This window comes from Pseudoalteromonas luteoviolacea, from assembly GCF_018100925.1.
GTDB classification, from domain to species: Bacteria; Pseudomonadota; Gammaproteobacteria; order Enterobacterales; family Alteromonadaceae; genus Pseudoalteromonas; species Pseudoalteromonas obscura.
The window spans coordinates 57,672-115,342 of the sequence record NZ_JAGJEH010000015.1 but is presented as its reverse complement, the minus strand read 5'-3'; the positions used below and the strand labels follow the sequence as shown (position 1 = coordinate 115,342).

The window sequence follows — 57,671 nt, the reverse complement described above, 5'->3', positions numbered from 1 at the left end:
GACTGCTAGTGGTAGCGCTTTTAACTGCCAATTATCCTGCCATTTATGTTTGTCGTCTAAAAACTCAAACTTAAGTTCTTCAACGTTTTCTAATAGCACCTGAGCGCGTGGCTCAGCACCATCTAACTCGTCAATATATACGCGATAAATTCGTTCAAGGTTATCATCTTTTACGCGGTAGCCCACAGCTTGCAGTTCAGAGCGCGGTAATAAACTCACAGGGTTCGTCCAGCCATCGCGTACAAACGCAATCCCATCATATTGGCTTTCCAATGAGTAACGGCCGTGAACAACGTAAGTAGGGCTAAAATCCCCCGCTTCGTTACGTACTTCCCGTTTGGTCATTTGATTGAAGTCTTGGTCCATCAAGCGAAAGGTGGTTTGCAATCCTTCAAGCTCGGCAATCGTTTCATCCGATGCCTCTTTGGCCATGATAGAAGTATCCAAAATCTGGTGAGAAGCTGTCACGATAAATGCCAAGATTACCAGTGCAACCATGACTTCAATGAGGGTGAAACCAGATTGTGTGCGCTTAATTGACAACATCACTTTTTGCCCTTATGCATAAAAGTGGTTAAGTCATAGACAGAGTTTTCTCGCCTCTCATCTTCAAACACTTCTATTGTCAATTTAACAAACTCAGCATCCGCGGTTTTTTCGACTTTTTGGCTCCAATACCACGTATGTCCTGCAAACTCTTCGTCGCCATTGTCTGAATTTTTGCCATTCCATTTGCCACCACTGGCTTTTGCTCGCGCCATTACCATCTGGTTTTCAGCAACCCAAGCCGCATAGGTTTGCTGCTCAATAGTGCTCATATGATTAATGTGGGCACCCGTCGCTTGCAACGCTGCAATACCAGCAACTGCGCAGATCCCCATCGCGACCATTACTTCCAGTAAGGTGAACCCCGCTTGCTTTGACTTAATCATATTCAGGCTCCCGTCGCAGTTTTACCGGTGCCATAAACTCACCTTCAATGTAATAAACAGGTTCAGGCTCCTGCGCCAACTCAAGCGTGACTTGAAACGCGCTCACTTCTCCAGATGATAAAATCAGTACTTGCGGGATTTTTTTCTTTTGAAGTTCCAATAAATTATCATCTTCGCCGGTCCCCATGATCTCCTGCCAATTGGATTGCTCTAGTAAATTATCCTGCGCCCAAGATAAATCCTCTAACACCAATTCAACCTTATACTCTTCACCATATTCGATAGGCTTATAAAGCTCTTCGGCTTCGAAAGTAGTCCACTGCTCACCGTCGAAGACCAAGAACTCTAGTGTCCGCTTGTCCAAATGAAGACCCAACTCAACCTGATTCAAAACGGCAAACTCCGAAGCCATATTGACTATGCCATGCAGTTTTAAGGCTTCTTTCTCCAGCAGGTCTTCGTCACTTTCACCCACAGTGAAAGTCACGAGCTGAATAGAGAAGCCAATTATCAAGATAACCACCAAGATCTCAAGTAGACTAAATCCACGAGACCTTGTCGGCATTTGAGTTGAGTAATTCATAGGTTGAGACATTAGCGGTCTTCTTCATCTCTCCAGTTACCGATATCATCTTCGGTACCCACTTCACCATCCGGGCCCATTGAGAAAATATCGATTTTACCGATTTCACCAGGGCTCACTAGTTGATAAGGGTTATCCCATGGATCTAACGGAAGCTCATTTAAAAAACCACCATCAGGAAAACGCTTTGGTACTGGATCTATGGTCGTTTTCTCAACTAATGCTTCTAAGCCCTGCTCAGTAGTTGGGTAGCGCTTATTTTGTAACTTGTAGATTTTCATCGCACTTTCAATTTGCGTGATATCAAGATTCGCTTTGTCAATTGCAGCTTGTTCTTGGTTACCCATGATATTTGGTGCCACGATTGACATGATCATACCGATGATAACCAGTACGACCATTACTTCTAGTAATGAAAAACCTGACTGTTTCTTCACAATTTATACCTCTATGCTGTTGCATTGGCTACACGATGTGTGTAGTCCAGTGTGTTTATCTTTAAATATGTTGACTACAAACCAATTGCTTTGTTCATTGCCATAATAGGTTGGAGTATTGCCATGACGATAAAGAGTACAATTAATGCCATACTGGCAATCATCGCCGGCTCAAGTAATTTGAGTGAAACACTCACCATACTTTCAAACTCCCTGTCTTGGTTATTGGCAGCACGTTCTAACATTTGCTCCAATTCTCCAGACTTTTCACCACTGGCAATCATATGTAGCATCATTGGCGGAAATAGTTTCGTTTGATGCAGTGCCGCTTTGAGGCTTGCACCTTCACTTACGTGGGTTGCAGCTTCAGCAACCGCTGCTTTTATTTTTTCATTTTCAAGTACCTGCCCGGATATTTTCATCCCTTCAAGCAAAGGCACGGCACTCGATGACAAAATACTTAATGTTCTTGCAAAACGCGCGGTGTTGATACCTCGACTAATCTTGCCAATGCCCGGTAATTGCAACAACTTAGTATCATACCAAAAGCGTGCTTTAGGCCGCTTTAACGTTTGCTGAACAGCAACGATCAATCCACCCAATGCCACAGTAGCCTGCATCCAAAAGTCTTGTACAAAGTGGCTGGCAGCGAGTACCCATTCAGTAGTCCAAGGCAGCACTTGATTAGACTTTTCAAATGTTTTTAGAATTTCAGGTACAACTGTTCCCAGTAGCACAGAAACAATGGCTATAGCAAAAATAACCAAAATTGTTGGATATACCATTGCTTGAGTAATTTGGCTGCGCATATGCTGTCGCTGCTCAGTATAATCAGCTAGGCGATTTAGTACTTCATCAAGGTGACCAGACTTTTCACCCGCAGCAACCATTGACCGGTACAAGTTATCAAATACGTGTGGAAAATCAGACATGCCGTCAGCTAGCGTATAACCCTCTACTACTTTTGAGCGTACAGCCATTAACATGCGCTTTAAACGCGGCTTTTCACACTGCTCGGCAACTGCCATTACAGCGGCTTCAACAGGCAAAGAAGATTGGATCAAGGTGGCAAGTTGTCGCGTAATAAGTGCAATGTCGCTCACCGAAGGCTTGTACCCCCGCGATAGCGTAAAGCCACCTTGAGCTTGCGACTTTTCTTTTTCAGCTGCGGGCTCGACTTCTAAAGGCATCATTGCCTTTTCGCGCAGCATTTGCCTGACCTGCTTGGCTGTATCGGCTTCTAAAATGCCTTTCTTTTCCTTGCCTTTTGCATCCAAGGCACGATATTCAAACGCCGCCATTATCCTTCCTCACGCGTCACTCGCATTACTTCTTCTAGCGTGGTCTGTCCTGCCAGAACTCGTGAACAACCATCTTGACGAATGCTTGGGCTATTTTTACGGATATACTTTTCAACGGCCTGTTCACCTTTACCGTTGTGAATAAGCTCGCGGATATGCTCATCAACAACCAATAGCTCATGAATACCTGTTCGCCCTTTGTAACCATTAAAGTTACACTCTTCACAGCCAACAGCACGATAGATGGTGGTTTGCGAATCTTTCTCTAGGCCAAGCAACTCACACTCTCTCTCATCGGCAAGGTGTGGCTCTTTACAGCTTGGGCAAAGCGTACGTACTAGTCGCTGTGACAATACACCCAGTAATGATGAAGATAATAGGAATGGTTCAACCCCCATATCTTCCATCCGTGTGATCGCGCCTGATGCCGTGTTGGTGTGCAGCGTCGACATCACTAAGTGACCCGTTAATGATGCTTGCACAGCGATTTGACCTGTTTCGAGATCTCGGATCTCACCAACCATAACCACATCAGGATCCTGACGCAGAATCGCTCGTAATCCACGTGCAAACGTCATGTCCACTTTCGGGTTAACTTGCGTTTGTCCGATCCCAGGTATTTCATATTCAATAGGGTCTTCAACGGTCAAAATATTTCTATCTTTTGAATTTATTTGCGTCATGCCCGCATACAAAGTGGTACTTTTACCTGAACCCGTTGGACCTGTTACCAAGATAATACCGTGTGGCTTAGCAATAATTTCAGAGAACAATTCACGATTGCGCTCAGTCATCCCCAAATCTTCTAGGTTCAGTCGTGCGTTATTTTTATCGAGTAGACGTAATACAACACGCTCGCCAAAACTAGATGGCATAGTCGATACACGCACATCTACAGCACGCCCAGCAATTCTTAAGCTGATCCGGCCATCTTGCGGTACGCGTTTTTCAGCGATATCTAGTTTCGCCATAACCTTAATACGAGACACTAACAGCGAGGATAATTTACGGTTTGGCTTGAGTACTTCTTTAAGTACACCGTCAACCCTGAAGCGGATAACCAGATCTGCTTCAAAGGTTTCAATGTGAATATCCGACGCCCCTTCTTTGATTGCTTCACTTAGCATGGCGTTAATCAGCTTAATGATCGGCGCATCATCGTCTGCCGCTAACAGATCTTCTGTTTGTGGCATCTCCTCAGCAAGTGAGAATAAATCGACTTCATTACCGATGTCTTCCATCATTTGCTGAGTTTCAGAGCTGTCTCGCTGGTAAGACGCTTCGAGCAATAGCTCAAACTTTTCTTCGTCGATGACTTCAATGGTAAAACCACCACCGGCTACGCGACGTACTTCCAACAACGCTTCAAGTGAAACGTCACCTTTGTGAAATACCTTCAAGCCTTTGGGGTCGTCACTGAGTAACACACCCTCTCGGCGAGCAAAAGAGAAAGGTAGACGCAGTTGAACTTGTTGCTCTTCTAACGTCGCCTCATCAGTCACCGCCATAGACTCTGTTTCAATAGGAGCCTCAACAACACTCATACTTGCTTCAGTCATCGTTCTTCTCGTTTTGCTGATCTAAGTATTGTTCATATGTTGGTGGCAACACCATCGCATCATTCCACTCAGGCAGAACTGGTGCATCTTCAAGTGGCATCAATTGAATGCCATCATCTTGTTTTTTGATCTGCTCGTTGCGAATAAACTTATATTTAGCATGACTTAACTCGTTCATACTGCGGCTATCACGAACAATAGTTGGGCGAATAAATACCAGTAGGTTACGTTTACGCTTGCTTGTATTGGTCGATTTGAATAAGTGACCTAAGATAGGAATATCACCAAGTAGTGGTACTTTAGACACACTTTCTTGAACATCTTCATCTATTAGGCCGCCAAGAATAACCATGCCGCCATCATCAGCAATAACCGTGGTATTAATCGCACGCTTGTTCACTGAAATATCGACCGACGTTGCGCCACTGACACTTGATACTTCTTGCTCAATCGTTAATTGTACCGCTGTACCATCATTGATTTGCGGTGTGACTTTTAACTTGATACCAACTTCTTGACGGTCAACTGTTTGGAATGGGTTAGAGTTATTATCACCTGCTGCTGAACCAGTAATAATTGGAACTTCTTGACCCACAATCATAGATGCTTCTTCATTATCCATGGTGGTTACAGAAGGCGTTGCAAGAATATTAGAGTTGGTATCTGTCGACACCGCTTGAATAATCGCACCCCAGTCGTTTTTAACCACACCTGCTGCTAGACCGTTTACGCCACCTAACAACTGGCCCAGTGCATTTAAATCACCTTCAACGGTTTCTTCATAATCACGAAGCTCTGCGGTTTGATCAGCCTGTACTGTACGTTTAATTGTCTTGTCACGGGCCTGCTCTGCTGCTACAGCCAATGCGCCAACAGGTACTGTTGTGCCATTATTAAATTGTAGCATACCACCTTGCTCAGTGATCCACTGTAAGCCAAAGTTGATACCATCGCCTTCAAGTACTTCAACGACAATTGCTTCAACCAAAACTTGTGCACGGCGTACATCTAGTTTTTCGATAACGTTTGCCAGAGAACGCATGGTATCCGGCTGTGCGGTAATAACTAGCGAGTTTGAGTCATCATGCGCTTCAATACTGGTTTCATTTCGATTACTGCTACGAGAACGATTAGATTTACCGCCACCTTGCGCTTCTTCTTGTAGTGTTTTACTAACACCTTGCAGCACTTTAACTAGGTCTTCAGCTTTGGCATAGTCAAGATAAAATACTTGTGTGTTACCATGATTCTCTAGCTCATCATCAAGACGCTTGATCAACTCAATGGCTTTAGTACGTGCTTGACTTTCACCACTGACAACGACGCTATTGGTTCGTCCATCAGCAACAATTTTCGGGATTAGAAATTCAGGAACACGACCTTTACCCGTGTCCTTATAGATTTTCTCTACAACTTGAACCACATCATCGGCCGTGGCGTGTTTCAATCTAACAATGTCTACGCGCTGATCACCCGCTTGGTCGACCGATTTGATAATGTTAACCAATCGATTTACCGATGCAGCATGACCGGTCAACATCATTACGTTTGCTGAGTTAAAGTTAGTAACATGACCACCGTCTTTTTGGTCACTAAATTGGCGAATAAGCGGACCAAGTTCCTGTACCGATACGTTTTTCACTTCAACGACACGCGTGATCATCACATCACCGTCGCCTTCACTGCTATCATTTACCAGTGGTACGTTGGACTTTTTAGCATCAGAGCTTCGCACAACCTTCATAATACCGTTTGGCATTTCTACCACTGAATAGCCATATACTTCTAGTACACTTAAGAAGAACTGGTAATACAACTCTTCATCCATCAATTCAAAGCTACGCACATTGATATTACCGCGCACGTTTGGATCTATGATGATGGTTTTATTAAGCGTTTTACCAACAATGAGAATAAACTCATTGATATCAGTCCCTTTAAAGTTGGCCGCATACTCAACCGCAGACACTGACAATGACAATCCAGCCGCAAACAACAGAGCTGCATATTTAGCTAACCCTTTTCTGATTCTTGTGAGGTGTAGCTTTCTACCCATTATTCTTTAACTCCAAAATTAGTGTCTTTTACAGGCTGAATTGCACATCTAAAGTGCGGCCATCGCGTTCGATAGTTATGTTGGCATCCGTACTCTCTCTGAGTTCGTTCATTGCCGACATAGCCTGTTTCATATCCGTGAGTTGATAACCATTTATCGCAATGGCCAGATCGTTATTTTTTAGACCCATCTTCGCGAAAAGCTGAGGATCTTTACCAGGACGCAAACGATAACCAACAAGTTGACCATTGCGACGTTCTGGCGAAATTCTTATGTAATCAAATAGCTTACCAGGCTCATTTAACAGCTCTTGGCGACGCTGAGCAAGCTCAGAACGCGTTTCATCACTGATACGGCTCTTTGGTTCTGCCTTGCGTTTAGTCGTTGTTGGCATCGCCACTTTTTGCGTGAACTCCAGCCCGTCCAACATCAAGGTTTCAAATCGGCCGCTGACGTCTAAAATGACGCGATCAGGTAACACCTGAGCGAGCTTAGCTCGAGTGCCTTTCACCACATCTTGCACTAAATAAGTTTCCTGACGACCTTGGGATTCAATAATTGCAAGTCCTGCACTGTCATTTTTACTAATCGCAACAATCCCCGTTAACTTCACATTTAAGCGAGTTTCAGGTGCATTTGAGATAACGGGTTTAGGCTTTTCAGCTTCTTTCGGCTTCTCATTGGCTTTGCCAAAAATGTTTTGTGCAAGAATGGTTGCACTACTGACAGTTTGTGCACTGCTTTGGGCTTGATGAGGCGCAATATCTAACGGCGCACTGTCAGGTTTGGGGAAAAGTAACCAGAATAGTTGAGAGAGTAAAAATGCAATATATACAACAGCTAAGAACACCACTGCACGACTAAGCTTAGCGTGGGGCAAGCCTTGTAATATTTTCTGTAACTGTTGTATTTGTAATTCCATATAAAATTCTTTAATGAGACTGTTCTTATTCTATTAAGCGCCTCAGTGTACCGTTTAGATTTCGATTCAACAAGCGCCCAAATGTGAAACTTTAAATTAAATCGGTACAAGATATGACATGAGTAACATGAACACAGTATTAACCATTTGTTCAACTCCTCTTCATATGCCATTCCTTGACCTATCGGGCGGTATGCTTTTTTTGACGGTTAAAATATGATAAATTTCACCATCGAGCAAGACGCCAACGTAGTTAAAGAATTGTGACAAAAGTCAATCCAGAAAACAACCAAGATGATTCAAAAGTCAGATTGGACAAATGGCTTTGGGCTGCGCGCTTTTATAAAACGCGCACAATAGCCCGTGAAATGATCCAAGGTGGCAAAGTCAGATATAATGGACAAAGATGCAAACCAAGCCGTCATGTAGATGTCGGTGCCACCATAGAACTCGCTCAGGGTCACGATGAAAAACACATCACCGTTTTAAAGTTAATGGACAAACGCCAAGCCGCTCCAATTGCCCAAACTCTATACGAAGAGTCGGCTGAAAGCATTGAAAAGCGGGCTCAAAATGCCATAGCTAGAAAAAACAATAGTTTCTTCGCACCGCGCCCGGAGCACAAGCCAGATAAAAAGCAGCGCCGTGAGCTGCTTAAGTTAAAATCAAATTAGGGTCTCATAGATGAAACAAGATTTACTTCATCGCTATATTTTTGATGATCTCGACGTACGAGGTGAATTAGTCCAAGTCGAGCATACACTGAAGGATATTGTTGCTGGTCACAACTACCCAGTAGAAGTGCAAACTTTGTTAGGTGAGCTATTAGTCGCCTCAAGTTTACTGACTGCAACACTTAAGTTTGAAGGGGATATTGCAGTGCAACTTCAAGGGGACGGCCCTGTGAAGTATGCTGTTATCAATGGTAACCACCAACAAAATATGCGTGGAATCGCACGCGTTGAAGGTGAAATCACCGGTTCGGGTATTAGTGACCTAATCGGCAAGGGTCACATGATCATTACGATATCCCCCGAAAAAGGCGAAAGATACCAAGGCGTGGTTCCTCTTACTTCAGATTCCTTAGCAAAATGTCTTGAAGATTATTTTGTCCAATCTGAGCAATTAAAGACGCGACTGTGGTTTGCGACACAAATTAGCCAAGACTCAGTAAAAGCAGCAGGTCTCTTTTTGCAAGTTTTGCCAGTCAACAAAGAAAAGTCTCAAAGTGATTTCGAGCACCTCGAGGCGTTAAGTGACACAATTAAAGAAGATGAATTATTAACGTTAGACGCACAAACTGTGTTGACACGCTTATATCATGAAGACAACCCTCAATTATTCGAGCCACAAGAAGTCAATTTTGTCTGTGGCTGTAGCCGAGAAAAGACCATTAGTGCACTAGTTAATGTTGGGCAACAAGCACTTTTGGAAGATGTGGAGCAACATGGTGAAGTAAAACTTAGCTGTCACTATTGCTTAACTGATTACCGCTTTAGCGAACAGGACATCAAATCTATTTTTAATTAAATAAGGTACATCCTACGCATTCGAATTAAAGCCGCCATTTTGGCGGCTTTTTGTTTGCAAAAAAATGATACCGGTGTCATCAAGATGGCAAATTTTATGACACCGGTATCATTGAAATTATTCAGTTTTTTTGTCAAAAAATTGCAATTTCTGCCCCCTTTAGGGCTCGAATATCTCAAATGCTTCTGTTAGTATGAATTCAAGCTTTAGGTACTTAATAACCAGAGCTATCCCGTTCAATTCTCACATTTAGGTATAAACATGACTTCAAGCGCTACTCGTTTTGTCGATTTAACTGCAGCTGAACTTGTCGAACACGCTATCTCGCGTGGTGAAGGGACTTTAGCAGCGAATGGAGCTTTTGTAGCAAAAACAGGCCGCCGTACAGGTCGCTCTCCTAACGATCGCTTTATCGTTCAAGAGCCAAGCACTCAAAATGACATCCAATGGGGTAACGTAAACCGTCCATTCGATGCCGAAAAATTTGATGCTCTTTGGGCTCGTGTAGAAGCACACGTACACAGCAACGACCACTTTGTCTCTCACTTAGAAGTTGGTTCAGATCCTGAGCACTATTTACCAGTAGTCGTTACGACTGAAACTGCTTGGCATCATATTTTTGCTAAAAACATGTTTATCGAACCTAGCAAATACAATGCAGCTGATTTACCCCAATGGCAGGTAATGAATGTTCCTTCATTTGTATGTGACCCTGAGCGTGATGGCACAAACAGTGACGGTACAGTTATTATCAACTTTGCAGAGCGCAAAGTGCTAATCGCAGGTATGCATTACGCCGGTGAAATGAAAAAGTCGATGTTCTCTGTTCAGAACTTCTTGTTACCAGCAAAAGGTGTTTTACCTATGCACTGTAGTGCAAACGTTGGTGAGCAAGGCGACACGACATTGTTCTTTGGTTTATCAGGTACTGGTAAAACTACACTTTCTGCAGACCCTAAACGTTTCCTTATCGGTGATGATGAGCATGGCTGGGCACCTGGCAGCGTTTTCAATATTGAAGGCGGTTGTTATGCAAAATGTATCGACCTATCTAAAAAGAATGAACCTGTAATCTGGAACGCCATTAAGTTTGGTACAATTTTGGAAAACGTTGTACTTGATGAAAATCGTGTACCTGATTTTGCCGATACAAGCCTTACACAGAACACACGTGCAGCTTACCCATTAGAGCACGTTGAGAAGCGTAAAGTTGAAAACCGTGCAGGCGAGCCTCGCGCAGTTGTTTTCCTAACTTGTGACGTAAGTGGTGTACTGCCTCCAGTATCTATCCTGTCAGAAGAAGCAGCAGCTTACCATTTCCTAAGTGGTTACACTGCAAAAGTTGGTTCAACAGAAATTGGTTCAACATCTGATATCGAATCTACATTCTCTACGTGTTTTGGTGCGCCATTCTTCCCACGTCCAGCAGGTGTTTATGCCGAGCTTCTGATGAAGCGTGTTCGTGAGTTTGGAGCAAAAGTATACCTTGTAAATACTGGCTGGACTGGTGGTCCTTACGGTGTAGGTAAGCGTTTTGATATCCCTACGACACGTGCAGTTATCGACGCAATCGTTAATGACACGCTAGAAGGTGTTGAAACACAACACATCGAAGCACTTAACTTAGATATTCCTGTTGCTGTTGAAGGTGTAGATGAAAAACTACTTAACCCTGTCAATACATGGGAAGATAAAGACAAGTATGCAGAGTACGCGGCTAAACTAGCGGCAGACTTTAAAGCTAACTTCGAGAAATACGACGTATCTGACGCAATCAAGTCAGCTGGTCCTCGCGGTTAAGCATTACCTTTTCCTTTATCAAAGGCGCCCCTCGTTGGGCGTTTTTTTATGTCCGCAGCTTGGTAATTGGCTAAGGCATTGCACCATTAAGAAGCAAATTAAGTAATGAAACTGTCGCGTTCATCTCTCCTCTCTCAGTAATTAAATGCTTTGACGTTGAGCACTCCACGCTACTGCAAACCATTGGGGGCAGTTAAAATTGACATTCGGTATTGCTATCAGTGAAGAACTGCTCTACAAAGCGCTTAGTTTTACACTCAGCATGACTGTGTTGTTTGATATACGTGTGATTCAAGGGGGGTAAGCTTGGCAAAATACCAAGCTATATGATAGAAAAATTAAATTACTTTTTAGCGAGTGGTAGGGCAACTTCTGCAGACAACCCTCCTTCGGCCCGGTTTCTCAAAGAAACTTTGCCGCCATGTGTTGCAACAATTCGTTTGATAATTGCCAAACCTAATCCGCTACCATCTGAGCCTCTAGCTTGATCGCCCTGCTTAAACGGTTCAAATACGGATTCTAGCTCAGACTCAGGGATCCCCGGTCCCCTATCTTTCACTTGGATAACCATCACTTTATTTTTGGGGTCTAACTCAGTGTGGACGTCAATTTCACCTTCTGAATACTTGATGGCGTTTTCAATCATATTCGTTAATACACGCTTTAAAGCGACGTGATTAGCCACAACCCAAGGAGTACCCTCTGCTAAGCACAGGTTGATCACCCGCTTATGTTGCTGCTCCGCATGGACCACCTCTTCCACCAAAGTATTGACGTTTTCTAAGTGCATTTCACCACTACTATGGTGTCGAAGATATTCAATAAACTGATCAATAATCGCGTTCATATCTTCAATATCGTCAATAATGCCCTCTTTGAGATATTCATCCTCATCAGACATCATTTCCGTTGCTAATCTGATCCGAGTTAAAGGTGTGCGCAAATCATGAGAGACACCCGCCATTAGAAGCCGTCTATCACTTTCTAATTCAGCTATCCCCTTTGACATTTGGTTAAACGCCTTTGTGACCTCAATAACCTCTGTAGATCCCTGCTCAACAAGCCGGGTCGAAAAATCACCAACCCCAACTCTACTTGCTGCGGTTTGCAGAGCTCGCAGGGGTCTATTTAAATGCCGAGCAAAAAGCCACCCACCTAAAACACTTAAAAAACCAATGCTAGATAAGTAGAACACCAAAAACTCTAGCTTGGTCTCAGAAAACCCTGTCAACGGGACTCGAACCCAATACCCAGGAGCCTGAGGAGCTTCAACCCAATAAACGATAGGATCTCCTTGACTGATCCGCACGCGTGCTGAACCATTTAGTTGTTCTGACATGCTACGAGAGAGCAAACTGTACTCACGCGCTTGCCCCAAACCATTTCGATAAGCCTCTTTTTGCGTCATGACATCGATCCCCGTTATCTCAAAAAATTTATTCGATAACGCAGTGTCGACTTCAACTCCCTCTTCCCAGTCAATAAACACCGTTTTGACCTGCTTGGCAAGCATCAAATTTACTTGCTCAAAAGTCGGTTTAAACACATACAGTGTCACCGTAATATAAGAGACAATCTGATTGATTAATAGCAATGCCGCAACAAAAAAAACAGTCTGACCAAAAGCACTACGAGGAAAAATGCTCATTACTTTTCGCCATCAGGCACAAACACATATCCAAGTCCCCAAACCGTTTGTATATACCTTGGGTTTGATGCATCTTCTTCTATCATTCTGCGCAGTCGGGAGACTTGTACATCGATACTCCGCTCCAATGCACTATAGTCACGACCACGTGCTAAATTCATTAGTTTGTCTCGGCTCAGAGGTTCCCTAGGGTGACTGACCAATGCTTTTAATACAGCAAACTCACCACTGGTAAGCGCAATCGTTTCGTCCCCTTTTTGCATTTCACGGGTGGCCAAGTTCAATTTAAATATGCCAAATTCAACTTCGTTTTCTTCCGCGGCAGGCGCACCGGGTACTTCTTTCGTTTTTCTTCGTAAAACTGCCTTGATGCGGGCCAATAATTCTCTCGGGTTGAAAGGTTTTGGTAGATAGTCATCAGCCCCCAACTCTAAGCCGATAATACGGTCTACTTCATCCCCTTTGGCAGTCAACATGACTATAGGAATTTCATTCTCTTTTTGTCTGAGGCGGCGACAAATAGAAAGTCCGTCTTCTCCTGGCAACATGAGGTCTAAAACCATTAAGTGAAAATTTTCTCTTTCCAGTAACCTGTCCATCTGCTCGGCATTTGCAGCGCTTCGGACAATAAAACCTTGCTCAACAAGATAACGCTCTAGTAAGCTGCGTAATCTCATATCATCGTCCACGACTAGTACTTTTGTTGTTTCATTTCCCATCGAATTCTTCTTGTTATCACTGAACTATTGGTTAAATATAATTGAAATTTAGCTCCTTAGACACCATAACATACTGATAAGATTGTTACTGAACGTTACAGTTATCTAAACACGCGTACCTTATATAGGTTTTTCCGATATATTGCATTATGAAAACAAACTTAATTACGCCCGAAGGGTATCGAAAACTGCAGCAAGAGCACGACCACCTATGGTTTGAAAAGCGTCCTGAAATAACAAAGATTGTCAATTGGGCCGCCAGTCTCGGAGATCGCTCCGAAAATGCCGACTATACCTTTAACAAACGCTTGCTTAGGCAGATAGATCGACGTGTTAGATATTTACGCAAACGCTTACCTGATTTAAAAGTAATTGAATATGACCCACAACAAGCTGGCAAAGTCTATTTTGGTGCTTGGGTCGAAATAGAAAATGACGAGGGGGAAACTAAGTTTTTCAGGATCGTTGGGCCAGATGAAATTTACGAGCGCAATGACTATATTTCTATAGATTCGCCAATGGCCAGAGCTTTACTCGGAAAATCAGTCGATGATGATTTCATGGTGAAAACACCTCAAGGTGATGCACAATGGTATATCAATAGAATCGAATATCAGGCCTGATAAATTTACCACTAATATGGTATGATAACCCCCAACGCTTAATAGATTTTTTAGCGTAGCTAATTGAACTTTATAAGGATTTTGCATGAGCAACATCTCAGCTCGTTTAGCCCAAGAGCTAAATGCCTCAGAACAGCAAGTGCTGGCAGCCACCACATTGTTAGATGAGGGCGCAACAGTTCCCTTTATCGCCCGTTATCGTAAAGAAGCCACTGGTGGCTTAGATGACTCTCAACTGCGCCTTTTGGAGCAACGCCTTTCATATTTAAGAGAATTAGAAGAAAGACGTTCATTTATCATCAAAACAATCGAAGAGCAGGGCAAACTGTCAACACAACTCGCCAGTGATATTGCACAAGCCAACAGTAAAACTGAGCTTGAAGACCTATATTTACCCTATAAGCCGAAGCGCAGAACCAAAGGTCAAATTGCAATAGAAGCTGGTTTAGAGCCGCTAGCCGATCAACTTTTTGCGGATCCGAATTTATCGCCAGAGCAAATGGCAGAAGACTTCACCAATGCTGATGCCGGATTTACCGATGTAAAAAGCGTACTTGAAGGCGCTAAGTTTATTTTAATGGAACGTTTTGCTGAAGATGCCAAGTTACTTGCTAAATTCAGAAAACACATCACTGACAATGCTCAATTGCAAAGTCGCGTGGTTAAAGGGCAAGAAGAAGCGGGCAATAAATACAGAGACTATTTTGAGCATAACGAAGCACTTTCAAAAGTACCTTCGCACCGCGCATTGGCCATGCTCAGAGCGCGAAACGAAGGTATTTTGCAATTAACCATTAACCCTGAGCCAGAGGCACAAGATCATCAACAATATTGTGCTCAAATGATTGCAGATCATTATGGGTTGAAAGTACAAGGTGCCAAAGCCAGTGATTGGTTGATGGTCGTTGTACAATGGGCTTGGAAAATCAAATTAGCTCTACACCTTGAAAATGAGTTCTTAGGTTCTTTGAGAGAAAAAGCAGAAAGTGGTGCGATAGATGTATTCGCTAAAAACCTGCAAGACCTGTTAATGGCCGCGCCTGCTGGGCCGAAAGTAACCATGGGTATTGATCCAGGTTTGCGAACTGGCTGTAAGATCGCGATTGTAGATTCGACTGGTAAATTACTTTCTACAACCACGATTTATCCACATGCGCCCCAAAACCATTGGGAAAAATCAATTCGCACAATTGAGCAATTATCTCGCCAACACAAAGTCCAACTGATTGCCATTGGTAATGGAACTGCGTCACGAGAAACCGATAAACTTGCTGGCGAAGTACAAAAAGCAGCTTCGGATCTAAATTTAACGAAAATCATGGTCAGTGAAGCTGGCGCATCTGTCTATTCAGCATCAGAGTTTGCTGCAAATGAATTCCCTGAGCTCGATGTTTCACTGCGCGGTGCTGTATCTATCGCTAGACGATTACAAGATCCACTTGCCGAACTCGTTAAAATTGAACCTAAATCAATCGGTGTCGGCCAATATCAGCACGATGTATCGCAAAGCCAGCTTGGTCAAACCCTTACAGCTGTAGTAGAGGATTGTGTTAACTCTGTCGGCGTTGATGTTAACACAGCATCTGTGCCTCTACTCACTCGTGTATCTGGACTCAATAAAACTTTGGCGAGCAATATCGTCAAATACCGAGACAGTAATGGATCTTTTGCCAACCGAAAGCAGCTGAAAAAAGTCGAGCGCTTAGGTCCAAAAGCATTTGAACAAGCAGCTGGTTTCTTGCGTATTCAAGATGGCGATGATCCACTTGATGCTTCAGCGGTTCACCCAGAGGCTTACCCAGTGGTTAAGCAAATATCTAAATCTAACGGTTTGGAGCTACAGAGCTTAATAGGCAATAGTGACGTACTCAAAAAGTTAACTCCGAATGATTATGTTGATGAAAAGTTTGGCTTACCTACCGTTACTGACATTATTGCTGAGCTAGATAAGCCAGGCCGAGATCCTCGACCTGAGTTTAAAACCGCCCAATTTAAAGCAGGTGTGGAAAAAATATCTGATTTAAAAGTTGGAATGGTGCTTGAAGGCGTAGTCTCTAACGTTGCCAACTTTGGTGCCTTTGTTGATGTCGGTGTTCACCAAGATGGTCTTGTTCACATTTCAGCAATCACCGACAAGTTTATTTCAGATCCTCGTGAGGTAGTCAAAGCTGGCGACATTGTGAAAGTAAAAGTCATTGAAGTAGATGTAGACAGAAAACGCATTAGCTTTACCATGCGCTTAAATGATGCCACTCCGTCACAAGCTGAGGGGCATAAAAATAAGCCACAGCAAAAAGCAGGTCAAAACCATAACCGTAAACCTGAACGTCGCGACAACTCAAAAGGCAACCGCCGCGATCAGGGCAATGCAGCTATGGGTAATGCATTTGCTGAAGCGTTCGCCAAATTGAAAAAGTAACTATTATCCAACAAAAAAAGGAAGGGTTAACCCTTCCTTTTTCTATTAAAAACATTCTCACTTTATACTGTCACTGAAAGCTGTGCGTCTTCATTGGGTTTGGTGATTTGTCCATAAAAGCCTTCAATTCTCAGGGCTCTAGACTCTATTTCAGGATCTCTCTCGATCGGTAATGCAACTGCAAATGGATCGGCTTCCTGTTGCAATCTCGCTCTTTCCAATACCGGCTGTTCTGACTGCGCTGCACCTTCTTGGGTCAAACGTCTATTTTGAAATTTTTGCACCCCGCTCGAGGCTTTGTCTTCTTCTGAGCCACTGATAGATTTTTTTGCCAACTCCGCCTGTGCAGTCGCTATTTTTGAGGTTGCATCTGCAGCAATAGCTCTATCGGCTCCCGAAGGCTCAGCAGGTGCCAAAGCGGCAGCTCTGACAGTTTGCATTTTTTCTATCGTTTGCTGTGGGTCCCCTTCTACAGGAGCCACATCAATCATCACTTGGCCGCCTACGGCATAATTGTTACCGTCTGGACCTCGTTGATATTCGTAACTCGGTGCACCAGCATATTGACCACCAACTCTTGCATGGGCCTGCTCATGAAGTTTGACTTCGCGATCTCTATCTTTGAGCTCTTTTAATTGTTGCTCGTCCTGCTCCTGTTGAGCTTGCTCACGTTCAGAAAGTTCCTCTTCTGAAGCTTGGCTCTCTTTCTGCCCATCGCCTTTCTCGTCGCCACGTTCATTGATAGATTTGCTGTCTTTAAGTTGCCCGTTTGCATCGTATGTGTCTTGCGAGTCATGTTCTGCGGTGCGAGACTTGTCATTGTCTTGGAGTGCTTTATTTTCCGTCGCAGGCGGGGGGACTGCTGCGGGCTTTGGGATCACTTCACGCAGCTGATTATCTCGTCTAGCCGTTTCCGTGTAGACGTTTGCGGTATTGAGGTTAATCGCCGGTTGAGGCGTGACGATGTTCATACTTACACTTTAATATCAATCAAAGTTCCTAGCACTTCATCAGCAGTTTGAATCGTCTGCGCATTTGCTTTAGCATTGAACTCCTCCACCTTTAAGTTGACTAATGATTCATCAATTCTCGGTGGTTGAGAAACAGGTGCCGTAACAGCCTCTTCAGGTCTTGCTGCTTCAAGCTGCCTTTGCTGAGCCAACTGTTCATCACTTTGCTGATCAATCGTCGCACGATTTATGTCAGCAGAGGCTCTTTCAATATTTTGTTGAGCACGATTAAAACCTTCAACGCCTGCGTTTAGTACGTCTCCAATAGGCATAATAGACTCCAAATTACTTTTTCACTAACCTAATTATTGCTCATATTATGTTCAAAATAAAGTGTAGGCGGCAATTTTTTGCCGCCTTGCGGGTGAATATATTTTAAAGGACTGATTTTAGGTAACTAATAAAATCATCTCGATGAGAAATAAACGGTGCGTGAGATGCTTTTGGTAAGATCTCATAGCTAAATTGCGGGTTTATCAGTGAAAGCTCAGCCGCAACATTTTGAGGAACTAACGAATCTAAGCGACCAAAAATACCGTAAACCGGGCATTTCAGATTGGCAAAGTCAGATCTTAGATCAACGTTTTGCAAAATGTCTAAACCTGCACTGAGTGCAGCATCATTCGGCTCAGGAGCCAAAAACAACAACTCTTTCAGTTGCTTGATATCTGCCTTGGCGTGTTCGCTACCCATAGCTTGTATCGCCAAAAAACGTTCTATTGTTTTTCGGCTATTTTTTGCTAGCTGTACTTTAAACTGCTCAAGAACTTGCGCCTTAATACCGGGCCATTCATCATTCTCGCAAAACTGCGCATTTGAGGATACTAGCACGAGGCTGGCTACTTTTTCTGGATATAAGGTAGCTAATTTAGTTGCCACTAAACCACCCAAAGACCAGCCAATCACAATACTGTTTGACTGAATTCGATTAGACAATGACTTTACTATCACATCTAATGAATACGCGTCTGCAGGCATCGGTTCTCCGCCAAAACCGGGTAAATTAAGGGCTTTTACAGGCTTTCCCAATGCGTCACTTAGTGCAGCACCAATAAGCTGCCACACTTCTTTATTCATTCCCCAACCGTGCAGTAGCACAATTTCACTTTGCATTTTAATACGCCTCGAGCCAAAATTACCGCTATGATATCGTTTCAAGGAATGAATGCAATGTCACTACTACAGGCTTTAACAAAAAGCTTTTTCCCTGCAAAATGCGCATCTTGCCAACGCTATATAGAAAACCCCGGCTTATGCACTAGCTGTTATCAAGCACTCCCTTTGTTTGACCAAGCTGATCAAAACTTGCTGGTGCGCCCCGATATAAACCGCATGTTTAATTTACCAGACTGTGACGGTTTGAGCGCCTGTGGTTGGTATCATGGACAGCTTGCAACTTGGGTAAAACAAGTTAAATACCAGCACAGTCGCCAAGCGACTATGGTACTCAGACAAATTATCGACGCGCAGTGGCGCAGGCTCAATTTGCAAAACCTTATCTGTGCTGATGGAGTTATTCTCGTCCCCTTACCTAGTAGCCGGTTAATCTATCGTGGCTACAATCAAGTTTATCAAATGTGGGCACCAATGCTAAAACAGTGCAATGTTAATATCCTCAGTACCATTGGCAAAAAAAGTAGGCCATCGCATGTGTCGCTCTCTAAACGTGCGCGACAAAATAATGCCAAACATGCGTTTTATCTAAAACAGACGTTAGAGTACAAGCGGATTTTAATCATTGATGATGTGATCACCAGCGGTGCCACAGTCAATGCCATAGCCTCGTTATGCAAGTCAGCAGGCGCACAATCCGTCTGGGCATGCGCTACCTGCATCACTGAGTTATGAAAGCCTATTCAACACTGCTTGCAAAAAATAATGCGTTGTTTAATAGTCGACTTGTGCCGTACCAATAGCCGCGAAATACCGGGTTATCGGTCATTGCAATCACCAATCCTTTACCATATTTCCTTGCAACCAATGCGCTGCTATTAGCTATTTGTGCAACATTCTTTTCATGTGCATATCCCGATAGCAAAGGAGCATTGCTATATTTCAGTACGGTACTAAAGGGCTTACTGCTATGTTTCATAACCCAAGTACTATTTTTAAAAAGCGGCAGCGTGCCATCTTCATAGCCAAATGCCAATGGATGAGTTACATCTACTTCAGCTTGAAAGATTGCGCCAGCAATACGCTGCTTTGCCGCCAGTGCATCACGTTCCGAATAAGGTAAATTATCTGTCTTAAACAATGCTTTCATTTCAGTTTTTGAAACCGTTTCAACGCTCAGCAGTTGCTGATCGATTAACCACTTTGCGCCGCGTTTTTGGCCCCAAATTATGCCACCACTTTTTACCCATGAGTATATTGCTGCCTTGGCCTGTTTAGTGAGTCGATCATAACGGCCGTCTGCCAAGATAATATGTGTATATCGAGAGAGGTCTATTTTACCTAGACGATGCTGTTCGACAATTGTAGGGGCTAAGCTTACATGTCTGTCTAAGTGATACCATATCTCTCCAACTTCATATTGACTTGTGCCCTCGCCGCCAACCAACAAAGCTTTTGGTTGTTTAATTGGGGCCATTAATCTTGAGCCTAAGTCTATTCCACTCGCTGTTAAACCAGTGTCAATTGCGAATAGTTGAATCTGTGTTTTATTTGCGATATCAACTAACTTAGCCTGCCAATTGGACAGTGTTTGAAGTCCAGCAGGGATCACAATGCTACCTGCGGAAAAAGATTGCTTCCCGGTTTGTGTTTGCGCAGTAAAAGATTTTAGTGCTCCTCTAACTTCAAACCCTTCTGCCAACAATAAATTGAGTAGTTTTGGTGCTAAATAATGATGCCACTCAAAGGCAAAAGCGTAGCTATTGGACAATTGCTCTTCGGAAAAACTAGACTGTGCAGGCTCCCATGGAGATTGGCTATACTTTAGCCCCCAACTACTCGTAACAATAGTGAAATTCAAATCATATGCATAGGGTAGTGTCCACCCCGACACGTCGTAAAAGGTGTTGTCTTCAAACTCTGTCTGCGTAGAAAAAGCAGCCTTTATAAAACGATATTGTTGCTGCTGCAAAGGAATATATAAATCACCAACTTGATATTCATGGTCGGCTAACGTGATGGCTTTATTTATAGGGTAGGCATTGATTTGATGACGTTTAAGCAAAGCAGCAAATTGCTCAAAACGATATGTATCTTTTCCTTTTGCAACAATATACCCCTTGAACTTTTCTTTACTAGCTAGGCGCTCAGCTTCAGCAAAAAAACTTCTTTGATAAGCCATTAAGGCTTCTTTATGTGCTGTAGCGCCAGTAAACGTAGACAATGACGTGAGTAGTTGATTCTTAATTGTGCGATGAAAATATAAATCACCGTTAATAGACTCTTGTAAATGGCCCCTACTACTCGCTTGCTCAAATAAAATTCCAATCGTGCCATTTACGTCTGGGTAAGTTGAACCTTTACCTATGTAAAAGTCATCAAAGCTCTCTTGAGTAAAATATAGTTGCCGCTCTTTATCTAATGTTTGAGCATGATACTTTGCTAGGGCGTGTGTTAGTGTTTGGTTCTTTTTTGGCGTAAGTGGATGGGTTCTAGATGGGATCCCCGGCTGAAAAAAGTAGCTGCTATTTGTTCCCATCTCGTGAAAGTCGGTGAGTACAGTGGGCTTCCAACGATGAAATTGTGTAACTCGCGCAATAGATTCAGGGTGTTGTAACAACAGCCAATCTCGGTTTAAGTCAAACCAATAGTGATTCGTTCGCGCCGATGGCCAAGATTCAACATGCTCCCGATGAGCAGGATCTGACGACAATGCTTGCCCTCTGTGGCTGTTCGCCCAATGGGCAAAGCGTGCCAATCCATCTGGGTTCATCGCAGGATCAAGCAAGATGATATTATTTTTCAAAATATGCTCAACTTCCTCTCCCTGTCCGGCTGCCAAATAGTAGGCCACCAGCATCGCGGCATTACTACCAGACGGCTCATTGCCATGCACGCTATACCCCATCCATATTACATTCGGTGCATCAGATGATGTTACGCCCTCTTTTAAACTGTTCAGATGCGCTTCGCGCAATGACTCTAACTTTTCTTGTTGTGCAGGGCTGGTGATTGCCAGTTGCAATAAAGGACGCTGCTCATGACTGTAGCCAATCGTCGATAAGCTAACCCTCGGACTTTGCTTAGCAAGTAAAGTGAGGTAGTGGACTAACTGGTCATGACGTACATGCCATTCACCCACTTCATAACCCAAAACTTCATTAGGTTTAGTAATACTTTGGTCAAATTTTATATCGGGAGAAAAATAATAGGTGATCGGCTTCGCATGGCTTGCAAATACAAAAAAAACCAGCAGTAACAAAAATATTCTCATACTAATTCCATCTTAAATCGCTCACTAGTAAGCTAACAAGTTGATCCAATTCACCGCAAATTTTTACGTCCAACACTAGCTACAACCGGACGAGGGGAGTATCATAGGGAGTAACCGAGTAAATTAGTCAAGTATAGCCAGATTATGATCACAATTTCAGAATCAGCCCAAACACATTTTGCCAAACTGCTCAGCGATCAAGCTGATGGCACGAGTATCCGCGTATTTGTTGTAAACCCAGGAACAGCACAAGCTGAATGTGGTGTATCTTACTGTCCAGCAGATGCTGTTGAGCAAAGCGATATACGCTTTAACTTCAACGGATTTGACGCCATCGTCGATGAAGAAAGTGCGCCTTTTCTAGAAGAAGCAGAAATCGATTTTGTTACCGACAAAATGGGCAGTCAACTCACATTAAAAGCACCAAATGCTAAAGCGAAAAAGCTGAAAGATGACGCAAGCTTGGCTGAGCGCGTTGAACACATGTTAGTCACTGATGTTAATCCACAGCTTGCCAATCACGGCGGTCAAGTGAGCCTCGTAGAGATCACAGCTGAAGGCATCGCCGTATTGCAATTTGGTGGCGGTTGTAACGGTTGCTCAATGATCGATGTCACTTTAAAAGAGGGCATTGAAAAAGAAATGGTTGCAAAGTTTGACGAAATCACAGGTGTGCGCGATATAACAGAGCACGCACGTGGCGACCACTCATACTACTAACCTATTCAGTATGTTAACGCAGTTTATCTACCGCTTGGGGTCCAACCCCAAGCGCAGTCTCAAGTTCTTTTTTACTGGTATTGGTATATTTGTGCTCGCAATGGGATTGTTCGCATTGAGCTATTACCATGACCCAAGTTGGCGCTATGCTGGGCTTGCCGTTTTATTTCCAGCATTAGGGATCGCTGGGTATGGCTATTTAGGGATTTTTGCAAACCGCTTTTCACAAGTTATTTCAGCAAGGCGTTCTGCACGTCAAGCTTTCGATAACGGTAAATCAAAGTAATTCCTCGCAGAGCCATGAAGCACGTCATCGCAAACCATAGCGCATGATTGCCATGATCCAGCAGCAAATAAACGGGCAAGAAAAAGCCAAGCGAAGCAGAAAATATCATGCTGTTACGCATTTCTCTTGCCCTTGTTAATCCAACAAACACACCATCGAATAAAAAGCAGCTCATCGCGATTAAAGGTAATACTACAAGCCAAGGTAAGTAAACTAATGCCGTCTCTACAACACTTGGAATACTGGTTAGCATGCCAATGATCGCTGGTCCAAAAACAGCAAACACAAGACAATAAAGTACTGCAAAAACACTCCCCCACAATGTGCTCACAGCAACCCATGCTTTTAATTTTTCGGCATCTTTTTCACCTTTAGCCTGCCCGACTTTTGCCTCAACCGCATATGCAATGCCATCCATTGCAAAGCTCACCAGCATTAGAAAGTTAAGCAATACCGCGTTTGCAGCAAGCGTATTATCGCCTAAACGCGCACCATAAAATGTCATAAAGCTAAAACACAATTGCAATACCAATGAACGAATAAAGATATCTTTATTCAGCGTCAATAAATGAATAAGATGTTGGCGGCTCGGTCTTAACCACAAAAATACCCATCCTTTCTTTTTCAGTAGCGAGCTGGTTAACCACACAGCAAGCACCAATGCGCTATAGTCTGCGATAACAGACGCCCATGCAGCACCTGCTACTCCCCATTCAAAACCAATAACAAACAATAAATCCAAAACAATGTTGACAAGGTTAGTAAACAGCACAATATAGAAAGGCCCCTTGCCATACTGCAAACCCAACATAAAACCCAGCAAGACCAAATTCATCATTGCCGCAGGCGCACTGTATATACGGATCGAAAAATAGAGCGAGGCTTGTTCCATAACATCGCTGCTAGGGTTGGCTAACCGCTCAATCACCTCAAGTAAAAATGGCGATAATCCAATGAGCGACAGAGCAAATAGCAGTGCGATAGCCATACTTGCCAACAAAGATTGGTATGAACGAGCTTGATTTTTCTCGCCATAAGCTTGTGCTATTTCCCCTGTTGTACTCATACGCAAAAAGCTGGCAAGCCAAAATAACAACGCAATACTGCCCGAGCCAAGCGCGATGCCCGCCAAGTAGTGAGCATGACTTAAATGGCCAATCACAGCAGTATCAACTAATCCTAACAGTGGTACCGAAATATTTGATAAAATCATCGGCGCTGCGAGAGTAAGTAGTGGAATATGATAAGGTGTACGCAGGTAATGAAAAAGCTTCATAATTTAGTTCTATTTGTTGGTTTAGCAAGTGTGCAAGCGCACAGTGCGACTATCTTACAATATCATCATGTCAGTGAGAAACTGCCGCCTGTTACCAGCGTCAGTGAGGATACCTTTAAATCTCATTTAGAGCATTTAAAAAAGGGCAATTATAACGTCATTGCGCTAGATGAATTCCTCAATCATCTTAAACAGGGGAAGCAACTCCCGCTAGGTACCGTTGCAATTACTTTTGACGATGGATATGACAACAATATAGAAGCGGCTGCCCCGCTTCTCGAAAAATTTAACTTTCCCTACACGATTTTCGTCAACCCTAAATTGATTGATGAAGGCAAAAGTTATGTCATGACATGGGATGAATTAAGAACTCTGTCAAAACGCGGCGCACTGATAGCAAATCACAGCGCCCAACACGACTATTTGCATTTACGTCAACCTGGTGAATCTGAGGAGCAATGGACCAAGCGCATAAGTCATGATTTAACTTGGTCACAACAACGTATTAATGCTGAAATCGGGCACAATTACCCCTACATTGCGTACCCCTATGGCGAGTTTGACTCAGCACTGCAATCACTTGTGCAACAACTTGGCTTAATAGGTATTGGCCAGCATTCAGGTGCAGTTGGTCCAACAACTGATTTTACGCGAATTCCTCGTTTTCCAGCCTCTGGCATTTACAGTAATTTAAAAACGCTGAAAGTTAAAATTGATTCTCTCCCATTCGAGATTGACCAATTAGCCTATAACAATTCAGTGACCAAAGAGCGCCGTCCTTCAGTTACAATAACATTCAAAAATATGGACTTTAGTAAACATCAATTGGCTTGTTTCGTATCAGGAGTTGGCCGCGCAGAATTAAACTGGCACTCAGAAAACCAAGTGGCTGTAACTAGTCCAGAGCGTTTACCGAAAGGTCGTTCTAGATACAATTGCACAGCGCCTTCAAAAACACATAAAGGCCGCTTTCACTGGTTTTCACAGCCTTGGGTAATACAGATAAACTAATCTTTAGCGACTCGCGGAGTGTAATAGAGCCTTGGCCATTGCATCTAAAGACACCACTTTATTTGCGGCATTGAGTTCAACCGCTGCGCGAGGCATTCCCCACACAACACATGAGGCTTCGTCTTGAGCAAATGTGTTTGCCCCAGCCTCTTTTAATCTCAGTAGCCCCTGTGCGCCGTCAGACCCCATCCCAGTTAGCAACGCTGCATGCACATAACTCGCGACTGGTAGTAAGGAGTCAAATAATACATCTACAGCAGGTTTATGACGATTGACCTTATCGCTATCGCTCAGCTGACACACCAATTTAGACCCTTTTTGTACGACCAGTAGGTGTTTATCTCCCGGGGCAATAAATACCTTGCCCGCACCGAGCTCATCTCCTTCTTCTGCTTCTTTCACATTCACGGTGCAGCACCTATCCATACGTTGCGCAAATGAAGTACTAAAAACAGGTGGAATATGCTGTGTAATCACAACAGGAGGGCTATTTGACGGTAACTTGGTTAGTACCTCTCTCAGCGCTTCAGTTCCGCCAGTTGAAGCGCCTATTGCCAAAACACTCAAACTTTGAAAACGTGCATCACTGGGCATCGCTTGCGCTGCGTTTTGCTGCTTGTCAGGTTTAAAGGCCCTTACTCTCGCTCGACTTGCCGTGCGAATTTTTTGGTACAGTACATCTGCATATGCTTCCAATTGCTCCGCGACATTAGACATAGGTTTGGCAATAAAGTCGACAGCCCCCGCTTCTAACGCTTCAAGGGTCTCTGGCGACCCTTTTTGGGTCAACGTTGATAACATAACGACGGGCATTGGTCGCAACCTCATTAAGTTCTTTAAAAAACTTAACCCGTTCATTTTTGGCATCTCAATATCAAGGGTAAGCACATCAGGCTGTAGCGCCTTAATCATATCTCTCGCTTCATAGGGATCTTTAGCTGCCCCCACAACCTCAATATCTCCTGCTTCCTCTAATACCGCTTTCAAAACAGCCCTAAGCAAAGGTGAGTCGTCTACTATCAAAACCTTTATCATTGCTAATTACTCTAAAATAACTCGATATCGGTTTGTGCATCTTGCGCCTCGATATCATGTAAGTATTTAACCTCACGTTTTTCAATCGTGTCATTGTGTACCTGCCGCAGTTTTTTTACCTTCGCAGAACCCGACTGAGGATGAAATACCACCTTTCTGGGCCAAGGCCCCCCCACATCATGTGATACCAATTCTAAGTGCTCTTCTTCAACATAAGCTCTTGCAAAACGGATGTTGCCCACTCCGATATCTGTCATCGCACTAATTATTTTTCCACCACCAAATAGCTTTACTTTGAGGTTGTTACGACTGGCACCATTTTTTAAAACTTCGTTTATCAAAAACTCCATCGCCCAGTTTCCGTAGCGGCAATTAAAGTCATCTGAATGAACATTCGTCACATTTGTCATCTTCTGAGCACCCGGCAACATAAAGTGATTCATGCCACCGATCCCCAGCTTTTCGTCGTACACACAGGCTGCAATACAAGACCCCAATACCGTCGAGATTAACTCATCATTTTTCGACACGTAAAATTCGCCCGGTAAGACCTTAGCTACAACCTTACTTCGCCCCGCATCCCAAAACCGTTTTACATGTTCAAAGCCATTTATTACAGGCCTAAAGTGGCTCATGTTACATCCACCCTCTTATACATAGTTTTGCCCAAATTTTTAAAGTCTCTGCGCTCTTTACTCATTGTTTCTGAGTGGCCTATAAATAAATGTCCATGTGACGGCTCTAACATGCGATGGTATCCATCAAATAGACTGTCTTTTGTCTCTTTATCAAAATAAATCAACACATTTCGACAAAATATCAAATCAAACGGGCCTTTCATTGGCCAAGGTTCGAGCAAGTTCAGACGCTTAAAATAAATGAGACTCTTCAATTGTTCTTTAACACGGTATTGACTACCATCACTGCTTTTCAAAAACCACTTTCTCAAGTGATTTTCATCTAAGCCCGTCACTGACTGGCTGCTATAAATGCCTTCCGCCGCTTTTGAGAGAACATTGGAGTCCAAATCAGTCGCTAAGACCTTCACGTCCCAGTCACTTGGAAACTCATCTTTCACAGTCATTGCAATACTGTATGGCTCCTCACCTGTCGAACATCCAGCAGACCAAAAACGTGCTCTTTTAGACAATCTATTATCCTGCTTAATACGTGGAATTAAGTCGCTTTTTAAGTATTCAAAATGATGCGATTCTCGAAAAAACGAGGTTAAATTCGTCGTAATTGCATTAATAAAGTGGCTAAACTCTTGATCACTACTGTTGTCTAAGAATGTTAAATAGTCCTCAAAATTTTTCAGCCCATTTGCTCTTATCCGTCTAGCAAGACGCGAATACACCATCTCTCGTTTATGTGGCCCGAGCACAATGCCACATGCGCTATATACCTTTTCAGAGACTTTCTGAAAATCAGTGTCTGTAAACTGAAACTCTTTCATACGCTCTCAACGCTCAAATAGTTCAATTAATAACCAAAAAGTTAGCTGGTGCTTTTTGTAAGAAGAGGCCCTCAGCTCAGAGGCCCTCAGCTCAGAGGGCCTCTACAAACTTGTGGTTAAAACTCTTCCCACTCTTCGGAATCATCTGCAAAGCGGTTTGCAGGTTCTGTAGATCTTTGCGACAGGTTAGAGGTGACTTTCGCAGGCGTGCTATTATTCAACTGCATGCTTCCTGCATTACTCACTGGCTGTTGAGGTGTATTCAACCGCTTGGTTGGCAAGCTGCTGACCGACGCTGGCAGGCTATCTGTATTTGAGTCGCCAACATTAAAGAAGTTTAATAGCCTTCTCATATCATTAGCTTGCTCAGCCATTGACTCCCCAGCTGCAGAAGCCTGTTCCACCAACGCCGCATTTTGCTGCGTCATCTCATCCATTTGGGCAACGGCTTTATTGACCTGCTCAATACCAGAGCTTTGCTCTTCGGATGCTTCAGCAATATCAGATATCATTTCTGTCACACGTTTTACAGCGGCAACAATTTCTTTTAACGTTGCGCCTGATTCATTCACTAATAAGGTGCCATCTTCAACTTTGCCAACACTGTCTCTAATCAAGTCCTTAATTTCCTTCGCAGCACCTGCTGAACGTTGTGCTAGATTCCTAACTTCACCTGCTACAACTGCAAACCCTCGCCCTTGCTCCCCAGCTCTTGCAGCCTCCACCGCGGCGTTTAATGCAAGTAGATTAGTTTGAAACGCAATTTCGTCAATGACGCTGATAATATCTGCGATCTTTTTACTAGATTCATTGATCTCTGACATACTTGAGACGGCTCTGTTAACCACTTCACCACCTGTTACCGCTTTTTCACTTGTTTCTGCCGCAAGCTCATTGGCAACTTTGGCGTTATCCGCATTCTGTCTTACCGTGCTGGTCATTTCTTCCATACTTGACGCTGTTTCTTCTAGAGATGACGCTTGTTCTTCTGTACGCTGACTCAAGTCCGCATTACCTTGGGAGATCTCTTCAGCGCCACTGGCCACCATAGCGGCAGAAGAACTGATTCGATTCAACACTTCTGTTAATTTATCCGCCGTCGTATTCGCGTCTTGTTTAAGTTTGTCAAACGCGCCTTTATAGTCTGCATTGATCCTTTGAGTTAAGTCCCCGTTAGCCAGTGCATCTAACATGTTTACGGTGTCTGATACCGCATCATCTACCAGGGAAACCAAACCGTTTAGCCCTTGGGCTAAGCGAAGGTAGAACCCTTGTTTATCATTTTCATTGAGGCGAACGGCCAAATTACCTTCACGCGCTGATTCGACTAGCTCATTGACTTCCGATTCGATCGCCACTTCATCTGTCCGGTCTTCCCATTCGACCACAGTACCAATACGCTCACCATCTGATGCCAAAATAGGGTTAGCAACTAAACCAAATGTACGCCCGCCTACTTGGATCTCTGTTTTATAGGTATCAGTTAAGTGACTGACCATATTGCGCTGATGCGCAGGGTTCTTATGGAAGACATCAATATTGGCGCCCATCAGTTTATTACTATCAAAGTTGGGGAGATCTTGTCGAATATCCCGCTCAGCATTTTTCATCATGGATGTCACTGACTCGTTCATATATACAATATTGAAATGACCATCCGCAATCATGGTATTGGTTGCAACGTTGTCCAATGCGCGACGTACACGTAGATTTTCGTTTGCCGCTTTTTGCGCTTCACGCTCTTGTACCAACCTCTCAGTCTTGTCTTCCCACTCAACAACCGTGCCCAGACGGTTGCCATTTTCATCTTGTACTGGTGTCGCAATTAAGCCAAAGGTAAAACCGGCAACTTCGATATCTGTCTTGTAGGTGTCCGTCAAATTACTCAGCAAATTCCTTTGATGACTCGGGTTGGCATGAAATATGTCAATGTTTTGCCCCATTAATGTATCCACATTAAAGCGTGGCAATGCCGTTTGTAGTTGCGCTTGGTTTTTTCTCAACATACTCATGACTGACTCATTACCATATACGATATTGCAGTCATCATCTGCTAACATGACATTCGCTTGGCACACATTTAAAGCACTAGATATCCGTGCATTTTTCGCAGCTTCATTTTTTTGTTTCTGTTCAATGGCTAGCTGCTCTGTCAAGTCTTTCCACTCAACTAACGTGGCAATACGTTCATTGTTTTTATCAAACACAGGTGTTGCAATTAAATCAAATGTCAGCCCGGCAACTGTGATTTGTGTTTTGTACACATCTCTCAAACTCGCTAACAGGTTTCTTTGATGACTGGGATTGGCATGAAACATGTCTATATTTGTGCCGATCGTGGTTGCAACATTAAAGTTAGGTAACTCTTTTCTCAATTGGTGTTCGTTTTGTCTCAGCATGACGGTTACGGAGTCATTCATATAGACAATATTTAGCTCACTGTCTGCAACCATAATGTTTGCCTGACAGCCTTTCAGTGCCAGCAACAAACTTTCAGTGTGATCGTCTTCATGCTCCTCTTCTCGCACATCGACATCTACATTCGATAACACCCTATGCAATTGGGGGAAACCTGACAGGTCCAACTGCTCAAACTGTGCGCGATTACCCACCTTCAACAATGGCATCGCGGCATAAACAGCCACCAGCTGTCCAGTAATGGGAGATAAACCATTTTTTAAAAATACTAAAGCAGCCGCAATACCCAAAAGCGGAACTAAAAATGACATCATTCGTATTTGCTCTGATTCAGCTTGCCCTAGCTGAGCACCAACAATGACACTAATAACCAGAATCACCCCAGTTACTAAGATCTTGTTATTAATACTGCTTTGGATACTCTGTTCGCTCATTTCGACCCCCAATTAGCCTTTGAGACCACTTTTATCACTCAAATCTAAAACTTTTTCTAGATTTAAAAGCACAACCATTTTTTGACCTACATTCACTAGTCCGTGAACAAAATATGCATTATCTGAATCTTGGAAATCTGGCACATCTTTGGCCTTTTCCTCTGCAATGCTATAGACATCTGATACCGCGTCCACGACTAGTCCCATAATTTTCTGCTGTTCCTTAATCTTTACTGACACCACGATCACAACCGTCAACGGCCCATATTCAATTGCATTAATGCCAAAGCGCATCCGCAAGTCGATAATTGGTACAATTGTGCCGCGTAGATTCATCGCGCCTCTGACAAAATTAGGAGAGTTTGGAATGGTGGTGACAGGCTCCCACCCACGAATTTCTTGCACGGCTAAAATATCCATACCGTACTCTTCATCGTGCATCATGAAAGTTAAAAACTGCTTTTCGTCAGATTCTCCATCAAACATAAGCTGCTGATTCACTTCAACTTGATCAATCATGCTGGTTCAGCCTCCTCACCTTTCAAATCAACTAATAACTCAGTTGAACCTGGCCTGCGCAAGCCACTCAGTTTGATGAGTCCACTGATATCAATGATGAGCGATACTGTCCCATCACCTAATATCGTCGCTCCAGAAATGCCGTCAACTTTCTGATAGTTCGCCTCTAAGCTTTTGATAACCACTTGTTGTTGTGCAAGTAGATCGTCAACTAGTAAGCCTATTTTATAATTGTCGCTCTCAACTACGACCAATAGCGTTTTGTCCAGCTCTTCACGCGCGCCCTGATGGCTAAAAATGTCATACAATCTCAGTATCGGAATATATTCATCTCTTAAGCGCAGAACTTCTAAACCTTTGCCAACCTTACTGACTTTCGTAATGTCAATTTGGAGCGATTCAACTATTGAGATAAGTGGAATGATATAAGTGTGCGTTGCAACTTGTACCAACTGACCGTCTAGAATAGCGAGTGTAAGTGGCAGCCTTATTGTAAAAGTCGAGCCAACGCCTTGTTTTGACGTGACCTCTACCGAACCATTGAGCGCTTGAATATTGCGTCGCACAACATCCATTCCAACTCCTCGGCCGGAAATATCACTTACGCTATCCGCCGTTGAAAACCCTGGCATAAATATAAGTTCATTGATTTCTTCAGCACTTAATTCGTCTGACTCGTTAATTAAACCATTCGCAATTGCCTTACTGCGGATTTTTTCAGTATCCAGCCCTTTGCCATCATCCATTATTTCAATAACGATATTACCGCCTTGATGAAAAGCGTTTAGCGTCACTGTACCCACAGGGTTTTTACCATTGGCGATACGCTCTTCCGGTGTTTCTAAACCGTGATCTAATGAGTTTCTCACTAGGTGAACCATAGGATCGGAGAGTTTTTCCATCACGGTTTTATCGAGCTCTGTTTGCTCACCGACCAGTTTAAGCTCAACTTGTTTCTTTAGCTTTTGAGACGTATCTCTTACTAGCCTTGGGAAGCGACTAAATACAAAGCTAATTGGCAGCATCCTGATCCGCATCACATTTTCTTGCAAGTCACGGGTATTGTGCGCCAACTGAGTGAGCCCTTCCTGAAGTGCAGCAATACTGGATTCAGTGATATCCTGATCGCCAATTTGGCTCAGCATCGCTTGCGTTATCACCAGCTCACCAACCATGTTGATCAAAGAATCTACTTTATCAATACCAACACGAATAGAAGTCGCGGCTGAATCTGTGGATTTTCTGCTTTCAGCTTTATTGCTTTTCACCGACTCAACTTTTTTCTGCACCGCAGCAAGACTCTCTTCCGCCTGCTGGTTTTGTTCATTGTTGGTCGCATTTTCACTTTGTGCAGGAGGTTGTTGAACAGTTTCTAGGTTATCAGCATTAGAAGATACCGAAGGCTCTGGTACTGACGCCTGTTGCACAGTCGGACTTTCATCTTCAAACAACCCTCCGCACGCTTCAATTTTTATTTCCGCATCATCTTCGACCCACTCGAAGATTTCAGAAATTGCTTGCTCTTCTCTGGTTGTCGTCAGGAAAAAGCGCCAGTGCAAAAAACAATCTTCAGGGTCAAACTCTAAAAACTCAGGAAGACCATCGTGAAATACATTGACCTCTAACTCGCCTAATTCGGCAAGTTCAGAGAACATATAGAGCGGCTCATTCCCGGTTTTAAACAGATGAGATTCAGGCTTGAAATCAATTTGGTAGGTTGTACTTTGCAATGCCTCACTGACGGTTTCGCTATGCTCAGCTTCGACAACCTCTGGTGACTCATCACCCAGTATTGCTTCAAAACGTGCCTTGAGCTCATTTGATTCACTTAAATCAGGCTCTTCTTCCGCTTGCAATGCGCTGAGCAACCCTCTTACACAATCGACGGACTTTAAAAGTAAGTTCACATGCTCAGCGGTAAGGACACGCTGTCCGTCTCGAATTTGGTCAAGGAGTGTTTCCAGTACATGAGTAAAGTCTGAAACAGACACAAAACCAAATGTGCCACTGCCGCCTTTGATCGAGTGGGCAGCTCTAAATATCGTGTTAATGGTCTCTGAATCTTCAGTTCCTGGTTCAAGATTTAGAAGCTCAGCCTCCATCGCATCCAGACCTTCAAAACTTTCTTCAAAGAACACATCAAAAAACTGGCTTAAATCTATGCTCATGCTTATACCTCGTTGGTACTAGCGGATGACTTTCTTCAATACAGCTAACAATTGATCTGGATTAAAAGGCTTTACAATCCAGCCTGTTGCACCTGCGGCCTTACCTTCGCTTTTTTTATCAAGCCCTGATTCGGTGGTCAGCATTAAAAGCGGCGTAAATTTATAGTTGGGTAAGCTACGCAATTCCCTAATCAAGGTTATCCCATCCATAACGGGCATGTTTACATCAGAAATTACAGCGTCAAACCCCTGCTGTTTCGCCAAGCTTAATGCCTCGCTACCGTCCTTTGCTTCTGTGACGTCAAACCCTGCTTTTTTAAGAGTGAACCCAACCATTTGTCGCATTGAAGCAGAATCATCCACAGCTAAAATCTTTTTCATATTGACCTCTTAAATCTTACTGCTAAAGGATAAAATTTCGGTTAAACCAAGTTGTTCTACAGACTCAAACAAAATAGGGCTATCACCATGCCAAGTTATCTGCTGATCAAAATTCATTAAGCGTTTTTGCAATGCGCACAGCATTTGAATTGAAGCGGTATCAACTTTACAAACATCATTGATATCGATACAGATTGGTTGCCCTGTTTCTAGTTCTTGAACAAACATCTGATAGAGTTCTTCAACTTTATTGATGGCTAACTCAGAAGGAAGTTTAATCATGCGCTTGGCACATTCCCTGTAAAAATTGTAGATAAGATTAGATTAGACGTTGATGATGAAATTGCCAAAATTCTGAGCAAAAGAAATAAAAATATTATTAACTTAGACGTCGGTACAGCACTTTGCAGGGTTATTAGTAGGATTGTGAGATAATTTTAAAATCTTCAATGATATGTTGTGTATTTACGGTTGGAACCTCGCCTTTTAAGAACTCAGGTTTAAAGATAGCGCTTAATTCTCCGAAAGGATTAATGAGTGCTATTGAAGCACTATGGTCAACATAGTAATCTTCATCTGTTCCGTCATTAATAGCATAAATTAAACCTATGTCTCTCACAAAAGGAAAAAGTTGCTTATGTTTATTGGTTACTGCTAAAAACCGCTCATCAAAATACCCTATATAATCCTTTCTTTTTTGCTGGGTATCTCGTTGCGGATCAACTGAAACAAACCAGATTTGCGCCTTCTCTATACTGCTGATCTTACTGTTTATTTGTGCCAACTTTGCGAGTGTCATTGGACAGACATCTGGACAACTTGTATAACCAAGAAACAGGAAGTTCCATCGTCCAAGTAATGCCTCATTTGTCACTATATTATTATTCTGATCAACTAATTCAAATGGCTTTAACTGCTTGGGATCAGGATATCGCACAGTAAAATCTGAAACATTCTCAGGCTGTTTACATGACAATAATACAGTGGATATAAGAAACAGTAATATTAAGCGCATTAGGTTACTAACTTATCAATAAATAATGAACCAAAGAGTAGCAACAAATAACTGATGGAAAAATGAAAAACTTGCATTGCTGACTCTGAGTTTGATTCAAAATATAAAATCATCACTTTTTGTAAAAATCGTATATTTAAAATACACGCTACAGCCAAGTAAAATACACCAGACATACCGATTAAATAAGGTAAAATACATACTAATGCAAGTAGTACCGCATATACACACATACAGAGTTTGGAAAATTGAGTGCCGTGAGTCACAGGCAGCATAGGCACGTTTGCACGTTTGTAGTCGTTTTTTCGTGCTATCGCCAAAGCCCAAAAGTGTGGAGGTGTCCAAGTAAAGATAATCATCACTAACAACCAAGGTTCGGCACTTAATACTTGAGTTTCACTCACCCATCCTAACAGTGGCGGCATCGCTCCCGCTAAACCACCAATCACGATATTTTGTGGTGTCGAATGCTTGAGGAACACGGTATACACTACCGCATACCCAAATAACGCCATCACCGTTAATAAGGCGCACAGCCAATTGCTAAACAAAAGCAACATGCATACACCAAATATGCCAATCGTAAACGCAAAAATATAGGCTTGCTGCACACTTAATTGATTTTGTACTAGAGGTCGGTGCCGAGTTCGTGCCATCTTTTTATCTCGTGCACGATCCAAAATATGATTTATGGCAGCCGCTGCGGCAGATACCAAGCCGATACCAATTAAGCTCCCTAGCTGAAACCAACTACTTCGCTGTGAGTCTGGAGCCAATACAATTCCAACCCATGCAGTCAGTACAAGCATTAACACCACTTTTGGCTTACAAATGTTCAGGTAAGCCATCCCGGCACGCGACAGGCTGTCAAAAACATATGTATATTTACTCAACCCTATATTCATATCCACACCTGCCGGGCTCTAGAAAGCAAAAAGCACGTTCGAAGCAAAGCTAAAAGTAACAAAGCAGCCATAAAGTTATGAAACAGAGTTAAAAGGATAGGAAACTTAAAATAAACAATCACGCCACCAATGAAAACTTGAAGCAAAACCAAAGCCAGCACTTGATTAGCTCCTTTGCGAATTATCGGCTGAGATATTTTAATGTGAACCAGTACTGCCATCGCAACAATTGACAATAAAGTAACGCTTGCCCAAATTCGATGCATTAAATGTATCGACAACCGCGTGTCAAAAGGCAAAACTCCATATTCGTAGGTACTTGATTTTTCTGGCAGTCTCAATAGGCTTTGCCAAGAAAACAATTCACTATTTGAACATAACGGTAGGCCGGTGCAATGAGGAGCTGCATAATTTGCCGCCAACCATCCGCCCAGTGCTATTTGCAACACCAAGATACACGTACATATTATGCCAGCTTTAAAACACAGTGCTGCGTGATTTTCATACTCAACCACTGGCGGTGACCACCTTAAATATAATAACGTCAACAGCGACAACACAGTAAAGCCACCGAGCAAATGCCCCATAACCACGAAAGGTTGTAAGTTCATTGTCACAGTCCACATACCAAGCAGCGCTTGAATGGCGATCATCATTAATAATGCACCCGCCAATATTTTAGGTGCATGTTTTTGCTTAGAGCGGACAATTACAAAGAACAACAGTAGCACAACCAATGCAAGGCAACCCGCAAAGTATCTGTGTATCATCTCAATCCAAGCTTTGCGCGGTTCAATTGTACTGCTAGGATATTTTTGTTGGGCAGCTGTAATTTCGTGCACCTCGTTAGGTACAGTTAAAAAGCCATAACACCCTGGCCAGTCAGGACATCCTAACCCTGCATTACTCAAGCGAGTGTATGCGCCTAGCACAACCACACAAATCGCCAGCATACAAGCAAATGTAATAGTACGTTGAAGTACATTAGACATACCGCCTCCTTACTGTGAACGAGCGTAATTTAAGAGTTTTTTCATATCCTTTAATAGCCCTTTTAGGACTAACCTGTTCGCTTCTGGATCGGGCTTGTAAAGATATTCCAGTACAACCAGACCCTGCTTATTTACAAGATAAAATGACGCCGGAGTTAGCTTCTCTTGCACACTTTGTTCAATGGCAAGTTCGTCCGTACCCACCATGACAATAGACACTTTGCTGCGATTCTTTCCAAGCGCGACGTGCAGATTTTGCGCATTGCTTTTTTGGACTGCACAGGCTGATGCACAACCACTTGGCAGATTTAATACAATGGTCCATAACTTGTCGTCTTGCTGAATAGGCAACCAAATTTCATGCTCAAGAAAATTGCCATTATTGGTTGTTGAAGAGGGCCTAAAATCGAGTTTAAGTACTGTAAAAGCCATAATTACAGGCAACAGAAAACATCCAATAAATAACCACAGTGTTTTATTCATATTTTAGCTTCCCCGATTCTCTTTTGGACGCAAAAAGCGCTATGACTCCCGCAGATAATCCGATCAATAACCATTGCAGAGCATAAGCTCGGTGTTTTTCTGGACTCATTACAACCGCCTCGTAATGAGGAGTGATACCTTCAATAACGGCCTGATCCGCGATCAGTAGCAGTGGTGAAATATTAGCCTCTAGTTCTCGACTAAAAAATGTGTGCTCCAAGTACTGTAATACATTGCTGTGGTGCGCACTTTGGTTGGGATATTCGGCCAGCGTAAAGCCCGACCAATTACCGATTTTAAACTGTGCATTGACCTGTAGTTTGCCGCTAGGAAGCGCAATTTCCGGCAGGTGAGAACGGTTTTTTCCAGCTGGTACAAACCCTAGGTTAATGACAAAACGTTCGGCACTATCGTCTGCATCAAATATTGCAATTAGGTCATAACCAACCTGACCGCTCACAATTTGATTATCCAGTAGCCACCAGTGTTTTTGGTCTAGCTTTCCCGTCAATACCGCTTTAACACCTTGCAGTGAATCGGGATCTTGACTGAATAGGGTCTTCTGGTTTTGAGACCGCTCTGTTAGTTGTGCTAAGAGTGCTTGCTTGTTTGTGGCTCTTTGCCATTGCCAATATGACAACCTGAAGCATACTAACATCACCACAATCACTGCCAAAATCACCAGAACTGTACTAGTCTTTTTATTAAATACACTGATGGCAGACTCCTTCATGCTCATAAAATGGATTATTACAGCATTACTTTTAGTTGTTCTTTTTCATCTTTTTCATGCCTTAATCGTTATGCTTCAAGGCGCTGATAAATCTAAAAACATGTCCCAATTGCTTGGGAAGCGTGTGCTATATTCTCTCATCGTAATTTTATGCATCACACTTTCGAGTCAAATCGGCTTTATCAATTTTAACCCTCAACCTATAACTACAACACATACACAAATACGAATAGGCACAACCACACAACATCAACAAAGTGCCAATACCAAGCAGCAGCCTGAAACGCAAAATGTTGATTAGAATCTAGATGTCCTTTCATAACCCTGAGCCAGACAACAAGTAGCATGAGTGCCCCAAGCGTTACATGCATGCCGTGAAACCCGGTTAACATAAAGAAAGTATTTCCGTAAATTCCTGAGTCTAATTTTAATCCCAGCTCCATATACGCATGCACATACTCTTCAACTTGAAAGCCTAAAAAGACTAACCCGAGTAATATGGTTAGTCCGAGAAAGGCTTTAAGCTTTTGGCGTTCATCGCGTTCGATTGCTGTATGTGCGAAATGCAAGGTAACAGATGAGGTAAGAAGAATAATGGTATTAGTCAGCGGCAACCCGTGCCACGGCATAGCTTGTGTTACATCACCACTTGGCGTTACTAGTAACGGCCATACAGCTTCAAATTGGGGCCATAATACTTCGTTGGTCATCAGGTTATTACTACTCCCTCCCAACCAAGGTACAGCGAACATTCTGACATAAAACAAAGCACCAAAAAATGCAGCGAAAAACATGACTTCGGAAAAAATAAACCACCCCATACCTTGGCGGAATGATCTATCCATTTGCGCTGAATATAAACCACTCATAGACTCATCAATAACATGCCTAAACCAACCGACTATCATGGCAATCAAAGCCACAATTCCGGAAAATAAAACCCAAGCGCCTGAACTACTCTCTTTCTCTAATTGCATCACTGTAAGCCCCGCACCCACGGCAATTAAAAACATGGCAACGGCACCTATAATTGGCCATGGGCTTTGCTCTGGCACATAATAAGTTTGGTAACTTTTATCCATTTTGAGGTCCTCGCATAATACTATGCTTAGTCGAAATATACTGTTCCACCTTCAAACCGGGCACTTGATTTAAGTTGCTCGCTGTTGTGTCTGTTACATCATATAGCGTGTAAGAAAGGGTAAGCTCTTGTACGTCCGCTGGTAATTCAGTATCTACGTAAAATCGCAATGTGAATTCCATTGACTGATTCGCCGCCAGTGGCTGCTGATCAAAACAAAAACATGCCAACTTATGAAGATACTTAGCAGCCTGACCTGGCGAAACCGACGGTATTGCCTGCATCACCCTTGCTTTATCACTAAGGTTGTGTGCCACAAATTGCACTTCAGACAGCTTGCCGGGCTGTACACTCACAGAATATTGTTGAGCTTTGACACTAAATGGCGCACTACTTTTTGAGTGAGTTGTAAAGCTGACTTCGACCTGCCGAGAATCATCTACCGTCTCACTTTGTTGAGCGACAACCAAATCTACTTTGCCGTTCAATCCAGTTATGTCACAAAAAACGTCATATAACGGCACTAATGCAAATGCAAACGCAAACATCCCAAGTACCGCGAGTATCAGCTTTCGTAACAGAGCGGTGTGCATTTAATCTACCTTCGGCGGTGTTGAAAACGTATGATAGGGCGCTGGCGAAGCAACTTGCCACTCGAGCCCCTCAGCACCATCCCACACTTTGTTGGCAACAGCTTTACCGCCAGCAATACACTTAAATACGACGGCCACAAACAACAATTGAGATAGTCCAAATGCAAAGCCACCAATACTGATGATGGCGTTGAAATCAGCAAACTGCAGTGCATAATCGGGAATTCTTCTCGGCATTCCAGCTAAACCGACAAAATGCATAGGGAAAAACAGCACATTGACACTTACTAGAGATAACCAAAAGTGCCACTGAGCGAGTGTCTCGCTATACATGTTGCCAGTCCACTTTGGCAACCAATAATAGGCAGCAGCCATTATCGAGAACACCGCGCCTGTGACCAATACATAGTGGAAGTGAGCCACCACAAAATATGTATCGTGATACTGAAAGTCAGCAGGCGTTATGGCTAACATCAGGCCTGAAAAGCCACCCAGCGTAAATAACACAATAAAAGCAATTGCAAACATCATGGGGATCTCAAAACTTATCGCCCCTCGCCACATAGTCGCTACCCAGTTAAAAACCTTCACGCCAGTAGGCACAGAGATCAGCATGGTTGCATACATAAAAAATAACTCGCCTGCCAAGGGCATACCTGTGGTAAACATATGGTGTGCCCACACCACAAATGAGAGCAATGCGATTGATGAAGTCGCGTAAACCATAGAGGCATAGCCGAAGAGCTTTTTACGAGAAAATGTTGGCACTATGGTAGAAATGATACCAAATGCAGGCAGGATCATGATGTACACTTCTGGATGACCAAAAAACCAAAAAATATGTTGAAACATCACCGGATCACCACCTCCAGCGGCGTCAAAAAAGCTGGTACCAAAATACTTGTCGGTCAATACCATAGTCACAGCACCTGCTAACACTGGCATCACCGCAATAAGTAGGAATGCCGTTATCAACCAGGTCCATACGAATAGCGGGAGTTTCATCCACGTCATGCCTGGCGCACGCAAGTTAACAATGGTGACTATGACATTGATAGCCCCCATAATGGAACTAATCCCCATAATGTGGACTGCAAAAACGAATAAAGCAGTGTTGTCATTACTGTAGGTTGTCGATAGTGGAGCATAAAACGTCCACCCAAATGCCGGGCCGCCACCTTCCATAAAAAGTGAAGCCAGTAAAATAGCAAAGGCAAATGGCAGGATCCAAAAACTCCAGTTGTTCATTCTGGGCAATGCCATATCTGGTGCGCCTATCATCATAGGGATCATCCAGTTTGCCAAGCCGGTAAATGCAGGCATAACCGCACCAAACACCATTATCAAACCATGAACCGTGGTCATTTGATTAAAAAAGTGGGGGTCAACAAGCTGCATTCCTGGTTGAAATAACTCTGCGCGAATGACCATAGCCATCGCTCCGCCAGTTAAAAACATCAACAGTGAAAACAGCAAATACAAAGATCCGATATCTTTATGATTAGTTGTAAAAATCCAACGCTTCAGCCCAGAGGGAGCACCGTGATTGTGTTCATGCGGTACAGCTTGTTCTTGTGCGGTAGTCGACATTACTCTTTCTCCTTTGTACCATCAATGAAGGCCTGAATTTGTCCAGGCTGAACTACCTCCTGGGTATCATTACCCCAACTATTTCGTTTAAAGGTAATAACTCCAGCAATCTCAGTTAATGTAAGTTGCTTTCCAAACGCTTGCATCGCAGTACCAGGTCGACCATTTACTAAAATGTCGATATGAGCTTTGAGTTCCCCATTAACCACTGCACTGCCTTTCATGGCAGGGAACACGCCGGGTAAGCCAAGCCCCGTTGGTTGATGGCATGCAGCGCAATATGCCATATAAACCTTTTCACCTGTGGCCATGAGTTCATCTTTAGACAAGGTTGCCCCTACTGACGCAGCTTCGGCTTGCATTGCATCAGCTTTTGCTTGCTTGGCATCCGCTAACCAAACATCGAAGTCTTCCGGGGATCGAGCTTCCACGACAACTGGCATAAAACCATGATCTTTTCCGCACAGCTCAGCACACTGACCGCGATAAATACCTTGTTCGTTTACACGGGTCCAAGCTTCATTTATAAACCCTGGATTGGCGTCTTTTTTCACCGCAAAATCAGGCACCCACCATGAGTGGATAACATCATCAGAGGTCAATAAAAACCTTACTTTGCGATCTGTAGGGATCACCAAGGGCTTATCAACTTCCAGTAAATAATGCTCATCTTTTGCTTGTAGGTTTGCAATTTGATCTTTGGGGGTAGAGAGGACTGAGAAAAAATCAACGTCATGACCCATATATTCATAGTGCCACTTCCATTGAGAGCCCGTTACTTTGATTGTTAGATCAGATTTACTGGTATCTTCCATGGCTATCAGCGTTTTGGTCGCTGGAATGGCCATCACGACCAGTATGACAAACGGAATTGCCGTCCAAATTATTTCTACTTTGGTGCTTTCGTGAAACTGAGCTGGTTGCGCTCCTTTGGATTTACGGTGATGTATTAGAGCCCAAAACATCACCGAAAAAACAATCACTCCAATCACACAACAAATTAAAAAAATTGTCATGTGCAGTTCATACACCTCATTACTCACATCAGTCACACCCTGACGCATGTTGTAATCACTGGCTACAGAACTGAAGCTAACCAGAATAAGGCTTAAAAAATTGAACAGCTGTAATTTAGCAAGATTCATGTGACGTCTCCGAGCCCTTATATTTTTAGTCTTGAAGGGTTTTTATTATTGGATGACTGTCAATAGGCCTTTTATTGCCCAAACTGCATGACTTCTTTAACGATTAGTAAAAAAACAACCACCTTGCAAGTTTTGTTTTGTGATAAATACCACTACGTTTGAGTAATTACTTTATTTTAAATTGCAGCAAAGAAGGTGCTGATGAAAGCGCTACAGAATGGAGTAAGAAAATAACTTTATATTTAAATACAGATAGATAAGGTAAAAATAACAATTATAAGTAGAAAAGTGGGAGCGTACTTTAAGTACACTCCCTACAAATGTAATACTTTAATGGTATTAGCAGAACTGGCTACCTGTTTCAGGATCTGTACCAGTGATTACACATCTTCCTGCAGGTCGTTTTGCCGTATTGCAGCCAAAAGAGTCGCAGTGGTGACTATATTGTATGCCGCCGGCGATCTGTGGTGTCATATCCTGTGAAATTGAATCGCTGTTTTTTGTTAGTGATTTTAGTTTTGTTTTCTTGAGCTTAATATTCATTTTTATTCCTTTTTTCGTTTTACTTAAACACTTTAAAAAATATCAAAAAAAGAAAATAAAACCACAAAAAACAATCAAAAGAAGATAATTAATAAATATTTTTATTAAAAATAAATATCGTAATACAGCACCTAAACAAAAACTTCAAACCCTAAAAAACAACAACTTAATCCACCTAAAATTAATCAAAACAAAAAAAGAGAACCAAATATTAATAATGAAATATCTCTTTGATTACAGCCGACATAAAATAGAATAAAAGACACTCTCAAGCAAAGTCTAAAACTCACTCTCTCCTTTCACGCGGTATTGATTAAGAATACTTAGCTTTTATTACTGACATGTAATTACTACTGCAACAGTACACTCTTTTTTATTTAAGCTTCAAAAAATAATGCGACTTACAGGGAGGTAATAAACGCGATTTATACCTGACAAAATCTCAACCTGTGATCATATGGTACTTAAGTGGAAGACCAACTTCATTTTAAACTGCGTTCAAAGTTAAATAAAAACCGGTGAGGAGTGAAAATTGAGGTACAACAAGGAGATTTAGAAATGAGCTCAACTAAGAGCTCATACCTGAACTAGATTAGTAGTCTACCACAGTGCCTGTAATATCACATGGTCTACCTGGGCCCGGCGATGTATGGCACTCAAACTCTACACATGAGATCTCTGCGGTAGGAACATACGTGCCACCGCCACCTGGACGACTACTACCGCCAGCAACATGAGGTGTCATATTTTTCCCAAGCGAGTTATGGTTTTTGGTTAACGATTTCAACTTTGTTGTTTTTAATTTGATATTCATTTTTTATTCCTGTTTTTATAATTAGCAACCTCAAAGTACCCATTTTAAAAACAAAATACAAACGATCATACCTTATTAAAACCACAACTTTTTCTGAATAAAATATAACCTGTCAAATCTAGACACTTAGGAAGCGGCGATTTAAAAATAAATAGTTCATTTAAAAAAAGAAAGCTCATTGAGTCCTATCACTCACTTGCTATAAAAATAGGCAACACCCGTGTAGCAATGATCTTCATTGTTTGTTCGTTTCGCTCATGACCTGTTGTAACTATTATCAAATCTAAATCATCTATCACAACAATATACTGTCCACCACCTCCTTGAGCGGACCGAGTAAAATAGCGCATATTGGCAACTAACATATCAGCCTGCCACCAAAAATAACCATAGCTAGGGTTCTTTACGTGTTTTCCTGTAAAAAATATATCGCTCTCTTTAAGTGCCACAATTTTGTTTGATGACTTAGACAAATACGCTTTTGGGATCAATTGCACTCCTTGCCACTCTCCCTCTGACTTCGCTAGCAACCCCAATTTAACCATATCCCTTGAGGTTAGCTCGGACCCATATGCACCTATCGGTAAACCATCGTCACCTTCACGCCACCGGTAGTTGAAGATCCCTAATCGATGAAACAACTCCTTTTCGATAAAAGCGTTAGCGCCATTGGGCACCACCGCGTTGAGTACCAGCATTACCAACGCTGGATCTTCACTTTGATAGTTAAAAGTACGGTTAGTGGGGTCAATTGGCGATGTAGATGACAACAATATTTGCAATTGATTGTGAGCCAATTGCGCACTAGGCACAGGCGATAGCTCATCCCTTATGCGCAACCCTGATTGCATCGTTAAAGCTTGATGCAATGTGATGCTATTAACCCCTGAAGTAAGTTGGCTAGAGTTCAAATCATTAAAAAATGACACAATAGGTTTATGTAGATCTGCCATTTTGAGATGGCCTAGTGCGATAGCTCGGCCAATAGCCAAACTCAGTATTGCTTTAGTAACGGATGCTTGGCGGTGAGGTTGATCAACTCTTCCCTTTAAATAATAAGACTCAAAAATAAGTTCGTCGCCCCTCACCACCAAAAAGCTATCGTACTTACCTAGTTTTTGGGCGCTTATTTCCTCAGCCAATCTTTTCAACTTTTTTTTATCGCCATGAGTGCTGCCAAAGTTGCCGACTTGAATACCGTCACTTAACTTTTCTGGTAAAAAGCTAATGTAGGGCATTTCCAAGCTAGGTAATTCTGATAATGGCAGTTGTTTCTCCGCCTCTGCAGCCTTTGGTGCAATTGATGTACCCACCACCACAGAGGCATTTGCAGCGCTCTGGCCCAACAAACAACTTAATACAATCAATAACCTTTTCGATATTAAATTAATGGGAGATATCATAAGCCACTCCTATACACTCGCATTTATCAGTGCTGAAAACTGTTTCTTATAGATTTGATAACCATGTCACGCCACGGGCAACTGTCATGGGTACAGATTGAGAGTGATCACCATCCATTACTTCATGTGTCAAAGACAGCTGGCCCTGTTTATGGTCATTCAACTTGGATATCAGTTTATCAACATGCTTTTTCAGTCGCGGCTCTTGGTCGCCATATGAAATAAACACATTTGCGTGTAGCTGCTTCTGTTTACTCAGTAGTTCGCTTAAGTAATCCACGCTGCCGCCAAGAGCTGGGCTACCCAATATGTAGTGATTAAAAGTATCTGGCTGTGCAATCAATGCATACATACCAAACTGACCGCCAAGTGAATAACCAAAATAGGCACGTTGATTTGGCTTGGTGTTATAGAGTGCGTCAACCCGCTTAAAAACGTCTTTGCGAATAAAAGTTAAATGTTCTGTAGCTTGGCCAAAATGATATTTTGCCTGCCTAGCCTGATCCGATGAAGGCGTGACCGTATAATCTCGAAATCGACTGGCATGTGGCGCTGCGGCCTCACCATTGATCTTAGGCATGTCTTTTTGCCAAGATATGCCAACTAAGATAACTTCATCCATTAAAAATGTGGTTGCCGCTGACAACAGATCAAGTTGCCATACCGCGTCGGTGAAATAAACAACTGGGTAGCGACGTTTTGGATCTTGTCCATACTCCTCAGGTAGCTTGACCAATAACTCATACTGGCCGCCGTTGACTGAATTAGTGATTGGCACAACTTGCGTTCTCGGCATGGTATACGATTCAAACTCCGCTGCCTGTATGTTCATCAGCGGTATCATCATGTATATCACTGTCAGCATATATTTTTTCATCATTATTCCTCGTTATTTATACTAAGTAAGCTCGACTAAAACAGCCGCTTTTTAGCTTGCCCACTGCGTGTCTTTGACTAACTCGATGATGAGATTAACGCACTTGGAACGAGATGCTTGATGTCTTGCTGACGTCTCTTTGACTTTGCAATGAAAAATAAAATAGCAAAATTTTCAATCGGTTATGATTTGATATTTAACTATCAAATGCGTATGTTAACCTTGCTTTATACGAGTTAAGATAATTACAACAATTGCTGACTATCAGTAGGAAGGGCTATGCAACAACAGTATTGGGTAGGCGACTTTTATATCGATTTGTCCAGAAACCAAATTTCACACCAAGATCATACCCAAACTCTGGCACCAAAAGCTCTAGCCGTGCTTACGGTCTTAGCAAAACATCAAGGAGAAGTGCTCAGCCAAGACATGCTGCTCGACAGCGTTTGGCAAAATACCATTGTATCCCCAAATACTTTGCAACGTAGTATTGCCCAACTGAGAAAGGCACTCGGCGACGATGGTAAAGTACAAGTTGTAATTAAAACTCATGCAAAACAAGGCTACAGCTTAGAGGCTAAAGTTGAGTGGGGTGAAAAAACCGATGCGTCAACAGTAACGGAACCTTTAAACACAGCAATTCAATCAAATGAGCCAATGGTACATGCAAAAGACAGTCTGAATGCCAAACCTATAAACAGCAAAAAAATCTTATTATTTGGTGCGCTGCTATTTACTACAATTGGCGCCTCTATTGCCTTTCTTAAGCCGCAGCCCACTTCTTTATCGGTCGCCAAGCTGACGGCTTTGACAGCAACCGATGATAGGGAAAATGCCGGGATATACTCACCAAATGGCGAGTACGTAGTTTTTCATCGCTATGAAGAACGCATGTGTATTAACAATATATGGGCAAAACATACAGGTACTCAGGCGGAGTATCAATTAACACAAAGTCTAAGCTCACACGGTAGGCATACTTTTTCAGAAGATGGCCGCACACTCTACTTTGTACAAGAGCAAGATTGCAGACAACCAGTTACACAAAAGCAGTGTTACAAACTAATGAGTCTCGACTTTGAAAAGTCGCTTGTCTCGCCACAACAACCTAAAACCCTCATGGAGTGCAAAAACTCTCGGATCCGCTCACCTAAGTGGATGAAGGGCAATCAACTTGCACTGCTGCAACAACATCAAAATAGATGGCAACTGATCAGTTACGCCTTGGATACCCAACAAAGCCAAAAAATTTACGGCTCCCTTGATGACAACGTCATTCAATTTGCTTATTCACCCTCAGAAGATCTTATCGCCCTCACCAGCGTCAATACGCAGGGAGAGTACCATCTGCAAATCCTGTCACCAGACGGAGGGGTCCACTCAAAAGTCGCTATTAACTATCCAAGTGAAATTGCAAAATACCGTTTTATTTATCCTAACTTTGCCCCTTTTGATGAGCAGCTTTTGTTCAGCACTGGTAGGCAGTTATTTACTCTTTCTTACGATGGTCAAATTGATAATGTGAGTCTTCCTCTCGATGAGCCTATGGGGTCACCAAACTTTCACCCCAGTGGCAACCGTATCCTCGTAACCAAAGGCTTCTACGACAGTGACATTGCTTCGGTGCCACTGGATGAACTTGAAAGCGCAGCTCAAGACCCAATGCACGACAATCATCGTAAGGTTTACAATATTATCGAGCGTTCTATTTCTGCAGAAGACAGCGCGATATTTCAGCCTAGCGGCAGTAAACTGGCCTTTAGTTCACAGCGCTCTGGTATCGACCAAGTTTGGATAAGTGATGGGAAAACCACTCAGCAGCTCTCACATTTTGCTATGGATAGCTATATTGATGGGTTTTATTGGGCACAAGATGGACAAAGCCTGTTAGCCAATTCAGCGAAGGAAATCTATCAAATTAACCTCAACGGAAACAGCCAGCACTTTGCATTCCCCTTCCCGATTGATCAACTTTTCCACTGGGACAGTGGCGCTCAAACTGCACTGGCCAATATCCGGGTTGGCGGCTTACTCAAATTTGCCCAACTTGATTTAGCAAACCTATCTTATACAGAGCTGAGAGATACACCTGTAAACTGGGCGCAAAAAAATGCCACAGGGAAAATCATCTACACTGACAAATTGGATAGATTTTGGCAATCAGGCTCCATTGAAGATACCCTGATAGAGACACTAATAAATCAAGGCAGTGACAAGCGATTTATACTTGATGGAGAACGCCTATATGGTATCAATGAACAATATGAGTTATGGCACTATGAACTTGGTAACAAACAATTTAAAGTGATCGGAAAACTGCCAAAAAACCTCGATTACCTTACCGATGTACGCCAATCACATGCACTCATATCACTGCGCATTAATGCCAAAAAAGAACTAGCAGAGCTGGTACTTGATCAGTAGGCCTAATCTTTAGAGTTGTTACTGAGTAGGTAAAAAGCGCATTTATTCTGATCAGAGCAAGACCTTGTGAACTAGAGCTCAAGGTCAACAACATTTCAAAAATACGCCCTAACACAGGAGCTCAATAGTAAACGTACTCTTAACCCGAATAACAAAACTCATCTCGAAAAAAATGAACATTTTATTTCTGAGGATAAAACCTGTGATGGCGAGAGGTTTTTGTGAATAACCCTAATTTCGTACTATTAAAAACTTAGCAACTTTCCCTTGCTCTCATCAGCTCTACAGCAAGAAAAAACATCAGTCGCTCTGCTTACCCAGACGACAACTTATACTATCTAAATGAGACATTCGAAAGGCAATGTCGATACCTTATATATACTTCATGCTTAGGTATTTCAGAGTTTGTTGTTGAGAAATACAAAAAATAAACGTGTGAATCAAATTAGTTTCCGCAACATATCATATTTATAAAAATAAAATAGCCCGCTCTCAGAATCAACATGCCCACTTTTTAACCCATTGACTCATATCCATATTATAGATAGTGTTTTGTTCAACAAATAAACAAAAGGACATGAAAAATGAAACATTTAAAGAACGTTGTACTATTTACTTCAATGTTTGGTGCATCAATGGCTGCGCAAAGTAGCGAACTACTCAACAATGCCTCTAATACCTGGGAATTTGAACAATATAAAAACTCCCTTATCCAAGAAATTAAAGACACACACACAAGCTATCAGACAATGATAAACGAATCCGGCTCTGTTCACATTATGGCTCCGGCTGCGCCTCTGAGCTCTTTTGAGATCAGAGGGGTTATTTCTTCGAACTACCCGCAATGGGAAGGTATTGCTCCAAATGCGTTTTCCACCACACAAGACCATGGTGGAAGGGAAGTATATATTTTAACGCGCGAGATCGGCTACGCGAACCCGTCGTCTCGTATAGCAAAACTGAATGGTTCTTCACTATCAGTAATTGATACACATCCGGTCACTTCAGGCAGCAGTGTTGTTGGCTATTTAGTTGTTTGGAAGTACTCTGTTGGCACATTCACTTCGGGAACAGCAACGGCCAGTGCTCGCTCGATAAACTTTCCAAACAACCAAGAAGATGATCGCCTGTATATCCGATAGTCAGGCACTTGCGTGGAATCTCCCCGCACCTCCAAAATGATAAGCTTCTAGTGTATGGAGAAGCTCTTTGGAGAACGCAACTTGAGAGGCTGGTGCACCGTTCGCAGTGGCCTCTCTTAGTCGTTCTTTTTGCATTGCAATGACATCTACTTTCTCATTTTCAGCTTTAGATAATGCACTCAAGGAAACTTCTCCATCTCCCTGATTCAGCCCTGTCGCCGTCGCAGTATAATGCAGTGAAAGTGAGGCATGTTGCCCCAAAGTCAGCACACCTTCGTCATACAAAGCCTTTGATGCTTGAGAAAGCTCTTTCATCGTCATATTAGTAAAGTCAAATTTATCATTTTCCGTATGACCACTTGCCGCCGGAGATGGTGGCAATGTTTTGCCTAATTTTTCACCAGACACAGTTTGCTGAGCTTGAACTTGTTGCTGACTATATACAAGCGATTGATTTTGAACCTTCATTGTATAAATCCTTCTATTAGTGGCAATACAGACTAAGCAAAGTTTATGCCTATCTCACATATGTTTTTTATTCGGCTCGATTTAGATGAAAGTGCATCCCCTACATAAACTGAAACAACTCATAGATAGAGCTTCTATCAATATCAGAAGGCGCAGAACTTGGGTCAAGCACTTACGAGCACGGTTTGAAGTCAGCGTGGGATTTGCTTGTAACGAAGCAGGATTTAGTCGCGGCGTTTATTACTCTCGATATAAACCACAGCCTGATGACGAAGTGATTGATACATTTTTTATGCGTGTTGAGCTGTATCCTAGATGGGGAATGCCAATACAAATTCAATAGGTACCATAAGCCAGAATTGGCATCAAGTACGGTAGGAGTTTGACCACTGAACAGTGTATAAAGCTTGGCTTTATTGATGTAACAAAGTTGGAGTCTTGAGCTATTTAATCGCAGCTATCAAGAAGAAATCTTGGATTTATAGCAGCTTGAGTCACTTCAACAGATTCGTGACATTACAGACAAGTGATTAGGTATTTATCACTATAAACGATCCCATGATACTCTCTGAGAGCAAATTCCAATGGTCTGTCTTGAGACAGCGTCATTTTACCAACGAGCTGTGCTAAATCAGTAACATAAAAAACCCAAGCTATTGCTTGGGTTTTTCAGTATTAGCTTAGGCTAAAGGATGATTACATCATGCCGCCCATACCGCCCATACCGCCCATGCCACCCATATCAGGTGCAGCAGCTGGCTCATCTTTAGGAATTTCAGCAACCATAGCTTCAGTTGTGATCATAAGACCCGCTACTGATGCTGCGAACTGAAGTGCAGAACGCGTTACTTTAGTCGGATCAAGGATACCCATTTCAATCATGTCGTCGTACTGACCGTTTGCCGCGTTGTAACCATAGTTACCTTCGCCAGCTTTTACTGAGTTAACAACAACAGATGCTTCGTCACCAGCGTTTGAAACGATTTGACGTAGAGGCGCTTCCATCGCACGTAGTGCAACTTTAACACCGTGGTTTTGGTCTTCGTTTTCACCTTCAAGACCTGCGATCTTGCTAGCAACACGCACTAGTGCAACACCACCACCAGGTACAACACCTTCTTCAACCGCAGCGCGAGTTGCGTGTAGTGCATCTTCAACGCGGTCTTTCTTCTCTTTCATTTCAACTTCAGTTGCTGCGCCAACCTTAATTACTGCAACACCGCCAGCAAGTTTTGCCATGCGCTCTTGTAGTTTTTCTTTGTCGTAATCTGAAGTTGCTTCTTCGATTTGTGCTTTGATCTGTGATACGCGGCCGTCAATAGCTGCTTGCTCACCAACACCATCAATGATTGTCGTGTCGTCTTTAGTGATAACAACGCGCTTAGCAGTACCAAGGTCTTCTAGTGTTGCTTTTTCAAGCTCTAGACCGATTTCTTCAGAAATCACAGTACCACCAGTTAGGATAGCGATATCTTGTAACATTGCCTTACGACGGTCGCCAAAACCAGGTGCTTTAACGGCTGCTACTTTCACGATACCACGCATGTTGTTCACAACTAGCGTCGCCAGTGCTTCACCTTCAAGGTCTTCAGCGATGATAAGTAGTGGCTTACTTGTCTTAGCAACACCTTCTAGTGTAGGAAGTAGTTCACGGATGTTAGATACTTTCTTATCTACTAGTAGAATGTGTGGGTTATCTAGTTCAACTTGGCCTTTTTCAGCGTTGTTGATGAAATAAGGTGATAGGTAACCGCGGTCAAACTGCATACCTTCAACAACATCTAGTTCATTTTCTAGAGATTGGCCTTCTTCAACCGTGATAACACCTGACTCACGACCTACTTTTTCCATTGCCTCAGCAATGATGTCACCAATTTCTTTATCTGAGTTTGCAGAGATAGTACCTACCTGTGCAATTGCTTTTGTATCAGCACACGGAGCAGAAAGCGCTTTTAGCTCTTCAACTGCTGCAACAACTGCTTTGTCGATACCGCGCTTAAGGTCCATTGGGTTCATGCCTGCAGCAACAGACTTAAGACCTTCGTTTACGATTGCTTGTGCTAGTACTGTCGCTGTAGTTGTACCGTCACCTGCTGCATCATTTGCTTTTGACGCAACTTCTTTAACCATCTGCGCGCCCATGTTCTCAAACTTGTCTTCAAGTTCGATCTCTTTCGCTACAGATACACCATCTTTAGTGATAGTTGGTGCGCCGAATGACTTGTCTAGTACAACATTACGACCTTTAGGACCCAGTGTTACTTTTACTGCGTCAGCCAATACATTTACGCCCTGAAGCATTTTAGTGCGAGCGTCACCTGCAAAACGAACTTCTTTTGCTGCCATGTTTTTATTCCTCTAAATTCTTTTCGTTAAAAGCTACTTTGTTTTTTTACAAGCTAATGCTTAGCCAACAATACCTAGGATATTGTCTTCACGCATGATCAGGTACTCTTGACCTTCGATCTTTTCAGTCTTCTCAACATATGAGCCGAAAAGCACTGTGTCACCTGCTTTTACTTCTAGTGCTCTTACTTCACCACTGTCCAAAACGCGGCCGTTACCTACAGCAACAACTTCACCACGAGTTGATTTTTCAGCTGCTGAGCCAGTCAATACGATACCGCCAGCAGATTTAGTTTCTTCTTCTAGACGCTTAACAATAACGCGATCATGTAAAGGACGAATGTTCATAGATTTAGTTCTCCTAACTTTTCTGAACAATGACAGAAATAATCTTTCTACTCAGAGTGAGCCGCTGCCAACAAATGTGACTTGAAGTGCGACTCTCTGGATTAAAACTTAACTTGCAATTCTAGATGGGGGTGGATATTTAAAACCCAAGTGAAAAAACTAAAAATTTTTAATCTTTTCTCTGATATTCACCTTCAATGGTGTTTGAAGATTGAGATTCCGACTGAGGTGCTTTGCGCTCGAATGGGTCAAACTTTTGCTCTTCAAAAGGTGCTTGAGTATCTTGATGTGAATGTTGTTGACCAAAACCTTGGCCAAACATACTGCCGTGAGCAGAGCTTTGCATTTTTACACTCGCTTGCTCTATTAATGACTTGGCAATTTTTCCTCGGATCGCTGGTGTTAACAGCATAAAACCGATTGCATCTGTCATGATCCCGGGCGTCATTAGAAATACACCTGCAATAATGACACATAACCCTGTAAACAAATCTTGTCCAGGCAACTGGCCAGATGCCATTTGCTTTTGCACATTAGAATATGCGCCGAGTCCCTGCTGTTTTACCAACTTTGCACCTAGAATAGCAGTGGCGATCACCAAGGCGATAGTAGCAAACCCACCAATGACGTCACTGACTTGGATCAGCAATGCAATTTCAACAATGGGTACAACGATAAATAACAAAAAAAGAACTTTAAACATAGATTCTCCAAATAAACTGAAATAGATGTATGGCTTGTCTGGTCTATTTTCAAGCTTACAGTCAGCATCTAATCGCACTCTGGCTTATATTGCTGTCTCGGTTTTTCTCAAGAATGCTCTTTAGAGCAAAACTGAGATTGAAAGTTCAGAGTATCTTAATGCAACTCAACGAGCACACCTTGGGATCCCGGTTGTCATTCGTTACTATATGGGCACAACTAATTTTGTCGGCAATAACACGATGAGTACCCCCTATAGAATGGTTATGACAACTTGTGATAGTCAAGACAATGCCCGCCATATCGCGGCGCATTTAGTTTTAAATAAATTAGCCGCTTGTGTGAACATCTTGCCTAAAATAGAGTCAATCTACGTGTGGCAAGGAAAAGTCACACAAGATGAAGAAGTTAAACTACTAGTCAAAACAAAATCCGCACTGGTTAGTAAAGTCATTGCAGCGATACAAGCTGAGCACACTTACGATGTGCCCGAAGTCCAAGTGATTGAGGTAACAGCAGGCTCGCAGCAATATTTTAACTGGATGGAAGAGGTACTAAATTAATGCGACTGACGACGCTGTTATTCTCCTTTATATCGCTGCTGCTGATTGGCAGCTTTCAGGCTTCGGCCAATAACACAGTTTTGGACAGTTTACTCGAACCAAAACAACAAACATTTTTACCGGTTGATCAAGCATTTCAGTTTGATTTTGACCAGCAAGGCACCGTGCTCTTTACTGGTTGGGATATCGCTCCGGGCTACTATATTTATAAACACAAGCTCGAATTTATTGCTAAAGATGCCGACATCAAGGTGCCTGAGTTAAGCGACGGTAAAATGATTGAAGATGAATTCTTTGGTCGCACCGAAGTATATTTTGATGAGCTCTCTGTGGTCTCTAAACTCTCGAATATTGGCCAAAACGCAGTGGTAAAAATTCGCTATCAAGGGTGTGCAGAAGCCGGGCTCTGTTACCCACCTGAGATCATTGAGATCCCGCTCACAGCCTTAGCTGGCGCAGCTAGTGATCCAACCAACAACACAGAAAGGGAGTCAGCACAACAAAACACTGTTAAACCCAGTTCACAACCAAAAACATTCAACAATAGTGACGACGGCGATTTATCATTCAGTGAAAAACTTGCCCAGCAAAGCTTTATCGCCAATTTAGGCGCATTTTTCTTAGTGGGCGTGCTGCTGGCTTTTACACCATGCGTGTTTCCGATGTTCCCTATTTTGTCGAGCCTCATTGCCGGTCAAAGCAACCTATCGACTAAAAAGGCGTTTTCACTGTCATTTGTTTATGTACAAGGTATGGCCGTGACCTATGCGGCACTCGGTCTTGTGGTTGCCTATTTTGGCGGCCATATTCAAGGCTACATTCAGCACCCTGCGGTACTTATTAGTTTTAGTATCTTATTTGTGATTTTAGCATTTGCCATGTTTGGCTGGTTTGAACTGCGCCTGCCAAGCGGCATGATGAGTAAACTTACTGAGATCAGCAACCAGCAAAAAGGAGGTAATTACACCGGTGTGTTTATGATGGGTGTATTATCAGGCCTTATTGCCAGCCCTTGTACCACAGCCCCTCTCTCCGCGGCGCTGTTATATGTAGCGCAAAGTGGTGATTTCCTAGTTGGCGGCTTAACCTTGTATGCACTGAGCTTAGGTATGGGCTTGCCACTGTTATTACTTGGCACCTCAGGCGGTAAATTACTGCCAAAAGCAGGCGGCTGGATGGAGCAAGTTAAGACCTTATTTGGTTTCTTGATGCTGTTTGTGCCACTTATTTTGTTAGAGCGCATCTTGGATTTCGATATTATCGTCATGCTAGCCTCTGTCCTTGCCGTTGCCACTGCTCTTTATCTGCACTATTGGCAGAGCGCACAAACGCAAGGCAAAGGGAAAACATTTTTATGGGCACTGTCGATGACCTTATTTGTCAGCGCCTTTTTCATGGGTAAGTCAGTCCTTTTCCCACAACCTGTGACACAAATAAGCGTTGCATCAGGCCCTGTCGAAGAGAAAAAGTTTAGATTGATAGAAGGACTTGATGGACTACATAGCGAAGTCGCTAAAGCAAATCAGCAGGGGCAAATTGCGGTCGTTGATTTATATGCTGACTGGTGTGTGGCGTGTAAAGAGTTTGAAAAGTACACTTTCCCAGAGGCTGAAGTACAAAAAGAGTTCCAACACTTTGAACTGTTGAAGCTGGATCTTACAGAGAGTAACGACACCACTTTCGAGATCATGGAGTACTTTACTGTGTTTGGTTTACCTAGCATGCTATTCTTCGACAAAGACGGAAAAGAGATCCCTGAATTACGCGTAACTGGCTTTATGAGTGCGGAAGACTTTGCCAAGCACCTACAAAAAGTCCGTAACTATTACTAATCCTCCCCTTTACCCACAGCCTATTTGAATATTTAAGTCAAATAGGCTGTACTTTATCTCTGATTAGACCAGTATTTTGCTGCTATTTACCTCGAACACTCTATAATAGTTCACGAACGTGAGAAATATTTGCTATTTAAGGCGCAAGCGCTTAAGTTAGACAAAGTAAAAGACGAAAAGTCTCGTTATTTCCCATTTAAAGGAATTTCACGCATTATGTCAGCAAATTTTAAGGTTTTAGTACTTAATGGTCCAAATTTGAACATGTTGGGCCGACGCGAGCCAGATAAATATGGCACACAGACCTTAGCGGAAATAATGCAGTCACTTATAAAGTGCGCAGAACAACATAATGTGATGCTGACTCATTTTCAGAGCAACAGTGAAGCAGAGCTGATCAATACCATCCATGACCATTACGGCGAAGTGGATTGTATTATCATCAATCCAGCGGCTTTCACACACTCGAGTATCGCCATACGCGATGCCTTGCTCAGTATTAGCGTCCCATTTTATGAAGTGCATATTTCAAATGTGCACGCACGTGAGCCATTTCGACATACCTCCTACTTCTCGGATGTAGCGAAAGGCGTCATATGTGGATTAGGTGCAATTGGCTATCAAGCTGCTTTAATGGCAGCGATTGACCAGTTGCGCAAACAAGATAACTCAAATTAACTAACAGGCGGGCCAAGTTATGGATATTCGCAAGATTAAAAAACTAATCGAACTAGTAGAAGAATCAGGTATTGCAGAGCTAGAGATCACCGAAGGTGAAGAGTCAGTACGTATTAATCGTCACAGCAGTGCTCCTGTTATGGCTCAGCCTCAGCAATTCGCTGTTCCTGCACCAGCAGCAGCTCCTGTAGCTGCTCCGGCTGCCGCGCCAGCAGCTGACGCACCGGCAGAAGCCGCAACTCCTGCAGGCCACCAAGTTAAGTCTCCAATGGTTGGTACTTTCTACTCAGCGTCTTCTCCAACAGCTGCGGCTTACGTTGAAGTTGGCACAAAAGTAAACGTTGGCGACACACTTTGCATCGTAGAAGCGATGAAGATGATGAACCAGATCGAATCTGACAAGGCCGGTACTGTTAAAGCTATCCTAGTTGAAAACGGCGAGCCAGTTGAATTTGATCAGCCACTATTCATCATCGAATAATTCCCAAGAAGGCAAACACTATGTTAGATAAAGTAGTCATTGCAAACCGAGGTGAAATTGCACTTCGCGTATTGCGTGCCTGCAAGGAGCTTGGGATTAAAACGGTTGCAGTACACTCTACTGCTGACCGTGACCTTAAACACGTTCTACTTGCAGACGAAACAATTTGTATCGGTAAACCAGCTGCGGCTGAGAGTTACCTAGATATTCCTCGCATTATCGCTGCGGCAGAAGTAACAGACGCTGTTGCTATCCACCCAGGATACGGTTTCTTATCAGAAAACGCTGACTTTGCTGACCAAGTTGAACAAAGCGGCTTTATCTTTATCGGTCCAAAGGGCGACACTATTCGTTTAATGGGTGATAAAGTTTCTGCAATCGAAGCAATGCGTAAAGCTGGCGTACCTTGTGTACCAGGTTCTGACGGCCCATTAACAGAAGACAACGAGCGCAACGTGCAAATCGCTAAGCGTATCGGTTACCCTGTTATCATCAAAGCAGCAGGCGGCGGCGGTGGTCGTGGTATGCGTGTTGTTCGCTCAGAAGAAGAGCTACTAGACTCAATTGCACTGACACAAACTGAAGCGCAGCAGTTCTTCGGCAATGGCATGGTTTACATGGAGAAATTCCTAGAAAACCCACGTCACATCGAAGTACAAGTACTTGCTGACGGTCAAGGCAATGCGATTCACCTAGGTGAGCGTGATTGTTCAATGCAGCGTCGTCACCAAAAAGTAGTTGAAGAAGCGCCAGCACCGGGTATCACAGCAGAAATGCGTAAGTTCATCGGTGACCGTTGTACTCGTGCATGTATCGAAATCGGTTATCGCGGTGCAGGTACATTCGAATTCCTATACGAGAATGGCGAATTCTACTTCATCGA

General features: G+C 42.9%; 58 protein-coding genes (2 of these 58 cut by a window edge). 18 read left to right on the top strand and 40 right to left on the bottom strand.

Annotated elements, in window-relative coordinates:
* The 8 genes from gspJ to gspC all read right to left on the bottom strand — a co-directional run.
* Positions 1–546: the 5' portion of a type II secretion system minor pseudopilin GspJ gene (gene gspJ, locus J8M00_RS24700; protein WP_211013076.1), read on the bottom strand. 192 nt of this gene lie to the left of the window's left edge; the window shows 546 of its 738 coding nt (coding positions 1–546); it begins with the start codon at positions 544–546; its stop codon lies beyond the left edge, outside the window.
* Entirely contained in the window at positions 546–932 is a 387-nt protein-coding gene (gene gspI, locus J8M00_RS24695; RefSeq protein WP_211013057.1) for a type II secretion system minor pseudopilin GspI, read from the bottom strand. The genes gspJ and gspI overlap by 1 nt, the downstream gene beginning before the upstream one ends.
* Entirely contained in the window at positions 925–1,527 is a 603-nt protein-coding gene (locus J8M00_RS24690; protein ID WP_247687551.1) for a prepilin-type N-terminal cleavage/methylation domain-containing protein, read from the bottom strand. Before J8M00_RS24690 ends, gspI begins: the two co-directional genes overlap by 8 nt.
* Positions 1,527–1,952 carry a type II secretion system major pseudopilin GspG gene (gene gspG / locus J8M00_RS24685; protein WP_063359140.1) on the bottom strand — a complete coding sequence of 142 codons (426 nt, stop codon included), beginning with the start codon at positions 1,950–1,952 and terminating at the stop codon, positions 1,527–1,529. Before gspG ends, J8M00_RS24690 begins: the two co-directional genes overlap by 1 nt.
* 74 nt (positions 1,953–2,026) lie before the next feature.
* Positions 2,027–3,253: a type II secretion system inner membrane protein GspF gene (gene gspF / locus J8M00_RS24680; protein WP_211013056.1), complete on the bottom strand. Its 1,227-nt coding sequence runs from the start codon at positions 3,251–3,253 to the stop codon at positions 2,027–2,029.
* Positions 3,253–4,761, bottom strand: coding sequence for a type II secretion system ATPase GspE (gene gspE, locus J8M00_RS24675; protein WP_211013074.1), 1,509 nt, complete (start codon positions 4,759–4,761; stop codon positions 3,253–3,255). The genes gspF and gspE overlap by 1 nt, the downstream gene beginning before the upstream one ends.
* A gap of 43 nt (positions 4,762–4,804) precedes the next feature.
* On the bottom strand, positions 4,805–6,868 hold the full coding sequence (gene gspD / locus J8M00_RS24670) for a type II secretion system secretin GspD (RefSeq protein WP_211013055.1): 2,064 nt from the start codon (positions 6,866–6,868) through the stop codon (positions 4,805–4,807).
* A gap of 28 nt (positions 6,869–6,896) precedes the next feature.
* Positions 6,897–7,790, bottom strand: coding sequence for a type II secretion system protein GspC (gene gspC / locus J8M00_RS24665; RefSeq protein ID WP_211013054.1), 894 nt, complete (start codon positions 7,788–7,790; stop codon positions 6,897–6,899).
* A gap of 263 nt (positions 7,791–8,053) precedes the next feature.
* Between gspC and hslR the strand changes: the two genes are divergently transcribed.
* The 3 genes from hslR (at position 8,054) to J8M00_RS24650 (ending at position 11,120) form a co-directional block, all read left to right on the top strand.
* Positions 8,054–8,464, top strand: a complete 411-nt coding sequence (gene hslR / locus J8M00_RS24660) for a ribosome-associated heat shock protein Hsp15 (protein WP_211013053.1) — start codon at positions 8,054–8,056, stop codon at positions 8,462–8,464.
* Positions 8,465–8,474: 10 nt separating this feature from the next.
* Complete coding sequence (gene hslO / locus J8M00_RS24655; protein ID WP_211013052.1) at positions 8,475–9,320, top strand: Hsp33 family molecular chaperone HslO; 846 nt, start codon at positions 8,475–8,477, stop codon at positions 9,318–9,320.
* 261 nt (positions 9,321–9,581) lie between these two features.
* Positions 9,582–11,120: a phosphoenolpyruvate carboxykinase gene (locus tag J8M00_RS24650; RefSeq protein WP_211013051.1), complete on the top strand. Its 1,539-nt coding sequence runs from the start codon at positions 9,582–9,584 to the stop codon at positions 11,118–11,120.
* Positions 11,121–11,463: 343 nt separating this feature from the next.
* On the opposite strand, the gene envZ is transcribed toward J8M00_RS24650, so the two are convergent.
* Both envZ and ompR read right to left on the bottom strand, forming a co-directional pair.
* Positions 11,464–12,768, bottom strand: coding sequence for a two-component system sensor histidine kinase EnvZ (gene envZ / locus J8M00_RS24645; protein WP_211013050.1), 1,305 nt, complete (start codon positions 12,766–12,768; stop codon positions 11,464–11,466).
* A complete protein-coding gene (gene ompR, locus J8M00_RS24640) occupies positions 12,768–13,487 on the bottom strand; it encodes an osmolarity response regulator transcription factor OmpR (protein ID WP_023400664.1) in 720 nt (239 codons plus the stop codon). The genes envZ and ompR overlap by 1 nt, the downstream gene beginning before the upstream one ends.
* A gap of 149 nt (positions 13,488–13,636) precedes the next feature.
* On the opposite strand from ompR, the gene greB reads away from it, so the two are divergent.
* On the top strand, positions 13,637–14,110 hold the full coding sequence (gene greB, locus J8M00_RS24635) for a transcription elongation factor GreB (RefSeq protein WP_023400665.1): 474 nt from the start codon (positions 13,637–13,639) through the stop codon (positions 14,108–14,110).
* An 85-nt stretch (positions 14,111–14,195) separates the two neighbouring features.
* On the top strand, positions 14,196–16,529 hold the full coding sequence (locus J8M00_RS24630; RefSeq protein WP_211013049.1) for a Tex family protein: 2,334 nt from the start codon (positions 14,196–14,198) through the stop codon (positions 16,527–16,529).
* A gap of 62 nt (positions 16,530–16,591) precedes the next feature.
* Here the strand turns inward: J8M00_RS24630 and J8M00_RS24625 are convergent, their stop codons facing one another.
* From J8M00_RS24625 to bioH, 3 genes are all read right to left on the bottom strand, one after another.
* Entirely contained in the window at positions 16,592–17,500 is a 909-nt protein-coding gene (locus J8M00_RS24625; protein ID WP_211013048.1) for a putative metalloprotease CJM1_0395 family protein, read from the bottom strand.
* A gap of 2 nt (positions 17,501–17,502) precedes the next feature.
* Complete coding sequence (locus J8M00_RS24620; protein ID WP_023400668.1) at positions 17,503–17,811, bottom strand: hypothetical protein; 309 nt, start codon at positions 17,809–17,811, stop codon at positions 17,503–17,505.
* A 103-nt stretch (positions 17,812–17,914) separates the two neighbouring features.
* The gene (gene bioH / locus J8M00_RS24615; protein ID WP_211013047.1) at positions 17,915–18,652 is read right to left on the bottom strand and encodes a pimeloyl-ACP methyl ester esterase BioH; all 738 of its coding nucleotides are present in this window, start codon (positions 18,650–18,652) and stop codon (positions 17,915–17,917) included.
* Between the two features lie 57 nt (positions 18,653–18,709).
* Here bioH and J8M00_RS24610 point away from each other — a divergent pair, with 57 nt between their 5' ends.
* Positions 18,710–19,387: a ComF family protein gene (locus J8M00_RS24610; RefSeq protein ID WP_211013046.1), complete on the top strand. Its 678-nt coding sequence runs from the start codon at positions 18,710–18,712 to the stop codon at positions 19,385–19,387.
* Positions 19,388–19,391: 4 nt separating this feature from the next.
* Here J8M00_RS24610 and J8M00_RS24605 read toward each other — a convergent pair whose 3' ends face one another.
* Positions 19,392–21,926: a M14 metallopeptidase family protein gene (locus J8M00_RS24605; protein ID WP_211013045.1), complete on the bottom strand. Its 2,535-nt coding sequence runs from the start codon at positions 21,924–21,926 to the stop codon at positions 19,392–19,394.
* A gap of 144 nt (positions 21,927–22,070) precedes the next feature.
* On the opposite strand from J8M00_RS24605, the gene nfuA reads away from it, so the two are divergent.
* Both nfuA and J8M00_RS24595 read left to right on the top strand, forming a co-directional pair.
* On the top strand, positions 22,071–22,646 hold the full coding sequence (gene nfuA, locus J8M00_RS24600) for a Fe-S biogenesis protein NfuA (RefSeq protein WP_211013044.1): 576 nt from the start codon (positions 22,071–22,073) through the stop codon (positions 22,644–22,646).
* A 10-nt stretch (positions 22,647–22,656) separates the two neighbouring features.
* On the top strand, positions 22,657–22,932 hold the full coding sequence (locus J8M00_RS24595; RefSeq protein ID WP_211013073.1) for a hypothetical protein: 276 nt from the start codon (positions 22,657–22,659) through the stop codon (positions 22,930–22,932).
* On the opposite strand, the gene dinF is transcribed toward J8M00_RS24595, so the two are convergent.
* Positions 22,877–24,208, bottom strand: coding sequence for an MATE family efflux transporter DinF (gene dinF / locus J8M00_RS24590; RefSeq protein ID WP_211013043.1), 1,332 nt, complete (start codon positions 24,206–24,208; stop codon positions 22,877–22,879). The genes J8M00_RS24595 and dinF overlap by 56 nt on opposite strands.
* Here dinF and J8M00_RS24585 point away from each other — a divergent pair.
* Entirely contained in the window at positions 24,194–25,219 is a 1,026-nt protein-coding gene (locus tag J8M00_RS24585) for a polysaccharide deacetylase family protein (protein WP_432652290.1), read from the top strand. The genes dinF and J8M00_RS24585 overlap by 15 nt on opposite strands.
* A 3-nt stretch (positions 25,220–25,222) precedes the next feature.
* Here J8M00_RS24585 and J8M00_RS24580 read toward each other — a convergent pair whose 3' ends face one another.
* The 13 genes from J8M00_RS24580 to J8M00_RS24520 form a co-directional block, all read right to left on the bottom strand.
* On the bottom strand, positions 25,223–26,254 hold the full coding sequence (locus tag J8M00_RS24580) for a protein-glutamate methylesterase/protein-glutamine glutaminase (RefSeq protein WP_211013041.1): 1,032 nt from the start codon (positions 26,252–26,254) through the stop codon (positions 25,223–25,225).
* Between the two features lie 11 nt (positions 26,255–26,265).
* Entirely contained in the window at positions 26,266–26,889 is a 624-nt protein-coding gene (cheD, locus tag J8M00_RS24575) for a chemoreceptor glutamine deamidase CheD (protein WP_211013040.1), read from the bottom strand.
* Positions 26,886–27,710 (bottom strand): CheR family methyltransferase, encoded by an 825-nt coding sequence (locus tag J8M00_RS24570; protein WP_211013039.1) that lies wholly within the window; start codon positions 27,708–27,710, stop codon positions 26,886–26,888. Before J8M00_RS24570 ends, cheD begins: the two co-directional genes overlap by 4 nt.
* Before the next feature lie 116 nt (positions 27,711–27,826).
* On the bottom strand, positions 27,827–30,562 hold the full coding sequence (locus tag J8M00_RS24565; protein WP_211013038.1) for a methyl-accepting chemotaxis protein: 2,736 nt from the start codon (positions 30,560–30,562) through the stop codon (positions 27,827–27,829).
* Between the two features lie 12 nt (positions 30,563–30,574).
* A complete protein-coding gene (locus J8M00_RS24560) occupies positions 30,575–31,081 on the bottom strand; it encodes a chemotaxis protein CheW (protein ID WP_023400680.1) in 507 nt (168 codons plus the stop codon).
* Positions 31,078–33,249 carry a chemotaxis protein CheA gene (locus tag J8M00_RS24555; protein ID WP_211013037.1) on the bottom strand — a complete coding sequence of 724 codons (2,172 nt, stop codon included), beginning with the start codon at positions 33,247–33,249 and terminating at the stop codon, positions 31,078–31,080. The genes J8M00_RS24560 and J8M00_RS24555 overlap by 4 nt, the downstream gene beginning before the upstream one ends.
* Before the next feature lie 18 nt (positions 33,250–33,267).
* Positions 33,268–33,630: a response regulator gene (locus tag J8M00_RS24550; RefSeq protein ID WP_023400682.1), complete on the bottom strand. Its 363-nt coding sequence runs from the start codon at positions 33,628–33,630 to the stop codon at positions 33,268–33,270.
* Positions 33,631–33,639: 9 nt separating this feature from the next.
* The gene (locus J8M00_RS24545; RefSeq protein WP_023400683.1) at positions 33,640–33,912 is read right to left on the bottom strand and encodes an STAS domain-containing protein; all 273 of its coding nucleotides are present in this window, start codon (positions 33,910–33,912) and stop codon (positions 33,640–33,642) included.
* Between the two features lie 133 nt (positions 33,913–34,045).
* Entirely contained in the window at positions 34,046–34,645 is a 600-nt protein-coding gene (locus J8M00_RS24540; protein ID WP_211013036.1) for an SCO family protein, read from the bottom strand.
* Positions 34,645–35,550 (bottom strand): heme o synthase, encoded by a 906-nt coding sequence (gene cyoE, locus J8M00_RS24535; protein ID WP_211013035.1) that lies wholly within the window; start codon positions 35,548–35,550, stop codon positions 34,645–34,647. The genes J8M00_RS24540 and cyoE overlap by 1 nt, the downstream gene beginning before the upstream one ends.
* A complete protein-coding gene (locus J8M00_RS24530) occupies positions 35,547–36,542 on the bottom strand; it encodes a COX15/CtaA family protein (protein ID WP_211013034.1) in 996 nt (331 codons plus the stop codon). Before J8M00_RS24530 ends, cyoE begins: the two co-directional genes overlap by 4 nt.
* Positions 36,543–36,551: 9 nt before the next feature.
* Positions 36,552–37,025: a transmembrane cytochrome oxidase associated protein gene (locus J8M00_RS24525; RefSeq protein ID WP_211013033.1), complete on the bottom strand. Its 474-nt coding sequence runs from the start codon at positions 37,023–37,025 to the stop codon at positions 36,552–36,554.
* Positions 37,018–37,764, bottom strand: a complete 747-nt coding sequence (locus tag J8M00_RS24520; protein ID WP_211013032.1) for an SURF1 family protein — start codon at positions 37,762–37,764, stop codon at positions 37,018–37,020. Before J8M00_RS24520 ends, J8M00_RS24525 begins: the two co-directional genes overlap by 8 nt.
* On the opposite strand from J8M00_RS24520, the gene J8M00_RS24515 reads away from it, so the two are divergent.
* Positions 37,742–38,059 carry a DUF2909 family protein gene (locus J8M00_RS24515; protein WP_348772569.1) on the top strand — a complete coding sequence of 106 codons (318 nt, stop codon included), beginning with the start codon at positions 37,742–37,744 and terminating at the stop codon, positions 38,057–38,059. The two genes, J8M00_RS24520 and J8M00_RS24515, sit on opposite strands and share 23 nt — an antisense overlap.
* Here J8M00_RS24515 and J8M00_RS24510 read toward each other — a convergent pair.
* From J8M00_RS24510 to J8M00_RS24475, 8 genes are all read right to left on the bottom strand, one after another.
* Positions 37,965–38,840 carry a cytochrome c oxidase subunit 3 gene (locus tag J8M00_RS24510; protein ID WP_211013030.1) on the bottom strand — a complete coding sequence of 292 codons (876 nt, stop codon included), beginning with the start codon at positions 38,838–38,840 and terminating at the stop codon, positions 37,965–37,967. The genes J8M00_RS24515 and J8M00_RS24510 overlap by 95 nt on opposite strands.
* Positions 38,833–39,432 (bottom strand): cytochrome c oxidase assembly protein, encoded by a 600-nt coding sequence (locus tag J8M00_RS24505; RefSeq protein ID WP_211013029.1) that lies wholly within the window; start codon positions 39,430–39,432, stop codon positions 38,833–38,835. The genes J8M00_RS24510 and J8M00_RS24505 overlap by 8 nt, the downstream gene beginning before the upstream one ends.
* Positions 39,433–41,022 carry a cytochrome c oxidase subunit I gene (ctaD, locus tag J8M00_RS24500; RefSeq protein WP_023400691.1) on the bottom strand — a complete coding sequence of 530 codons (1,590 nt, stop codon included), beginning with the start codon at positions 41,020–41,022 and terminating at the stop codon, positions 39,433–39,435.
* Entirely contained in the window at positions 41,022–42,167 is a 1,146-nt protein-coding gene (gene coxB / locus J8M00_RS24495; RefSeq protein ID WP_211013028.1) for a cytochrome c oxidase subunit II, read from the bottom strand. Before coxB ends, ctaD begins: the two co-directional genes overlap by 1 nt.
* Before the next feature lie 339 nt (positions 42,168–42,506).
* Positions 42,507–42,710, bottom strand: coding sequence for a hypothetical protein (locus tag J8M00_RS24490; RefSeq protein WP_211013027.1), 204 nt, complete (start codon positions 42,708–42,710; stop codon positions 42,507–42,509).
* A 592-nt stretch (positions 42,711–43,302) separates the two neighbouring features.
* Complete coding sequence (locus J8M00_RS24485) at positions 43,303–43,524, bottom strand: hypothetical protein (RefSeq protein WP_211013026.1); 222 nt, start codon at positions 43,522–43,524, stop codon at positions 43,303–43,305.
* A 188-nt stretch (positions 43,525–43,712) separates the two neighbouring features.
* The gene (locus tag J8M00_RS24480) at positions 43,713–44,927 is read right to left on the bottom strand and encodes a serine hydrolase domain-containing protein (protein WP_211013025.1); all 1,215 of its coding nucleotides are present in this window, start codon (positions 44,925–44,927) and stop codon (positions 43,713–43,715) included.
* Between the two features lie 46 nt (positions 44,928–44,973).
* Positions 44,974–45,807 (bottom strand): alpha/beta hydrolase, encoded by an 834-nt coding sequence (locus J8M00_RS24475; protein ID WP_247687550.1) that lies wholly within the window; start codon positions 45,805–45,807, stop codon positions 44,974–44,976.
* 276 nt (positions 45,808–46,083) lie between these two features.
* Between J8M00_RS24475 and J8M00_RS24470 the strand changes: the two genes are divergently transcribed.
* Positions 46,084–48,228, top strand: coding sequence for a winged helix-turn-helix domain-containing protein (locus J8M00_RS24470; protein ID WP_211013024.1), 2,145 nt, complete (start codon positions 46,084–46,086; stop codon positions 48,226–48,228).
* 584 nt (positions 48,229–48,812) lie between these two features.
* The gene (locus J8M00_RS24465) at positions 48,813–49,370 is read left to right on the top strand and encodes a DUF4879 domain-containing protein (RefSeq protein ID WP_211013023.1); all 558 of its coding nucleotides are present in this window, start codon (positions 48,813–48,815) and stop codon (positions 49,368–49,370) included.
* Here the strand turns inward: J8M00_RS24465 and J8M00_RS24460 are convergent, their stop codons facing one another.
* Positions 49,371–49,838: a hypothetical protein gene (locus tag J8M00_RS24460; RefSeq protein ID WP_211013022.1), complete on the bottom strand. Its 468-nt coding sequence runs from the start codon at positions 49,836–49,838 to the stop codon at positions 49,371–49,373.
* Between the two features lie 85 nt (positions 49,839–49,923).
* Here J8M00_RS24460 and J8M00_RS24455 point away from each other — a divergent pair, with 85 nt between their 5' ends.
* Entirely contained in the window at positions 49,924–50,181 is a 258-nt protein-coding gene (locus tag J8M00_RS24455) for a hypothetical protein (protein ID WP_211013021.1), read from the top strand.
* Positions 50,182–50,534: 353 nt separating this feature from the next.
* Here J8M00_RS24455 and groL read toward each other — a convergent pair whose 3' ends face one another.
* The 3 genes from groL to J8M00_RS24440 all read right to left on the bottom strand — a co-directional run bounded on the left by groL (position 50,535) and on the right by J8M00_RS24440 (position 53,235).
* On the bottom strand, positions 50,535–52,184 hold the full coding sequence (gene groL / locus J8M00_RS24450; protein WP_211013020.1) for a chaperonin GroEL: 1,650 nt from the start codon (positions 52,182–52,184) through the stop codon (positions 50,535–50,537).
* 60 nt (positions 52,185–52,244) lie between these two features.
* Complete coding sequence (locus J8M00_RS24445) at positions 52,245–52,532, bottom strand: co-chaperone GroES (RefSeq protein ID WP_023400700.1); 288 nt, start codon at positions 52,530–52,532, stop codon at positions 52,245–52,247.
* A 169-nt stretch (positions 52,533–52,701) separates the two neighbouring features.
* Entirely contained in the window at positions 52,702–53,235 is a 534-nt protein-coding gene (locus J8M00_RS24440; RefSeq protein WP_211013019.1) for an FxsA family protein, read from the bottom strand.
* Between the two features lie 241 nt (positions 53,236–53,476).
* Here J8M00_RS24440 and cutA point away from each other — a divergent pair, with 241 nt between their 5' ends.
* The 5 genes from cutA to accC form a co-directional block, all read left to right on the top strand.
* Complete coding sequence (gene cutA, locus J8M00_RS24435) at positions 53,477–53,797, top strand: divalent-cation tolerance protein CutA (RefSeq protein ID WP_036976846.1); 321 nt, start codon at positions 53,477–53,479, stop codon at positions 53,795–53,797.
* Positions 53,797–55,629, top strand: a complete 1,833-nt coding sequence (locus J8M00_RS24430; RefSeq protein WP_211013018.1) for a protein-disulfide reductase DsbD — start codon at positions 53,797–53,799, stop codon at positions 55,627–55,629. Before cutA ends, J8M00_RS24430 begins: the two co-directional genes overlap by 1 nt.
* 216 nt (positions 55,630–55,845) lie before the next feature.
* Positions 55,846–56,307 (top strand): type II 3-dehydroquinate dehydratase, encoded by a 462-nt coding sequence (gene aroQ / locus J8M00_RS24425; RefSeq protein WP_211013017.1) that lies wholly within the window; start codon positions 55,846–55,848, stop codon positions 56,305–56,307.
* A 19-nt stretch (positions 56,308–56,326) separates the two neighbouring features.
* Positions 56,327–56,788 (top strand): acetyl-CoA carboxylase biotin carboxyl carrier protein, encoded by a 462-nt coding sequence (gene accB, locus J8M00_RS24420; RefSeq protein ID WP_023400705.1) that lies wholly within the window; start codon positions 56,327–56,329, stop codon positions 56,786–56,788.
* A gap of 20 nt (positions 56,789–56,808) precedes the next feature.
* Positions 56,809–57,671 carry the 5' portion of an acetyl-CoA carboxylase biotin carboxylase subunit gene (gene accC / locus J8M00_RS24415; protein WP_023400706.1) on the top strand. Its footprint extends 478 nt past the window's final position, so 863 of the gene's 1,341 nt are visible here — the first part of the coding sequence; it begins with the start codon at positions 56,809–56,811; its stop codon lies beyond the right edge, outside the window.

Excerpts from the sequence above, each read along its gene's own strand:
- J8M00_RS24540 (WP_211013036.1), bottom strand. The coding sequence starts at position 34,645 with ATGCGCTTAATATTACTGTTTCTTATATCCACTGTATTATTGTCATGT.
- bioH (WP_211013047.1), bottom strand. The coding sequence starts at position 18,652 with ATGCAAAGTGAAATTGTGCTACTGCACGGTTGGGGAATGAATAAAGAA.
- coxB (WP_211013028.1), bottom strand. The coding sequence starts at position 42,167 with ATGAATCTTGCTAAATTACAGCTGTTCAATTTTTTAAGCCTTATTCTG.
- J8M00_RS24455 (WP_211013021.1), top strand. The coding sequence starts at position 49,924 with ATGAAAGTGCATCCCCTACATAAACTGAAACAACTCATAGATAGAGCT.
- J8M00_RS24570 (WP_211013039.1), bottom strand. The coding sequence starts at position 27,710 with ATGAAAGAGTTTCAGTTTACAGACACTGATTTTCAGAAAGTCTCTGAA.
- J8M00_RS24550 (WP_023400682.1), bottom strand. The coding sequence starts at position 33,630 with ATGAAAAAGATTTTAGCTGTGGATGATTCTGCTTCAATGCGACAAATG.
- J8M00_RS24555 (WP_211013037.1), bottom strand. The coding sequence starts at position 33,249 with ATGAGCATAGATTTAAGCCAGTTTTTTGATGTGTTCTTTGAAGAAAGT.
- greB (WP_023400665.1), top strand. The coding sequence starts at position 13,637 with ATGAAAACAAACTTAATTACGCCCGAAGGGTATCGAAAACTGCAGCAA.
- J8M00_RS24545 (WP_023400683.1), bottom strand. The coding sequence starts at position 33,912 with ATGATTAAACTTCCTTCTGAGTTAGCCATCAATAAAGTTGAAGAACTC.
- J8M00_RS24585 (WP_432652290.1), top strand. The coding sequence starts at position 24,194 with ATGAAAAAGCTTCATAATTTAGTTCTATTTGTTGGTTTAGCAAGTGTG.
- envZ (WP_211013050.1), bottom strand. The coding sequence starts at position 12,768 with ATGAGCATTTTTCCTCGTAGTGCTTTTGGTCAGACTGTTTTTTTTGTT.
- aroQ (WP_211013017.1), top strand. The coding sequence starts at position 55,846 with ATGTCAGCAAATTTTAAGGTTTTAGTACTTAATGGTCCAAATTTGAAC.
- J8M00_RS24620 (WP_023400668.1), bottom strand. The coding sequence starts at position 17,811 with ATGCCTATTGGAGACGTACTAAACGCAGGCGTTGAAGGTTTTAATCGT.
- J8M00_RS24485 (WP_211013026.1), bottom strand. The coding sequence starts at position 43,524 with ATGAATATCAAATTAAAAACAACAAAGTTGAAATCGTTAACCAAAAAC.
- J8M00_RS24440 (WP_211013019.1), bottom strand. The coding sequence starts at position 53,235 with ATGTTTAAAGTTCTTTTTTTGTTATTTATCGTTGTACCCATTGTTGAA.
- J8M00_RS24625 (WP_211013048.1), bottom strand. The coding sequence starts at position 17,500 with ATGAACATCGTCACGCCTCAACCGGCGATTAACCTCAATACCGCAAAC.
- J8M00_RS24510 (WP_211013030.1), bottom strand. The coding sequence starts at position 38,840 with ATGGATAAAAGTTACCAAACTTATTATGTGCCAGAGCAAAGCCCATGG.
- J8M00_RS24565 (WP_211013038.1), bottom strand. The coding sequence starts at position 30,562 with ATGAGCGAACAGAGTATCCAAAGCAGTATTAATAACAAGATCTTAGTA.
- J8M00_RS24460 (WP_211013022.1), bottom strand. The coding sequence starts at position 49,838 with ATGAAGGTTCAAAATCAATCGCTTGTATATAGTCAGCAACAAGTTCAA.
- J8M00_RS24650 (WP_211013051.1), top strand. The coding sequence starts at position 9,582 with ATGACTTCAAGCGCTACTCGTTTTGTCGATTTAACTGCAGCTGAACTT.
- J8M00_RS24470 (WP_211013024.1), top strand. The coding sequence starts at position 46,084 with ATGCAACAACAGTATTGGGTAGGCGACTTTTATATCGATTTGTCCAGA.
- J8M00_RS24525 (WP_211013033.1), bottom strand. The coding sequence starts at position 37,025 with ATGAATAAAACACTGTGGTTATTTATTGGATGTTTTCTGTTGCCTGTA.
- J8M00_RS24580 (WP_211013041.1), bottom strand. The coding sequence starts at position 26,254 with ATGATAAAGGTTTTGATAGTAGACGACTCACCTTTGCTTAGGGCTGTT.
- J8M00_RS24605 (WP_211013045.1), bottom strand. The coding sequence starts at position 21,926 with ATGAGAATATTTTTGTTACTGCTGGTTTTTTTTGTATTTGCAAGCCAT.
- J8M00_RS24490 (WP_211013027.1), bottom strand. The coding sequence starts at position 42,710 with ATGAATATTAAGCTCAAGAAAACAAAACTAAAATCACTAACAAAAAAC.
- J8M00_RS24515 (WP_348772569.1), top strand. The coding sequence starts at position 37,742 with ATGGCAGACTCCTTCATGCTCATAAAATGGATTATTACAGCATTACTT.
- J8M00_RS24445 (WP_023400700.1), bottom strand. The coding sequence starts at position 52,532 with ATGAACATTCGTCCTTTACATGATCGCGTTATTGTTAAGCGTCTAGAA.
- J8M00_RS24530 (WP_211013034.1), bottom strand. The coding sequence starts at position 36,542 with ATGTCTAATGTACTTCAACGTACTATTACATTTGCTTGTATGCTGGCG.
- gspI (WP_211013057.1), bottom strand. The coding sequence starts at position 932 with ATGATTAAGTCAAAGCAAGCGGGGTTCACCTTACTGGAAGTAATGGTC.
- J8M00_RS24560 (WP_023400680.1), bottom strand. The coding sequence starts at position 31,081 with ATGATTGATCAAGTTGAAGTGAATCAGCAGCTTATGTTTGATGGAGAA.
- ctaD (WP_023400691.1), bottom strand. The coding sequence starts at position 41,022 with ATGTCGACTACCGCACAAGAACAAGCTGTACCGCATGAACACAATCAC.
- J8M00_RS24610 (WP_211013046.1), top strand. The coding sequence starts at position 18,710 with ATGTCACTACTACAGGCTTTAACAAAAAGCTTTTTCCCTGCAAAATGC.
- groL (WP_211013020.1), bottom strand. The coding sequence starts at position 52,184 with ATGGCAGCAAAAGAAGTTCGTTTTGCAGGTGACGCTCGCACTAAAATG.
- J8M00_RS24595 (WP_211013073.1), top strand. The coding sequence starts at position 22,657 with ATGTTAACGCAGTTTATCTACCGCTTGGGGTCCAACCCCAAGCGCAGT.
- J8M00_RS24465 (WP_211013023.1), top strand. The coding sequence starts at position 48,813 with ATGAAACATTTAAAGAACGTTGTACTATTTACTTCAATGTTTGGTGCA.
- ompR (WP_023400664.1), bottom strand. The coding sequence starts at position 13,487 with ATGGGAAATGAAACAACAAAAGTACTAGTCGTGGACGATGATATGAGA.
- dinF (WP_211013043.1), bottom strand. The coding sequence starts at position 24,208 with ATGAAGCTTTTTCATTACCTGCGTACACCTTATCATATTCCACTACTT.
- J8M00_RS24690 (WP_247687551.1), bottom strand. The coding sequence starts at position 1,527 with ATGTCTCAACCTATGAATTACTCAACTCAAATGCCGACAAGGTCTCGT.
- J8M00_RS24505 (WP_211013029.1), bottom strand. The coding sequence starts at position 39,432 with ATGCACACCGCTCTGTTACGAAAGCTGATACTCGCGGTACTTGGGATG.
- cyoE (WP_211013035.1), bottom strand. The coding sequence starts at position 35,550 with ATGAATATAGGGTTGAGTAAATATACATATGTTTTTGACAGCCTGTCG.
- cutA (WP_036976846.1), top strand. The coding sequence starts at position 53,477 with ATGAGTACCCCCTATAGAATGGTTATGACAACTTGTGATAGTCAAGAC.
- accB (WP_023400705.1), top strand. The coding sequence starts at position 56,327 with ATGGATATTCGCAAGATTAAAAAACTAATCGAACTAGTAGAAGAATCA.
- J8M00_RS24480 (WP_211013025.1), bottom strand. The coding sequence starts at position 44,927 with ATGATATCTCCCATTAATTTAATATCGAAAAGGTTATTGATTGTATTA.
- nfuA (WP_211013044.1), top strand. The coding sequence starts at position 22,071 with ATGATCACAATTTCAGAATCAGCCCAAACACATTTTGCCAAACTGCTC.
- J8M00_RS24520 (WP_211013032.1), bottom strand. The coding sequence starts at position 37,764 with ATGAGCATGAAGGAGTCTGCCATCAGTGTATTTAATAAAAAGACTAGT.
- gspF (WP_211013056.1), bottom strand. The coding sequence starts at position 3,253 with ATGGCGGCGTTTGAATATCGTGCCTTGGATGCAAAAGGCAAGGAAAAG.
- gspC (WP_211013054.1), bottom strand. The coding sequence starts at position 7,790 with ATGGAATTACAAATACAACAGTTACAGAAAATATTACAAGGCTTGCCC.
- gspD (WP_211013055.1), bottom strand. The coding sequence starts at position 6,868 with ATGGGTAGAAAGCTACACCTCACAAGAATCAGAAAAGGGTTAGCTAAA.
- J8M00_RS24630 (WP_211013049.1), top strand. The coding sequence starts at position 14,196 with ATGAGCAACATCTCAGCTCGTTTAGCCCAAGAGCTAAATGCCTCAGAA.
- J8M00_RS24475 (WP_247687550.1), bottom strand. The coding sequence starts at position 45,807 with ATGATGAAAAAATATATGCTGACAGTGATATACATGATGATACCGCTG.
- gspE (WP_211013074.1), bottom strand. The coding sequence starts at position 4,761 with ATGGCGGTGACTGATGAGGCGACGTTAGAAGAGCAACAAGTTCAACTG.
- J8M00_RS24430 (WP_211013018.1), top strand. The coding sequence starts at position 53,797 with ATGCGACTGACGACGCTGTTATTCTCCTTTATATCGCTGCTGCTGATT.
- hslO (WP_211013052.1), top strand. The coding sequence starts at position 8,475 with ATGAAACAAGATTTACTTCATCGCTATATTTTTGATGATCTCGACGTA.
- cheD (WP_211013040.1), bottom strand. The coding sequence starts at position 26,889 with ATGAGCCACTTTAGGCCTGTAATAAATGGCTTTGAACATGTAAAACGG.